Raw genomic sequence first — 43400 nt, 5'->3', positions numbered from 1 at the left:
GGCCTCTTCTGTGAGCTCATCGACTCTGTTTTTAACGTTTGGTTTCCGCCTATTTTTGTCGATGAGTGCTTCAACACCACCATCCTCAACAGCGGCTTTGTATCTGTAGAATGTGTCTCTGGATAAGCCCATTATCTTGCAGGCTCGGGAGACGTTTGAGAGCTCTTCTGCGAGATTGAGAAGTCCGATCTTGTGTTTTACGATGCGTTGGTTACCATGGATCATGAGGGTTACCTCCTTATGTTTTGATGTTTGGTTGGCACCTATATCAAAACTGGTAACCCTCACTTTTTCAAGTGAAGTGTCAGATCAAATCGGAACTATCTCAGTTAAAACAAGCTTAGTTGCTCAATCTTTTTCTCTTGTACTTCGTGGCATTTTAAGTACTTGCGATATCTCATCGGCATCAAGACCGACTGTGTCTACGCAATACCCTTTTGCCCAAAATTAATTACTCCAATAGGGCTTTCGTCTCAACTTTCAGTGCCGGTTCAATAACCGGATCGCTGTTCGTCCTTTGACTTTGCCTACATATTCGGAGATCGACAGCTTCGGCGGGATCAGCACCAACAAGTGTACATGGTCTATTTGCACGTTCAGCTCTAAGATTTCACACTCTTGTTGATCTGATCTCGACTGACCTATGTGTCCGATTTAGAGTCTGATTTAGTTACCTGCTGGACATTGAATTGAACTTATAAAACCATCGGTTTAATAAAACTAGTGTACCAGAGATGAATTCGATTCATACAATCAACCGGATATATTTGTTGGTATAACTGTTGGTATACGCAAAGTCGTAATTCAATAATATTGCACAGAATCAGTGCGATGCAACAATCGTTCGAATCCCTGCTCCCCAAACCGCTTAACATTATTCTTTAAATAGCAATTTCTAGACGGAACCAAGGTGTTGTTATCCACTCTCGCTGTCCCTAGAAAAAACGAAAGGCACACCGAAAAATTGAATTTCGCAGATTTCTCGTCAGCCAAACACATCATCCGTTCAACTAGCTGAAATCATATTTTTTACTTACTGAACTTTTTTGCTGCCTTTACGGCAGTACACGGTAAGTGGTAACAGCTGGATTGAGAGAAATCCGATCTCCATTCCACGTCTTGAATATTCCACGCTCTATTTAAGGTGCAGGCCCACTCCCCTTTACAAGGGAATGCGGGCCTCTTTGGCTCTGTTTTGCATACAATGCTACGGTTACGGCTTATAGTTGAGGGCTGCACCTTGACTAGCCGATTTTGCGTTTCTGGCGTAGACAGAAAGGTAGCCATTTTGGAGACTGCGCCTTGGCGGACTCCAGTTTTTGGCTCTCTTGGCAAATTCTTCCTCACTGATCTTCAGGTTGATTTTCTCGTTCGGAATATCTATCTCGATTATATCACCTTCCTCGACCAGGGCAAGCGGTCCTCCGACCGATGCTTCCGGACAGATATGAGCTACCGCACACCCCTTGTTAGTACCGGAAAAACGTCCGTCGGTGATTAGGGCAATCTCTTCCTGCATGCCCTTTGCCGCGACTATCCACAGAAAACGATAAAGCAGCCGCATCCCCGGGTCACCCTGGGGACCGACATTTCTTACTACCACCACGGATCCCGAGACAATTTCATTGTTAATCAAGGCCTTGCTGGCATCGTCCTCATTTTGGAAAATACGCGCAGGTCCCCGGTGCATAATCATGGATTCAGGAACGGCAGATTTCTTGATAAGTGCACCTTCAGGGGCCAGGTTGCCCCGCAAAAAGAGCAGACCTCCTTCTTTGGCCATCGGCCTATCAAGAGGATAGATCATCTCGTTTGGCTCAGGTTCGACGGTTCTGAGGTTATCGCCGACCGTCTGACCAGTCACCGTCATCGCATCGCAGTGGAGAAGCGGAGCCATTTCTTTCATGACCGCCGGAATACCGCCTGCTTCGTCAAGATCCGCCATCAGGAATTTGCCGCTCCCGGACGGTGCTACGTCAACGATAAATGGTGTTTTTTTACTCAGCTCGTTAAAGGTTTCAAGCGGTATATCGATCCCAAGTTCGGCGGCAATTGCCTGAAGATGGAGCACTCCGTTGGTGGAACCGCCTGTAGCCATCAACAGCCGAATGGCATTTTCAAAAGCTTTGCGACTCATTATGGTGGAAGGCCTGATCCGTTTCTGATGAAGCTGTACCACCCGGCGGCCGGCCTCAAAAGCAATCCGCAAAAGCCTTGAGTCCGCTCCGGGAGTTGCGGTGTTGCCCGGAAGCGACATCCCCAGGGCTTCGGTCATTGCTGCCATGGTGTTTGCCGTTCCCATCACGGGACAGGCGCCGATTCCCATGCAACCCTTGTCTTTTATCCGGCTGTACTCGGCTTTGCTGATCCCGCCTTCTTTGTATTGCCGATAATATTTCGGGGCAACCTCCAGCGGATCGATCTCTTTTCGCTTATGACGATTGAGCTGCATGTAACCGCCTGTTACCACAGTTGCCGGCAGGTCGAGCCGTGCCGCAGCCATCAGGTGGCCCGGAATGACATCATCGCAAACAGGGACAAACACAAGCCCGTCGAACAGATTGGTTTTGGAAACGGTTTCTATATACCCGGCAACCAGGTCCCGGTGAGGCAGATGATAATTCTCGTCTCCGCACATTGAAGTGCATATGGAACTGATGACAAATACCCTCGGAGCACCACCCCCGGCCCAGACGCCGGCCTTGACCGCATCAACCACCTTGTCAATATTCACAGCAGCAGGATTTATTTCCCCCCAGCTGCTGACAATTCCGATCTGGATCCGGTCGACTCCCTCGTCGGCATATCCCGCCCCACTCATCATGGTTTGGCGTTCCACCAGGGCGTAATCAGGAAGATCGCAGTCGTTTTTTTTCACTGTCGCCATTTTTTCTCCATATTCTCAATCAAATGAATCTTGCGATTTCATAAGCATCCCATACCGCTCCCATTACATTTCGAGGCGCCCGGCAATCACCGATCCGATAGACACGACTGAACTCGTTTTCGATATCATCGGCCAGTTTCGAGTTGGCAACCATGCCGGCGGCCATAACCACCGTGTCGGTTTCCAGTTCGGTTGTTAGACCGCTCCCATCTTCTATTTCGACCTTTCCATCGAGAATTTTTTGTACTTTGCTGTCGGTGAACGCCATGATGCCATGTTTCTTGAGTAAATCTATCGTCATCATCCGAACTTGAATGGGAATCTTTATCCCGCCACTCATCAGGCTGGGACACATCTCGACAATTACACACTCTTTTCCCTGAGCTGCAAGCCAGATAGCAATTTCACACCCCACCAGGCCGCCACCGATGATGACCGATTTCTGTCCGGCCAGAGACGGATCTTTGAGCAGGTCGACACCAGTTACCACCGACTGGTGATCTGTACCAGGCATGTTTATCATAGCGGCTTTTGCACCGGTTGCCACGACGACTACATCGGGAGATTGGGCGCGGATCTCCTCAAGACCTATTCTGGTGTTGAGGTTCACGGATATGTCAGGTGTATCGAGCTGGCGTTCATACCAGCTCAGCAGACGCCGCAGGTCGCTTTTGAACTCGGGGACAGCAGCCTGCTGTACGAGACCTCCGAGAGAACTGTTCTGGTCATACAGAGTTACCCGGTGTCCTCGCAAAGACGCAACTCTTGCCGCTTCCATCCCGCCGACTCCGCCACCAACGATCATAACATTGAGCGGTGTCACGGCGGGTTCCAGCCTGTGTGTTCGTTCCCGGCCGGATGCAGGGTTGAGGGCGCAGGAAATTGCTCGGTGTTTTGAGTAGGCTTCGAAACATCCGTCGTAACAGCCGATGCAGGGGCGAATGTCATGGACTCTGCCTTGCCGCACTTTTTCAGGCCAGTGCGGTTCGGCAAGAAGACCTCTGCCTATGGCGACGAAATCCATCTTATCCTCTTTGATGACCTGTGCCGCAACTTCTGGTTTATCGAGTCGTCCGACGCCGATCACCGGAATTTTTACCGCTTTTTTAGCCAGAGCCGGCATATCAGCCATACACCCGTGTTTCTGGTAGATGGGAGGATGCGGCCAGTAATGGCTTTCATAACAGCCTGCATCCACATGAAGGGCATCGAAGCCGGCCTGCTCAAACATTTTGGCCATCTCGATTCCTTCTTCAATATCGCGGCCTGCTTCTTTGAAGGTTTCCCCGGGAAGGGCTGCGCTGTTGAAATTCTTTAGAAAGTGTTTGAGGCCGAAACGATAGACCATGGCCATCTGGTTGCCAACCTCACGGCGCATCTCCTGCAAGCACTCAATCGGAAAACGCAATCGATTCTCAAGGCTTCCCCCGTACTGATCTTCCCGTTTGTTCCAGATTGAGGAGGTGAACTGGTCAAAAATATAACCTTCGTGACCGTGCAGTTCTATTCCGTCCACACCGGCATTGGCGAGCTGTCTTGCGGTTCTGCCGATGGCTGTTACAATTTCACCTATTTCTCCCACCGTCATAGGCCGGCAGATGACGGACGGGTCCCAAAAGTTAGGCGTAGCAGATGAGGAAACACACTGCTTTCTCAAGATGGAGGGCGGGGTAACGCGACCGTAACCGGCGGTAAGCTGGACGAATATCCGTGCACCAAATGTATGGGCTGCTTCGCACAGCTCGCTAACCAACCCCATCGAGGTTTCCCGCATGACCGGAGTACACTCTTCCAGGGCTTCGATCTCGTTTTCCACCTTAAAGACGGAACAGATCAGTATTCCGATGCCGTGCCGCAATCTCTCCATGTAGTAATCGATGATGCGCTGACTGATGGAGCCGTCATTGTTTCCCATGTACTCAATGCCCATGGGTGCCATCACCAGCCGGTTCTTAACTTGTATCGGACCAATTTTTTTTGGTTCGAAGAGTACTTTGTAATCGTTCACTTTACGTTCCTTTCACTGTTGGTTGTATGTTTGACATTGAACACGGTTACGGTTGCGCCGGACACTTTAATAAGCCATCTGCTAACCAAATAACTTGTTCGGCAACCAGGTGATTAGCTCTGGTATTGCCATACATAAAATTAAAACTATGACTTTGATTGTCAGAAACGGACCGATAGATTTATACAGGTCCATCATTGTGATATCAGCAGGCGCTATCCCTTTGAGATAGAAAAGGGCAAAACCGTATGGTGGTGTCTGGATGGCTATTTCCATATTTAATATCATGAGAATACCAAACCATACGGGGTCAAATCCTAAAGAAACTGCAATTGGCGTATACAGCGGCGCACAGATTAACACGATGATCCACTCATCCATGATGGTTCCCATAATCATCATGGTAAGTTGCATAAAAATAATAACCCCCCAAGGACCAAGGTTTAGATCGGCCATTATACCTGTAAGGAGTTTTCCAGCCCCCATCAGCATGTGAAAATCACTGAAGATTGAAGCGCCAATTAAAATCCAGACACATACTCCCGTGAGTACCATGCCTTGAATGCTTGCATCCTTGAGGACTGCGAATGTAAATCTTTTTTGCAGCATCGCGATAACGGATGCCCCAACCGCGCCGACAGCGGCCGCTTCCGTGGGAGTTGCAACGCCAAACAGTATTGACCCTAGTACCAGAAATATAAGAGCAAATGCTAAAAATGAGTTTTTAATGGCCATCCTTTTTTGTTGCCAGTCAGCAACCTCCGCTTTTTTCAACGCGGGGCCGTGATCAGGATTAATATGGCAACGGATAGCGATATATATGATAAATAGCGATATCATTATAATACCGGGAATGATACCGCCGGCAAACATCTTGCCAATCGATGTATTCGTTACCGAGCTAAACAATATCATCGGTACGCTTGGTGGAATGAGAATCCCCATGCCGCCGCCTGCCATTATGGCACCCAGGGCGAGATATTTATTATAACCTCTCTCCAGCATGGGTTTTAAGGCGACCGATCCGGCAGTCATTATTCCTGCGCCAATGATTCCAACCATAGCAGCCATCAGGCTGCATACAATAATCACTCCAATGGCCAGTCCCCCCTTGACGCGACCAGCCAGAACATGCATCGCGTGAAACATTTTTTCCCCAATGCCGGAATGCGACAGGATCTGCCCCATAAAAATAAAAAGAGGCACTGCCAATAAAACGAATCCGGAAACCGCCTTGAAGGAGGTATGGGCAATTATGTTGTAGGATTGCGGCCCCCAGGTGAAGGTGCCAAAGAGCATTGCTACTGTGCCGAGACCAAAGGCAACAGGCATACCAGTGGCGAACACCGCCAAAATTGCAACAAACAGAAATATGGTTAGGAATTCAATACTCACAGCTTTAACTCCTTGTTTGTTATTGCACGATAGATGTTGCCCAGCCAATTGGCGAGTTCCTGCAGCAGAAGCAGGGAGGCACCTATGGGGATCATAAGTTTAAAGTGACCGATAGGCGGCCCCCATTCTGTCGCTGTCGTCTCGCTATTTTCAATTGCATAGATTGCATTTTCAGACGAATACAGAATTACTAAAATGATGAAAAAAAAGAACAGGAGACCTGTTACTGAATCTATAATGGATTTTTGGCGTAGAGTTAATTTACTGTAGATAATATCGACATTTACGTGCCCCTTTATTTGGTGTACGTATGCCCCTGACAGCAACCCAACATAGCCAAACATGAAAATTGACAAATCGTAAGTCCAAATTGTTGGACTCTTAAATACATACCGTGCAGTTACCTCCAAAAACAAAATTATTACCATAACAGGCATTAGAACACTGACGGAAAGTCCTACAAGTTTATTTAGTTTGTTGATTAAACGTATATAGAGTTTTACGAATTTCATAATTTATCCACTTCGTAGAGAAAATGCCTTTCGTTATAAGGCGTTGCATTGCTCAACCGTTTTATCAATAATGGACTGGTAGAACCGGATTTGTTAGCTGTCAGCCAGTTTCGTATTTGCCGAAACTGGCTGATATCTAACGTGTATTCAGCACGTTACAGATCAAGCTTTTTTATGAAATCGTTCTGAATAGTGATCAGCCGCTTGCTTCCTTCATCTTTATCGGCATATTCCGGCCAGACATTTCTGCCAGCTTCGAGCCATTTGGCTTTGTCTACGTCGGATGGGACCGGACTCATTTTTACTCCTGCATCCATCATTTCCTTCAATGCCTTTTTTTCCCATACCAGCGATTTCATCGCCCACTCGTCACTGCCCCATCTCGCAGCCATTGTAATAATTTCCTGCAGGTCCGCTGGCAACTTGTTCCATGCTTTCATGTTGGCTATGATTGGCATAGACTGGGCACCTGCCAGAGGAAGAGGATATAAATATTTTGCCTGCTCATAAAATTTACCGTCCCTGTGGTCAATGATGTTGCAGCCATCCACTCCATCTATTACTCCTGTGGCAAGGCTTGTATACACTTCACCAAAAGCCATAGTAATTGGGCTGGCTCCTAAATTTTTCAGCATCTTTCCGTAAGGGCCAGGAGCCCGAAGCTTCCATTTCTTGATGTCCTCCAGGCTGTTGACTGGCTTTTTGGTGAGTAAATATGTTGCCGGTGACGTCCACTCGGCTATATATTTGATATTATGTTTAGCATAAATTTCGTCCAGCGCTTCAATCCATCCGCCCTCGTTAAACAAAGATCTTATTTGCAAATAGTCAGCCATAGCTCCAGGTAATCCCAATTCAACGACGCCAGCTGGATTTTCACCAGCATGCAATGCCTGATAAGGCGCACCTAATTCAACAAGACCTGTCCTGGTTGCACTGAACACTTCTGTAGCTGCAACTCCCTCTCCGTCGTAGATGACCTCTATCTCGAGCCTTCCCCCGGACATTTTTTTTACATTTTCAGCGAAATTTGAGTAAACCTCCCCATAGCCTATTCCTCTCGGATACAGCGTAGCCATTCTGAACTTAAACGTTTCACCTTGAGCAAAAACCATATTCGAACTCAATAATACGAAAGAAAGAAAGATAATTGTCCACAAAAACGACGAAAATTTTGATTTCATACCTGTTCTCCTAATATTTTTGTTATAGGTTTTCGACCCGACTATTGCGGCAGGCGTCAGGCTGAACTTTCCCCTGCAAAAGCAGGCAGAGAAACGTATTGCACGTTCCAACACAATCACTTGGTATCATTCTGAAAATAATTTTCGATCACCATGTCAACTTCCGAGCGCCGAGTAACTTGAACGTTTAAGTTGTTTGAGCTTAAAAATATCAGGTTTTTGCCGGTTGTCAACGATATTTTCAACAGAGCTGTTTTCGTTTTTTTCAAATGATGCGCAATAACAAGCATATAAATATCAACCCAGATAAGATGTTTTTTTACTGTTGATGAAAGAATAGTTTATCGTTTAATATATTATCCTACAAAAAAGAGAGTTGTATGAAGTCAGTAACACTGAGAAAACAGAACATTGTGTGTTAAGGGAGAAATGGTACAGAGCAACTTCAATCTCCTGTAAATTACAATGGTTGATAGAAAGCACATTTAATTATATACAGTTGAGTGGCAATTGGATCGGCAGGTGTGTACCGTTTAAGCATTTCACGGGAAGTGGCGACCCTAGGAACCATAGAAACGTGAACAAAGTCGCAAGGCGATCTTTGGCGTTTTTTACAAGCAAGAAGGGAACTTGTTTCGTTTGTTTTGGTGTTGGAAAAGAGGTGGCTGGAAATATGAGCAGAGTGACTATAAAGGATATCGCAAGGCGCCTTCACGTCTCGACTACGACAATTTCGAACGCTCTGAACAACAAGCCAGGCGTCTCAAAGGAGGCCAGGGATCGCATAATCAAAATGGCTCGGGAGCTGGGATACCGTCCCAACTATCTGGCGAAAGGACTGGTAAGTAACCGCAGTTACACAATCGGTCTGATCGTATCGAGCATTGCTGACCCTTTTTATCCCGAACTTGCTCTGGGGGTTCAGGATAAAGCCGACGAGTTAGGTTACACGATGATGCTTTTCAACACCAACCACTCCATTTCTGCCGAGACCCGGTGCATTGAAACGCTGAAGTCGAGGGGGGCAGATGGAATAATCTTGTCGACCGTGCTGCAGGATGATCCCAATATTGAGTTGATGAATGAGATGAAAATTCCGTTTGTTCTGGTAAACAGGATAATTCTCGACCCGAAAAGAGCCCGTAAAATAGATTCTGTTTCCCTGGATAACTATGGTGGAGCCTACAAGGCGGCCGAACATCTCTGCCGAATTGGTTACGAGAAAATCGCAATCATTGGCGGAAACATGAAATCGTCCACCGCGATCCTGCGGACGGAAGGTGCTCTGGATGCTTTGGCCGCCTATGGGATCACCCCTGCAAAAGAGTGGGTTGTAACGTGCGACTATTCGGAAGAAAAAGCCTACGCTGCGGCAAAAAAGATGCTTGCAAAAGAGGACAGACCGGCGGCAATCCTCGCCCAGGGTGACAACATGGCCATGGGGGCGAGGGAAGCAGCCCTTGAAGCCGGATTAAACATTCCGGAGCAACTCGCCATCATCGGTTACGATAATATCAGCACCTGTGCCATAAAAGGAATAGAGTTGACCACCGTGAGCCAGGCTCCCCATGATATGGGATCCACCGGCGCCGAACTTCTGATAGCAAAAATCGACCAGCAAAGTTCGGCAATTACCAGCCAGATAGTTATGGAACCACGGCTAATCGTACGTAATTCCTGCGGATTTAATCTTCACGGTTACTCAAGATAACAAGTTTTTTTACGGGGCAAGAAACAACTGCCGGCATACGTGGCTGCCGAATTGGCGCAAGGAAAATACCTCGATTAACCACCGTCGTTACCTGTTTTATGTCAGATATGATCACACCACACGACGTACCCGCAGGACTCATACTGCATCACTACTTGCCTGGTTTCAATGAGGACCAACTCAATGAATACACAGACAAACCAGGTAACACAGCAGGTGGTAAGACCAAGTTTACAAACAAACCAAAATGCATCGCTGTTTCGCACGTTTTAATTTTTTTAAACTAACAAGGAGTGATAATGGTTTTTACCGCAAGCACACCTGAAATCACAGCTATCCGCGCCTGTGAAATTTTATCAGAATACTGGGGGATCAAGGGCCGCGTTCAATTTCTTACTTCGGAACGGGATCAAAACATCCTAGTCGCCACTGATGGGGGGAGCCGATATATTCTCAAGGTTTCTCATCCGGATGAAGACCGGATGGTAAGTAACCTTCAGACCACTGCGCTACTACACATTATGTCTGGTGACCCCCACCTGCCGGTGCCCCAAATAATTCCAACCCTGAAGGGGGAAGCGGAATTTTTTATATCGCTGCCAGACGGACAGGAAAGCATGGTGCGTCTTATGTCGTTTCTTGAGGGCTCACATGTCCAGATTGCAGATGTCAGTCCAGAGATGGCTGAACACATTGGCTACACTGCCGGCCGTCTGGACATTGCCCTCTCAGATTGTGAACACCCCGCAGGAAATCATGATTTTCTCTGGGACACCAGAAAACTTGTTGAACTGTCATCCTTTCTGGACTGTATCGAAGATGAGGAAAAAAGAAGTCTAACCGGTCATTTTGTAGATGTATTGTGTACAGATATTTTGCCACGACTTGCCAGCCTTCCGCAGCAACTGATACATAATGACCTGAACCTGGGCAATATGTTGTTCACAGATAACAGTGTATCCGGAATTATTGATTTTGGTGATATGCTTCGTGCACAGCGCGTGATTGATCCTGCCAACGCATGCGCCTATCTCGCCGTAAACGCCGATGATCCGTTTCGTCTGTCAAGAACTATGGCGTACAAATATATTGAGGCTAACCCACTTACTTCAGAAGAAAAAGAAATTCTGCCTTACTTAATAATCGGTCGCTGCCTGGTTACGATTCTCGTAACGAACTGGCGTGCCTCCATACATCCGCACCAGGCCGGGCGCATCCTGCGTCACGAGCCCAATGCCTATGCGTTAGTGAAAAACCTGGAGTCCTTTCAACACAATTTATCAGATTTTTTTTGGGAGAACCACAATGTCTAACGCCGCAATATCCTTTCATGGCGCACACACCCCTACTTCTGAAGACCCTCGACGAGCAAAGATGATCGCCCGGCGGGTGAAGCTTCTGGGACCATCCTATCGACTGTTTTACGACGAACCTTTTCATCCGGTCCGGGGGGAAGGGGTCTGGCTGTATGATGCCAGCGGCGATGCCTATTTAGATGTTTACAATAACGTCCCCTCTGTTGGCCACTGCCATCCAAAAATTGTTGAAGCATTATCCAAACAGGCCGCCACCCTGAACACCCACACACGTTACCTGCATGAAACGGTGCTTGACTATGCAGAAGAATTGCTTGGAACGCTGCCCGATGAGATTGAAAGACTCACCTTAACCTGTACAGGTTCTGAAGCCAATGACCTCGCCCTGAGAATTGCCAATTTTGAAACCGGCGGTCAAGGGATTGTGGTCACAAATCTTGCCTATCACGGTGGAACTTCAGCTGTTGCCGATATGTCGCCCTCCCTTGGCTCCGGGGTGGGAGATCACGTGCGGACAGTAGTTGCCCCGGATGGTTATCGCCGCGGCACGGAAGGCTTGGGAGAAGCTTTTGCAGCAGATGTAACAAACGCATTCGCCGATCTTGAAGCCAACGGTTATAAACCGTCTGTTTTCATAATTGATACCATCTTTTCCAGTGATGGAGTTCTTTCAGGTCCTAAAGGATTTTTAAAACCCGCTGTTGAGGCCGCCAAAAAGGCAGGGGCGCTGGTTGTCGCCGATGAAGTACAACCTGGCTTTGGCCGAACCGGGGATGCCTTCTGGGGATTCCAGCGACATGGATTCGTACCGGATATTGTTACAATGGGCAAACCGATGGGCGCCGGGCACCCCATGGCGGGGTTGGCCGCACGGGCGGAAGTTCTGGACGGTTTTGGAAAAAAATACCGGTATTTCAACACATTTGGTGGGAATCCAGTTTCCTGCGCGGTGGGGATGGCTGTCTTAAACGTGATTCGGGACGAACACCTTATGGAAAACGCTCTACTGGTCGGGAAATTCTTGCGCCAGGGTCTGCGTGATCTGGCAAGTCATCATCCGCTTATCGGTGACGTTCGGGGGGCTGGTCTGTTTTCCGGGGTAGAACTTGTGCGAGATCGGCAGACAAAAACATATGCCACAGAAGAAACAGAGCAAGTGGTGAACGACCTGATGCGCAAAAAAATTCTTATTTCCCGTGCAGGGATCGGGGGAAACATCCTGAAGATACGTCCGCCGATGCCTTTTTCCAAGGAAAATGCTTCTTTTTTTATACAAACTCTTGATGAAGTCTTGCGTGAAATCCCTAGCCAGAAATAAGCGGTGCAGGACCGTTCCCTACAATTAACGGCCTGAATTTCTTCTCTCGCTGGAGCGCCGGAGGCAGAGTTTCCGGCAATTGATTGCACTTTGGCAATCAATTGCCGGCGCCTTTGATTGCCAAAGTTACCTACCCCCGAAAAGTCATCCTTATCAATCATGGCCAGGTAGGTGGTGGCATGGTCTGCCGGCCGGAATAGTTCAGAAGACTTTATTTCGCCCGCAAACAAGCTTTTTTCAACGTATTTTCTTGGGCTTTTCTATCTTGTAATCCATACTCCCCGAACGGAATCCTTCCAGATCAACCGTAACATAGAGGTAGCCGAGATTTTTCAGGAAAGATACGATATCTTCCCTGCAAGCAACGATACGCTCCATGTCGCTGCTGTCCACCTCAAGCCTTGCGACATCGCCATGAACCCGGAGCCGCACATTGAAAAACCCCAGGGACCGGATATAGATTTCGCCTTTTTCTACATTCCTCATTTTTTCGTAGGACAGCGGCGTCCCGTAGGGAAACCTGGTCGCAAGACAGGGAGACGAGGGTGAGGTGGAGGCGGATAAATCGTATTCCGCTGCCATTTTCCTGACATCGGTTTTGCTCATGGCGGCTTCGGCCAGGGGGCTGCGGATATTGAGTTCCCGCAGAGCCTGCAATCCCGGACGATAATCCTGCAGATCGTCGCTGTTGGTTCCATCCATGATTGTTTCGACCCGCAACTCACCGGCCATTGCCACCAGTCTGGTGAACAGATATTTTTTGCACAGGTAGCAGCGGTTCAACGGATTGGTCATCACCCCGGCATGTTGCAGTTCGTCTATCTCCACAACGGTATGGACCGCTCCCATTTCCTTTGCCGCTTTTGCCGTCGTCGCTATCTCGTTTACCGGGTGGAGCATTGTATGGACCGTAACCGCATAAACTCTATGATTTTTCCCAAGGGCCTGTTCACATGCGACTTTCAGCACCAGCGAACTGTCCACACCGCCGGAGAATGCGACCATCACATCCCGGTCGATATACCTGTCCATCAGCGCCAGGAAGTTCTTTTTATTCCGGTTAAATGCATCCATGCTTGTTAGCTCCTCCTTCTGCCTCCGGCCACCTTCTCACCTATGTTGTCCCTGTTGCGCTGTGCTGACAGCAAACACTTTCGTGGTTAACATTCAGAAAGTGGCACCGGCCGCCGTACTGTTCTTTATGCGAGCTTGACCACTTTTCCCGCCAAATCCGACCAGAAGGTGTTCCCATGAAGACCATATCATTTCAGACATTGCTTTTCTTTACGCTGCTGGTTTTGCTGACAGGGGTTCCAATCAGCGGAACCGGCCCCCTGGCTGAAGCAGCCTGGACTTCCTCCAAAGTACAGAAGAAAAGCGCACCAGACCACGACAAAAGACTCGCCGCCGATATTTTTTTCAAAAAAGGCAACCTGTTCCTGGATAATCATCAGTTCGCCGAAGCCGTCGAGCAGTTTGAAAAGGCGGTACAAATAGATGACGCCTATGCCGAGGCACACAGCAACCTGGGCTACAGTTACCGCAAACTTGGCAGATACGACAAAGCTGTCAGCCATTATAAAAAAGCGATAGAACTCGAACCGGACCTTGCACAAGCCCATGAATATCTCGGCGAGGCTTACGCCGAGATGGGAGAATTCACCAGGGCCGAGACCCACCTGAAGATCTTGAGGGACCTTGGTTCGGATGAGACAGAAGAACTCGAACAATTTATCAGGGTGCAAAAAACCAAGTAACCGCCCAAAAGAGCCGCCAGGGTTGCAAGGCGGCTCTTTTGGCTAGCAGTTACACGTGTCTTGCCACCTCAAGTAGTATTTCCACAGCCTTGCGGGCATAGTCGCGGGTCAGCACCAGCGGGGGCATAAAGCGGAAAACATTGCCGAAGCGACCGCAGGGTACCATCAGCATGCCGCGATTGAGCATGCCCATGACAATCTGGCCGACACCGTCGCCGCCGAGGGGGGCGCGTGTTTCGCGGTCTTCCACCATCTCAATGCCGATCATTAATCCGCGACCGCGGACATCGCCGATCACTCGGATATCGCTACTGCCTTCACGGATCATCTCCCTGATATCCCGACCGAGCTCCGCCGCCCGGTTAATCAGGGCCCGGTCGTTTTCGGTCAGGATTTCGATGTTGGTCAGACACGCGGCACTTGCCACTGCATTGCCGGCCCAGGTATTTGGCTGAGAATGATCGACAATCTGCTCGGCCAGATCCTTTCTGATGGTCAGGCCGGCCATGGGCACGTCGCCGCCCATCCCTTTCCCCCAGGTGATCATATCGGGCTTCACTTCGGTATGTTCGATACACCACATTTTGCCGGTGCGCCCGGCTCCGGCCTGGACTTCGTCTGAGATATAGAGCGCCCCATGCTTTTCGCACGCCTTTTTAACAATCTCCAGATAGCCCGGAGGAGGTGGCAGGTAGCCGCCCTCACCCTGCTGCGCTTCTATGATCAGGGCGCCTACATCATCGGCGCCTGTATACGGGGTGTTCAGGACATAATCGACATATTTTGCACACTGCAGATTGCAGCTCGGATATTCAAGACCGAAACAGCAGCGATAGCAATATGGATAGGGAAGATGAATCACTCCCGGGATAAAAGGTCCATACCCTTTGCGATACTGATCACCTGTTGTCAGTGAGTTTCCTCCCATCCAGACACCGTGATATGCACCGTGAAACGCCACGACCTGTGTCCGCCCGGTTATTTTCCGGCAGAACTTGAGGGCGGTCTCAACGGCGCCGCTGCCGTCCTGGGTAAAATAGGTGACACAGTTGTCGCGCAGGCCCGGAGGAGCTATCGTCGATATCTTTTTAGCCAGTTCGGTACGCTTGACGTTGGAGATATCGCTTGCGTGCATCAGCGTTTCCATCTGGTTTTTCATCGTTTCCACCACGCGGGGATGGCAACGCCCAACGGAGTTTACGGCAACGCCAGCGGTGATATCTATCATCACATTACCGTCGGGATCCCTGACTGTAGCGCCTTTTCCTTCGGAAAACACAAAAGGAAACCGTCCACCGCCCCGGGCCATCGATTCAAACTCGAAGGACTCCCCAAGGCTCTCCTGTGCTTTCGGGCCGGGTATAGTTTCGCTGACAATTTTCGGTGCATCGGGATAGGATAGTTTCGCTAGTTCCTGTTCACTTATCATACCTTCATCCTCCTTGATTTCGTTGAAAGTCGGTGCGGTACTTGCCTGGTCTTACCATAAAGTCCGACTTTCGTTTTATAGTTCGGTCGGTCGAATCAATTTGCGCCCACCACGAAAAGGTTTTTTGGGCAATTATCGATGGACAGAATCGAGCTCTTCATCGGTAACATCGAATTTGCTGCCTTTCTGCTCCAAATGCTCGGTCCTGAAAAACTCCGGCAGCCTGTCATCCTTTTCGGTGAATCCAACGGCTAGGTTAAATTTTCGTTCTTCATCCAGAACCATTTTGCCAAGCCGCATAAGGTACTGCTCCTCAAGGGATTCATCGAGGACGGCGCCTGCACAGTCTATGAGATGTTTCTGCAGATCCGGATTATCCAGCGGCGGCAGGGCAGCAAACAGACAGAGCCCCAGGGTATCGATGGCAGCAAAATATCGCTGCAGAAACTGGGACACCGGCGCCTGTCCTTTGGGTGCTGAAGGATCGTATGCGGGATTAGCGGGACTGGGCATCGCATTGCCGCAGGTATGATCCGCCCCCATGGGAGAGGTTGCATAGGTGGTTCCGGTTCCTTTGAGAACCCTTGGATCATAACCGGCCAGACACTGGCCCTTCACATGGGGAATCCGGTTTACTCCAAGTTTTTCACCGGTGTACCTGCAACCGTGGCCGATCATTCTGGCGTTTTTGGTGTTGCAAACGATATCCTCTACCATCCTAAGAGCAGCGGGACCGTCCCCCCAGGACAGCAGGTTAGCCTCCATGGCAACCCCGATCGCCCCGCCAACATCCATTGTGTCTAAACCGTAATCGTTGCACACCCCGTTCATCCGGGCAATGATGTCGACATCATCAATCATGCAGTTGGCACCCATAAGCGCCAGGGTTTCATACTCAAGACCTGAGACGATGACCTTTCCTTGAGGATCGGTATAGATATTCGAGCAGCTCATGACACAGCCGGTCATGCAGCGATGACTGGTTTCACCGCCCGTTCTTGCATCAAGCAGGTCGGCAATGCATTCACCGGAGATCTTCTCCGCCCCGGCAAACTTGCCAAGAGAATAGTTCTTGGTAGTCAATGCTCCCATTTCATTGATCATCCCTATCAGCAAGGGGGTACCGAAACGATTCAGTCCCTGAGCCAGTGGATGGGCGGTGATTCCCTGGGTAAAGGCTTTTACGGATTGGCTGAACAGAGCCGGGTTTTTCAGCCTGGGCGCCATGCATCCGGTGTCGTCGACAACGATCGCCTTGACCTTCTTTGCCCCCATAACCGCCCCGAGCCCCCCTCTCCCGGCCATCCTGGGAAAATGATCCGGCGAAGTCACCGCTATGGCCGCAGCTCCAAGGCATAGTTCGCCGCCCTGCCCTATGGCGATAACGCAACATTTGTCGCCATACAGTTCGCGGCAGTAATCGATTGTTGCATTTATCCCCTTCATTTCAAGGGATTCGGCTGAATCGAATGTCACCCCGTTGTTATCTATTTTAACAACAGACCACGCTGCACCGCTCCCCTCGAGGACGATAGCCTGCAGTCCCAGCCGCGCCAGTTTGTGGGCGGCCGCCCCCCCGGCGTTTGCCTCCTTTATCGTTTGCGTCAGCGGGCTTTTCGACCCTATGGAAAGCCGGCCACTGTTGGGCACGGTTGAGCCGGCCAGAATTCCGGGAGAGAAAACCAGCTTATTGGCGGGTCCCAGCGGATCGCAGTCCGGGGAAACCTCCTGGGCAATGATCCGGGACGTAAGACCACGACCACCAAGATTTCGATATTTATCATCGGTTTTGTTGAGGCTATACTCCTTAGTGTCCAGTCTGATCCTCAGTAATTTGACCATCTTCTGTCCTCCAGAAAAGCGGAATTTTCACCATGACCCGACCGCGGCCATGGACTATTTTTTATGTTTTGGTGAGTTGCAACAACGGTGCCGTTTTTCAAAAAGTAAAGGCCGGGGCGAAAATGACGCCGGAATGCGTTACCCTAACCTATTGAAATATTTTGAGTATCTCGAACCGACAGGAAGATAGTACAAAGAGGATGGCCGCACACTCACGGCAGGACAACAGCAAGAGGTTGCTCGGCAGCAATGCGAGCGGCCTGGATGGGAAAAATCATTGAGTCATTTTTGCACGTTTTTCGGCATTTTCATTCGTAATGAGTTGTTTTTTTTAAACAAATCCGCAGCAGTAGCAGAATTGACCCAATATGTAGCTATTGCAACCCACACGCTTTCATTTTTCGAAACAGCGTCTTACGCGACACCCCGAGCAGTTTGGCCGCTTTCGACTTGTTCCACCGGGTCTGGTCAAGCGCCTGCCGGATAACCTTTTTTTCCACCTGCAGCATGGTGTCCCGTAGATTCTGGTCTTTGACTTTCAATAACGGCTCCACCGGTTCAGGCTGTGGCTCAGTTTTTTCCTGCAAACCTGGCAATTCCATGAAGTGCAAGTTTTTCATTGTGATAAAACGGCGCAGTACATTCTGCAGTTCCCGCACATTTCCGGGCCAGTGATATTTTTTTAGCGTCTCCAGCTCATCGCGGGAAAGGGAAACAATGGTCTCCGAGCTTCCGTATTTCTTGAGAAAATGATTGATCAGCATATAGATGTCATCGCCTCTTTCCCGAAGAGGCGGCAGATGAATGGGTACAACGTGAATCCTGAAGAAAAAATCCTGTCGGATATTGCCGGCACCGACCATTTTCTGGAGATCCTTGTTGGATGCGGCAATAATACGTAAATTGGGGCGGACCAACCTCCTGCTGCCAATAGGGGAAAACCCGCCTCCATCAATTGCGCGAAGCAGCTTTACCTGAAGATTCGGACTGATATCGCCTATCTCGTCAAGAAACAGCGTGCCTCCGTCAGCCACTTCGAGATATCCCTGCTTGTCTGCGTTGGCGCCGGTATATGCGCCCTTGGCGGTACCGAAGAACTCGCTTTCTATCAGACTTTCCGGAATGGCTGCACAGTTGACGGCAACAAAATTTTTCTCCTTTCGCTCGCTCGCCTCGTGAATGGCATGGGCTACAAGTTCCTTGCCGGTGCCTGATTCACCGAAGACAAAAACGTTGTCATCGGTGGTTGCCGCTTTGACGATGAGTTCGAAAACGTCCTGCATTGCCTGACAGTTTCCGATGATATTTTTGAATTTATAACGATCCCTGATAGTCGACCTCAGCAGCAGATTCTCACTGCGGAGTTTTTTCTCCAAATTCTTGAACATGGTGAAGTCCGCCATAAAGCCTTCCACCACACTCCCGTCATGCTCCGTGTTCACAAGAATTTCGGCCTTGTCGAATACCCACTTGGTCTCTGTCGATCCGCTCAGTATCCGGTATTCACATTGAAAAGGAATGCCATTTTCCACTGCTATTCCCGCCTGCTTCTGCATTTTTGGTAAATCATCAGGATGAATCAGGTGCATCAGTTCATCTAGTTTTTTGCCGATAAAATAGGAAGCGTCCCTACCAAAAATCTGCAGACAACCGTTGCTGACAAAATCTACCTTCCATGCATTTTCCGATCTTGAAATGCGATATGCCATCCCAGGCAGATTGTTCATCAGGGTGTGCAAGCGACGTTCACTTTGCACAATACGTTTTTCAGCCTTTTTAATCTCAGTTACATCGCGGATGGCCTCGATGGCGCCGATGATCTTATCGTCACGATCAAGGATTGGTCCGGCGGTAATCCAGATATACCCTCCATCTTTCCCCTGAAGAGAATCGACTTTGCGTTCGGCCATAACCTTGTTGTTTTCGATTCTAATATTATGCTCCTGCAGCAGGCGCTGCCTCTTTTGGGCCGATACCGCTTCGGGATCGTACCAGCCGTCCAGGATCATCCTGACCAGGATCGGATCGGAGGGATCATAGAATTTACCCAGCCATAACTGGTAATTCTGGCCAATAACAGCTGTCTTTTCGATACCGGTCATGGTGACCATCGCCCTGTTCCAGGCGATGATCCTGCCGCCCCTGTCGACTACAAAAATAGGATAGGGTAAAAATTCTATAATATCCTCCTGCTGTTTTTGCGAAACCTCAAGCTCCAGGGTACGCTGCTGTACCAGATCTTCCAGCATTACCCGGTATTTATCGAGCTGATCCTCGATCTTTCTTTTTTCAGTGATATCCCTGGCCGTTCCCTCAACGGCGATTACCCTGCCGTTTTCGTCAAATATAGGGGTCTCGATAGTTATAAACCTCAGCAATGCTCCGCTTTTATGGTAAATTTCCATCTCGTATGGCGGCTGCCGAACGCCCTGGCAGGAAAGCCTGGTGGCCCTTTCCGCCGCCTTGTTCATCGGATGGGGCGACCATAGATCCGAGGCGGCCAGGCCAATATATTCCTCTGGTCCAAATCCGAGGATATTGATGTAGGAAGGACTTATATAGGTAAATCTCCCGTTTACGTCGTGACGATAAAAGAGGAACTCTTCTTTCAGGTTGTCCAGCATCCTGCTGTATCGGTCCTCGCTTTCCTGCAGAGCGCTGGTCAATCGCTGTATCTCAACTGTTTTCGCTTTCCCTTCATCTTGCCAAATTCCAAGTTCAGACGATAGTTGCGTTTTAGTCATCATATCCTCCTGCAGCAAACCTTGGACAATTTCACCTCGCGGATAATACCTCAACACGTCAGGCACCATATCTCTTCATTAGAAGCAGCAAATTCCAGACCAGCACCGACCACAAATTCCCATCTTCGATTCTCATCGGTGCAGACGTTATATAATACACGTGGTTTTGCCTCGGTTCATTGTTCAACATTTCTGGTCTGCAAGCAAGCGCTTAATGCGCGATAGAGGTACAATCAGGGTAACAAATGACCCGTTTCGGAACCAGGCACCACCCTGGACCAAAGAAACGACTGCGGGGCAAAACCGCCCTCCATATCGAAAAAACAACCATAACTCGCTGTTTACAAAGCTCTTTTTCCAAAAGCGCGATTATGCGTCAAATCGGGCGAAAATAACCGTTTTCAACAGATTCCGGATCATACCGCTGCGGTCGGAGGTTGCCATTGCCCCCCTATTCCTCCCCCATCCCCCACACCCTGCAACCTTCACGTTTTATTGCCGGGCTTGGCACTTATCTTGCTGAACCCGTTCCTGTAGCTCACCGGTGACAGAAGTGTTTTGGCCTATCCCTACTGCAGACATTATGCATACAGGGATGTTCTTATCAAAATTTTCGACAATCAAGGAGAAATTTCATGGTAAAGCCTTCAGTGTTCTTACTTTTGCTTCTAGCACTTTTATTTTCCGCCACTGCTGGCACCGCCGATGTCATCGACCCATACGACAATGGGGCGGCGCCTCCCGGGACTTTTGCCTTGGTCTCATATTTCGGTCACTCCCATTTTCCTGAAGTAACCGATGACAACGGCACGGAATACGATTTTGGCCTTGATGCCAGCAGCGCCGTAATTCGTCCGGTCTATTTCATCGGTAAAATTGACGATAGATACTCCTATGGCATCAATGGGATCATTCCGATTGTCCACCTGAGCCTGGACGGTGACAATGCAATAGGAGCCCCATCGAGCAGCGAAGTCGGACTTGGCGATATCGGCCTAAGCCCCTTTATCTACCTCTATGAAAGCCAAGAATCCCAGATATTTATCTCATTCTGGGAATTTATCTTTCTACCCACGGGCAAATATAACGAAAACGACGCCGTTAATATCGGCAGGGACGGCTGGTGGTTTCAGCACCAGCTTGCGTTGGCCTGGTACCCGAGCCAGTTCGGCATCGATTTCAACGTCAACTACTTCCAGTTCACCGAAAGCGACAAACTCGATTTTGACGACTCCGACGCCCTGGAGCTTGAAACTGTCGTGCATTACATCCTGAATGAAAAATTCATTTTCGGCATCAACGGTGCCTACTGGATAGGGCTGAGTGATGCCGAAGTCGGCGGCGAATCCATCCCCAACAGCAAACCCATGAATATCAAGCTTGGTGCTAACCTGACGTATCTTGTGAATGACACTCTCAGCATCGGATTGCGCTGGATGCATGACATCGATTCTGAAAATTACCCGGAAGGCGATTCCGCCTATATCAAACTGTCCATGGTATTTTAGAAAATATCCCTTTCCAGGCCGGTGTCGGCGTAAACCCATAACACCGGATTCATTCCCTGCCTTTTGTGCAAAGAGGCGCCGGCAGCCTTTTCCACAATTCTTTTTCCCGTTTAGAAAAAGGAGGGAAAAAGCTGCCGGTGCAATACAACCCATAACAAATCAATCTTTTCGGAGGGGAAAATGGGTAAACATGACCGCTTAATCGTCCGTGAGCCAAAAGTCGTCTGCGTTGACTACCATCCTGTGGATAACGTCAAGGGGGTGACTTTTCCCGATGAGATCTGGCTCGACAACACTATCGTCAAAAACTCTCCGGTGGTGGTCGATATCGGCTGGCGCTTTGAAGTGCCGGAACCAGATCCGGTGGAGTGGGAACATTCCCACGAGTTTGACGAAGTACTCTGCTTTATCGGTACTGATCCTGAAAATCCAAGAGATCTTGGAGGAGAGATTGAATTTCATATCGACGGCGAAGTACATGTCTTCGACACCACCACCGTCATTTTCCTTCCCAAGGGGCTTCCCCACTGCCCTTTTGTTCACAAGCGGGTGGACCGCCCATTCCTGCTGGTGGTATTCGCCCTTGACGGGCGCTATCCAGAAGCTACAAAAGAATTATAAAAACAATGGCCTGCATAATAAACACAGGCCATTGTTGGTACACACGCTTTAGGAGGATACGGGTCAAAACACCATATTGGGCAGCCATGTCGCCATCTTCGGAAAGATCATCACCGCCACCATCACCAGGAACTGCAGCAGCATAAAAGGCGGCACCGAACGCCAGATATCCCTGGTGGTCACTTCCGGAGGGGCGACGCCTTTCATCATGATCAGCGCCCATCCGAACGGCGGAGACAGATAAGCCATCTGCATGTTCAGGATAAACAGGATGGAAAACCAGATGGGATCGAATCCAAGCAGTTTGGCAATCGGCAGCATTATCGGAGCGCAGATGGTCACCACGGCATAGTCATCCATGAACATACCGAAAATCATCAGTATCAGCTGCATGCAGATAAGCACTATCCATCTGCTCACCTCGAGCGACTCAATCACCTCCATTATCATATCCTGGGCGCCGGCGCTGGAATAAAACACCCCGAACAGCGTGGCCGGAATCAATATCCAGAGGGCCATTCCCGTTATTTTGAGGGTTTCCGAACAGGAATCCCTGACAACGGACCAGGTGAGTTTTTTGTGCAGGGCACAGATTACCATAGCACCCGCAGCCCCGATACCGGCCGCCTCGGTAGGTGTGGCAACACCAAGGAAAATTGAACCAAGCACCAACACCACCAGCATTGAGGGCAAGAATATCTCCTGCAATGCCTTGAACCTCATCGCCCAGGTCACTTGTCCGGTTGATTTTGGCAGCGATTCGGGTCTTATAATTCCTGAGATGACAATATAAGAGACATACAGACAGGCGAGAACAAATCCAGGAACAATACCGCCGAAAAACAGCTTGCCAACGGAAATCCTGCCGATAAAGGCAAAAATAATCATTATAATAGCTGGCGGAATTATCTCCCCCAACACACCTCCAGCCATCACCGATCCCAGGGCGATATTCTTGCTATAATTATGTTTGAGCATGGCCGGTACGGCGACCAAGCCCATGGTAAGAATTCCCGGACCGAAGCCGCCGCACATGGCAAGGGCAACGCATACTCCGATGGATACGATAGCCAACCCTCCCCGAACCCCGGAGAGCCAGTAGTTCAATCCATTGAACATCCGTTCCGAGATTCCCGACTTCACCAGAAAATTACCCATTATAAGAAACAGGGGGATGGTCATCAGGGTGGTACTGGTAATCTGCTGGTAGGTGGTAGTGGCAACGGTAAAAAGAGCATCCGTACCTTCGAGAAAATAAGTGAAGGCGATGGTTACCGCTCCCAGGGAAAAAGTCACCGGAACGCCAAGAGCCAGCATCACCAGGAGACTGGTGAACAGGGTAATGGTAATCAGTTCAATACTCATATTATGCAATCCGTTTAAATGGAGATCGGTTGATAAGCGCTACGTCGAGTCATTTCTTCTTCAATAACATGACGACACATCCCAGGAGGAATAACAGCGTTCCTACCGGCATAAAAAGTTTGAGCGGATAGAGGGGAAGTTTAAAAATGCCCATGGCCACTTCCCTTGACTCCCAGGACTCAAGCCCCATGGACGTCGACTTCCATAGAAGCGCGCCGAGAAAACAGCAGGCAGCGGCGAAGGTGAGCCAGGATATGAGTACTTTTATTTTGGGGGAGAAGTGTTGATACAGGATTTCAATACGGATATGCGCGTGGTGGACAAGAGCATACCCGCCCGCCACCATGACGAATACACCGAAGAGCTGTTTATTGATCAGCCAGGCCCAGGAAGTCGGCGAATTGAAACCGTACCTGGCAATCACCTCGTAGGAAACTATGCCCATGATGACCAGTATCAACAGGCTGCAGATATCGCCCAGCCGCTTTAAGATCCAACTGATTCCTTCAAGTATTTTTTTCATGACACCCCATGGAAAAGAAGCGGAAAAACAGTACGGCCACTTCCCCGCCCGGACAAGTTCATTCCTGGTTTACCTGACGTTACGCCATTTTTTAATCATGGAGATCGCTTTGCTGCTGGCTTCATCCTGCTGCGCCATCTCATCCCACATATTATGGGCAACATCAGCATATTTATCCTGACACTCCTGATCGAGTACGGAAACCTTTACCTTTCCTTCCTCTACCAGTTTTTCAACCGCTGCAATCTCCTTCTCATATGCGTCGACCGTGGCGACCCAGTAGTCTTCAGCCGCTTTGTGCATTGCCGCCTTGACATCGTCGGGCAGTCTATCCCATTTTTTCATGCTGACCAGGATATGACCTATGGCATGGTCGCACTCCATTCCCTGCACCCAGTAGGGAGCAACTTCATGCCACTTCATTCCGGTCACCGCGCTGACATCCCATTCAGCAGCATCCACGGTACCAAGTTTCAATGCCATATAGGTTTCCGAAGGTGAAATCTGCACCGCCTGCATTCCGACCCCGCTATGGTATGCCATGTTGCCTCCGTCAGCTTTTATTTTCATACCGTTGAGATCCTCGCAGGTGGTCATCTTTTTGGTGGACAAAACGAACGGCACCGGACCATAGGTGTGGATATCGAGCAAGTACATGTCCTGCTTGGCGTACTCTTCCCGAAGAATATCCATAAAACCGTTGTTCATGTAGAAATCTCGAATAACCCTAGCCTTTTCCTTGAATGTAGATGCCTCGGAAATCCTGAACGCGAGGGGCAGGTTGAATTCCACATACCCGACCGGAACCATCCCGCCCCACATCCCGCCCATACCCTGGAGCATATCGACAACGCCCTGTTTGGTTGCGACGAACAGCTGATCGCCGGGCACAATCTCCGGTTCGGCGAAGATCTTGATTTTCAGCCGGCCATCGCTGTACTTAGCCGCAGCATCGGAAAAGATTTTCAGAGTTTCCATGGACAGGTCTCCCCGGGGATAGAGGGACTGGATTTTCATACGATACACTTTCTCGGCAGCTCTTGCATTTTCACCACTGACCATTGAAGTCGCAACGAGCAGTGCAAACAACACAACCATAAGGGCTCTGACCGGTCTAAGACTGTTTCTCATCCTGTTCCCTCCAAAATGTTTTCTGTTTTACATAATAAACCTTGCCGTTCTTTCTCTGAAAAACTGAACCTTATGCTGCATATGGCGTCAGTTTGCTGACACCGGTCATGCACACACTGTTCATCGTCGTGAAGGTGCTGTCACCGATAATTACATTGCAAGATCGAGACCACCGTGTATATTACTTGGCGTCTGTATGGAATCGGGTCAGCTGCACACCTGCCGTATCCGGTAAAGGACATGCGTTTTAGCGCGTTATCCCTTTGGTAACACAACCTCTGGCAAAAAAATACAATCCGTCGATAAAACCTTGAACGCGACAGGCACCACCAGCTGCAGAAAGCGGGTCAAAAACGCACGAATTGCATTTATGCCTGGAGATAACATTATGCTTTTATAAACATTTTACAAACTGGGTCATGATTGACCCGTAACGTTGCACATATTCCACGCAAAGACCATCACACCCGGTAAGAACGGGTCCTGCAGAACTCGTCTATAAAATTACTTAAGTTTTTCCGGCAGAAAAAAGCGGCAGAGGGGGTGCGACAGTGGACATTATATTCCAAAAACCCAAGCCAGGCGATATCGGCTGGCTGATATCGGTTCACGGAAAAAGCTACGCGAAACAGTTCAACTTTGATGCGGAATTTGAAATCGATATTGCCAGAAAAGTGATCGCATTTCTTGAAGCCAAAAACGATTTCAATCTGCTGTTGATTGCCAATGCGGATCACTGCCGGGCCGGTTCAATCGCGGTATCCGAAAAAGCGGGCGACACCGCTTTTATCAACTTCGTTCTGGTGCTGGAGGAGTTTCGCCAGTTTGGCATCGCCACCGGATTGCTTAAAACGGTAATCGATCACTGTAGATCAGCAAATTTCAGGAAAATTTACCTGGAAACATACAGTTGCCTGAGCGATGCGCGCAGATTATATAAAAAATTCGGATTCACTCCGTATAAAACAAAGAAAGGGGTCGCAAAGTACGGTCAATTCTTTGACCAGGAGTTCTGGGAGATGAGAATAGACGATGACTGAAGAGGCGGTCGACCACCTGCAGGCTGGTGTCACCCCATCAGAAGTGACCGCTGCCATTCATGCTGCTGACCATACCTTTGGCATGATATGACCGGTCCTGCCCAGACGCGGCCGGATAATATATCGCGGTCCGGGCGTCTGGACAGGAAGACGACAACATCAAACAGACTCAAAAACTCTCAGCTCTGTTCGATTAGAGTTGCTGTGGTCTGCCGAGAATTTCCAGCACCTTTTCAAGTTTTTCCTTGCCACCGATGCTCTTGTAATGTTTCGGCCATACCGCCTGTGTGGCTTTTTCGATCCACAGTTTTTCATTGTCTGCCGGCATGACGATCTCCATCCCCTTGTTCTCGGTAAGGTCCTTGATTATCGCCGCCTCGGAATCCGCAAGAAATTTCTGGCTGTGGCTGGTCGCTTCCCTGCCGGCCGCAAGAACGATCTCCTGCATTTCTGGCGTCAGGCTCTGATAGAGCTGTTCCGAGATAATCAGCGGCTCAATGGAAAACAGATAGCGGATCGGGGTGATATACTTCTGGACAGTATAGAACTGCATGGCATTTATAGTCAGATAGGGGTTGTCCTGGCCATCAACAACCTTCTGCTGCAGGGCGGTGAATGTTTCACTCCAGGCCATCGGAGAAGGATTAATACCCCACGATTTGTAAGTGTCTATCATGATTTCATTTTTAGGAACACGAACAATCAATCCCTGCAGGTCATCCAGGGTGGAGACCGGTTTCTTGGAGTTTGTCAGGACACGGAACCCCGTATAGGTCCAGGCGACGATTCGCACTCCCGCATCGCGGATGGTGTTTTCTGTCAACTCCCGCCCTACTTCCCCCTGGGTAAGCATTGCGGCTTCTTCAAGGCTCTGGATGACATAAGGCAGGGAAAGAACGCCGACAGTCGGCGAAAAAGGGGTCACATTATTGATCGCCAGGCAGGACATATCGAGCGTCCCCATCGCCGCGTCGTTAACCGTGTCCTGTTCACTGCCAAGCTGGCCGTTGAGAAAAAGGGTGACTTTATATTTGCCGTTTGTCTTTGCCTCCAGGGCCTCCTTGAATTTTTTGCCGACTTCATGCTGGGGGCTTCCGTTCGAATCCCCGAGAGCCATTTTCCAGGTAGCCGACCACGCTGCGGCGGAAAAATTAAGACAGAGGCCAAAGATTAACAAAACAGCTAATGACAATCGTCCTGCATAGTTCTTCATTTGTTGCTCCTTTAATGAAATTGCCCGGCAAAGCGGCATTTCGATTTTGTGCACATTTTCACTGCGCACTTTTTCGATAGAGACGTACCCATAGAGTATTACACGCTGAAAGTGAGTCCTCCGGGATCATGCGAAATGTTTTTCTGTAAGCTGTCCACCTCCTTTTCTCATCTGTTTTCATCCCCTCGCGTCACAATTTTCCACTGCTTCTGCACCACTGCGAAAACACCACCGGCTGATACCCTGTTTTTACGCAGTTAATACTTTTGGACCCCACCTGGATCTCCACTTACGAAAGGAGTCCGGGGAAGATTTTTGCCAACCCTGGAGCAATTAATATACCATTTGCCGAATCTTCCCTTACACACCTGCTGTACAGAACCAGAACATATCGATTTTAATCATTTAATTTCATACAGTTACAAACTTTCAACCTGACAATATTTGTTATCGTCGCGTACTTTTTTTGAGGTAGACCAGCAACCTCACAAACTTTTCCGACCGGATATTTTATGCAGATATGCATACAGCAACCACCGATCCATGCATATTTGGTTCGCCCAAAAGATCCCCCTAACGGCTCAAAATCCGGCACTTTCCGGTCAGGATCATTTGTGTTTCATCTCTGCAGAACATATCTTTATATATGAAACACCATGGAGGCCCGGCAGATTTTATTCAGGGCAAAGGACCTCGGTGAACACGCAGATGAAGAAAGCATGCAAAATCGCAGGGTGGTTGTTTACGGCCTTAACATTGGTTGTGGCCGTTGGCATCATTTTGCCAAGACTGGTCGGCGAAGAGCAATGCCAGGGGTTGATAGCAGCCGCCGTCGGTGCGGCAACCGGCCAGGAAGTTTCTATCGAGGGCTCCTGCAAGCTCAATGTGACCACAGCCGTCACTGTTACTGCGGAAAAGATCAGTATCTCCGGCGGTGATAGGGATACTGCCGGTCAGACGGCGACCGCCGACAGGGTCTTGGTGCAGGTGGCGCTTTCTCCCCTTCTCCGGGGGGTAGTGGACTTTATCTTTGAACTGGACGGTGCCAATATAGTGGTTGCGACAAACAACAAGAAGCAGCCCAGCAAAACCACCAACTTTTTTTTCCTTCATTTTACCCCGTACATTCGTAAGATTGCGATCAATGACCTGAGCTTCACCCACGCCGACCACACCACCAAAGGTATCGACGGATCGATCGACACCCTGCGGCTGCATGTGGAAAACGGCACCCTCCCCTTATCGCTTCAAGGCACATACAGGGGCGCCCCGATAGCGTTAGCCGGCACTGTCGGACATCTCCGCGACTGGGTGAAAAACCGGGCAACAGCGGTTGCGCTGAAGGGCAGCATAAACGGGGCTCATATTCGCATCGTAGGTACTGCTGGCCCCCTGTCGCCATGGCCGGCCGGCCTGCTCAACCTTCACATGCAAGCTGACAATCTGGGCTGTTTCACCCCCTTTTTCACCAGGCCGCTGCCCAGCCTGCACAATCTCTCCGCCAGTCTGGTCACCCGTATCGACAACGGGACGATCACCATAGAAGATGGCCAACTCCTTATCAACGACCAGAATCTTTCGGCAAAACTCTCAGGAAGCGTTGCCGGGCTGATCCCACTTACCGGAATGGACTTTGCTGTTGAGCTTGCGTCTGAACATGCGGACAAGCTGTTTTTTTTTCACAAACTGTTCTCGCTGCGGTCCCTTCCCCCACAAATTTTTGGTTCAGCAAGAGTTACGGGTGACATCGACGATTTTGTTCTCACCGATCTCACTTTTGAGGCCCGCGACCACAACCTTGATGCCAGGCTCAGCGGCCAGCTAGCCCACCTGCCGGATTCCGGTGACGGCTCGGTGCAAGTGGTCGCAAACCTCGGATCGACCGCAGTCATCGGCGATTACGCGGGTAGAAAAATCCCGTCTTTCGGTCCGCTTGACACCTCCGCCGCGGTGGCCATAACCGGCAACCGGCTGCGCGTTTCAGCACTGCAGGCAAAATTGTCAGACCCCTCCCTTTCCGCCGAGTTTACCGGAACCATAGATTCGCTCTTCCTGGAAGGAGACAAACCCGAACTCTCAGGAATTGCTGGCGTTATTTCCGCCACATCGCCACACCTTGCAAAACTGGCTGACAATCTCGGGATAACAGTGCCCATGGCGCTGCCAGCATCGGCGTCGATCAAGAGCAGTATCTCCGGCGACCTGCATAAGTTAAACCTTGATTCCATGGAAGCGACTGTCAAAGATAATACAGCCACAGTTCATCTCTCGGGCTCAATCGGTAATGTGTACGATCTTTCGGGGCTGGACATCGGACTCAGAGTTGCCGCCCTGCGCAGCTCTGATCTGACAAAATTTACAGCTGTCGAACTGCCGGAACTTGGCTGGCTGCGACTCGAAGGGGAGATGGCTTCACACGACAATCCCGCCGAACCACCCCACTCAATCAGGCTACGGCTTGACGGAGAAACGGTGCAGTCCCAAATAACAGCCACTGCCGAAGATATTGCCTCCCTTGCAAGAGTCGCCAAGGATCCCCGGGAGTACGGCAACGCAGGGGTCAATATCTTTTTTACCGCCGCGGTACCGTCGCTTGCAAAGTTCGCAAAGCCATTTGGCGTGGACCTGCCCGAGCTGGGCGAGGCAAGGCTTGACGGACACCTGAGGTCATCGGCAACTTCTTTGCAGCTTATCTCACTCAACACCGTGGTCACGCGCCCCGGCATGAGGGGAGAGGCAACGGCTGCGATCGCCGACCTGCTCGCCCTGAGAGAGATGACCGCCACCATATCCGCAGAGATCGATTCTTTGTCATCACTGTCACCTTTTATCAAGACCGAGCTGCCGAAAAGCGGCCCCTGGTCCGCAAACGTTGTTGTCCATGGGGAAAAGTCGATTAAGGACATGCTCACATTTTCCGCCAACGTAACGGGCAGGGAAATGAACGCAACGTTAGAGGGCCATATAATCGGGGTGAGCTCAAACCAGCAATTTCAATCCCGGGTCGCAATCGAGGCCAGCTCTCTGCAGCCACTGAACATTGTTGCCGGCAGAGAAATCCCGATCCCTGAAAAACTCAGGGTAACCGCCAGGAGTTCGGGGGGGCACGGACATTACCGTGTCGATGAGTTCCAGGCCACAGCCGGCCAGGCTCAAGCACGGGGCGATTTCACCTACAGCTCCACTGCAACCGGTGGCGGGCGAAGCAGAATTACCGGTCGCCTCCAGCTCTCGAACCTGGATACCACCCCTCTCTTTTCCGATTCGGGGCAACAAGACCTGCATAATGGACAGAATAGCCGGGAGAGTAAACTCCGGACAGTTGGTGACAACAACAAAATCTTCTCTTCCAGACCGTTTGCAACAGGACTTTTGCAGCAATTCGATATTGATCTGGACCTTGAACTCCTGCACATGACCGTCTATGAAGATTTTGCTGTCGACACCACGGCGACAATCACCGTCGATCGGGGGCTGCTCACAACCGCTCCTTTTACCCTGACGACAGCGGCAGGCGGAACCGGCGGCGGCTGGATCTCTTTTAATGCGACATCCCCCAGGCCGTCCCTGGACGTTCAGGTCGATTTCAAGGATCTGGTACTCCCGAAGATCGGCGGAAAACTCGATCTTAAAGCCGACCTGCACGGCTCGGGGAAATCGGTTGCCGAAGTGATGGGGAGCCTTGACGGCCACTTCGTGGCCGGGATAGCTGACGCCACCATCAGCAAGTCCTTTTTCACCAGGCTGGGCCAGGGATTGCTGACCCAGATAAATCCGGCAGCCTCTGAAAACACGACCCTTGAGTGTGCCATAGTCAGATTCGACGCAGAAAACGGCATGGTGGATTTCAAAAAGAAGATCGCCGCCCAGACGACTGAAGCGACATGGATCGGCGGCGGCGAAATCAACCTGACAACGGAACAGATCGATATCGGCGCAAGCTCAAAGGCGAGAAATCCGCTCGACGCCCTCACCAAGGTCACCGACCTGGCAAGCCTGATCCATATCGGCGGCACCCTGGGGAATCCGCAGGCGGGTATCAATATTGGTGATGTCGCCAGAAAATATGCTGAATACACAGCCTTTATCGCCACCGGCGGACTTTCTTTTCTGGCGGGGAAAGTGGTCGGAACCATTGGCGCCAGAAAGGACATCTGTGAACGTATCCTTGAAGATCTTGCAAAAGAATAAGTGCTGCCTGCCGCTGCCCGGACCTATCCCTGATACTTCACGCCGGGCAACACACAGAGCATTTCAAACAGGATATTGGCCCCGACCAGGGAGATGTTACCGCTGGCATCATACGGCGGAGAGACCTCGACCAGATCTCCGCCTACAATATCAAGCCCCCGGCAACCGCGCACAATCTCCAGGGCCTGGATAGTAGTCAGCCCGCCGCACCTCCTCCATCATCGGCGTCAGGGATTTGTGCCAGCACTGCTCGGCCTGCACCACCCGGAACCCCTGATTTCACCCCCCAGTCAAAATCGTCTGCGGCATATCCGCTACCGCGTACTCCGATCTGGACCTCCCGGCTGGAATCAATGAGCTCCTCCTCGACCGCTCTTCTGAACACGGTTCCGTGGGCGATTTTCTCACTAAACATCTCGTCATTGATATCGGTATGGGCGTCGACATGCACCAGACCGACTGGACCGAGCTTTGTGGCCATTGCCCGCAAGATCGGCAGAGTAACCGTATGGTCTCCGCCCGGGGTCAGAGGAATGCAATCGTGACCGAGGATGTCATCGAAGAACCGTTCGATGATATCGATATTTTTCGTTAAGTTGAAGGTAGTTACAGCTACATCGCCGATACCCGCCACCTGGATCGAATCAAAAGGCGCCGCTCCGGTCCCCATATTGTACGGCCTTATCATACTGGATTCAGCTCTGATCTGCCGTGGCGCATCCCTGGAGCCTACACGGTTGGAAGATCCTATGTCCAGGGGGAGGGGACCAACAAAACAGGCATCAAGGCCCGAAACATTTTTTTGCACCGGCAGCCTCATCATCGTTGCCGGACCGCCGGCTCTCGCCATAGCGTTGCCGCCAAGGGGCTGGTTGAACTCTTTTATCATAATGTCATCCACCTGTCAGGTTCTTCCGGTCACCGCCACACCCGCATCTTTACCCGAATCCATGGTCCGCTCAAGGTGGACGGCGGCACGGATACCATGCGTCCATGCGTCGGTTATGTGCAAGAATACCTTTCGCGTCTTCTCCTGCTGCAACGTAACATGGTGCAGCAGGAGACGGAGAGTGTTTTTCGCCACCAGAACTGCCTGGCGGCTCCATGAGCCTGACAAGGACAAGGCGTCTTGCAACTCGTTGACAATCTATATTTTTTTCATGCCCCCTTCAGCCCGTACCTTCACCAGTTCGCCAACTATACTCAGGGCGATCTCGTTTGGCGTGTCGGCACCTATGGACAAGCCTATAGGGCTGTATACCCTGGCAAGACTGGCCTCGGAAACCCCTTGGTCCCGCAGTGCATCGTAAATCATATCGCGTTTTTTTCTGCTGCCGATCATGCCAATATACCCGGCATCGGTGCCAAGGGCCTGGGCAAGCACCTCCTTGTCATGAAGATGACCCCTGGTGACGATTACCACGTAATCGTCTGCGGTCAGCCTGTCAAAGCAGGAATCAAAGGAGTCCACCACCCTGACCTGGTGGGCTTCGGGAAATCTGTTGTGGCTGGCAAATTCCGACCGGTCATCGACCACCACCACTTCAAAACCGGTAAAAGCGGCAATTTTGGCAGCGGCAAAAGAGACATGTCCGGCCCCGATGAGATGCACAACACCTGGGGAGACTAATGGCTCAACGAAGAGTTCAACCCCGTCTGCCACCACCAGATAGGGCGCCCGGCCCGTTTTTTCCATGAGGAACTCATAAAATCCCGAACCAAACGGTTGCAGATTGTCACGGTCGGCAATAATCAGCTGCGGACAGGCACTTGCCTTGCCTGGCAGCAGTGTAAGCAGGAGCGGCCGCATACCGGTTCTGCAGAGGGTGAGCAGTTGCTCAAACATATCCAGCTGCTCTTCACCTATCCGATGAAGGAGCACCGAAACGGCACCGCCGCAAATCATGCCCTCGCCGGCAATTGTCTCTGCATCCAGCGAGAAGTCGATCTCCTTATGGGTTGAGGAAGAACCGAACAACCTGATCGACTCCTCGATACACCTACCCTCCAGGATACCGCCGCCGACCGTCCCCCTGATAGTCCCGTCTGCGAGTACCACCATGCGGGCACCTGAAGTTCTCGGTGCCGACCCGCTGCTCCGGGTGATGCCAACAACTATTAACTCTTCACCATTTTTCAGGACACCGACAATGGTGTCCAGCAAGTTCCGCATTGCGCCCCCTGATTTTCAATTTACCCCCAGCCCAACCCACTTCTCGTCAGATGGACGAACAGCCGCTACCAGCTTGTCACCCGGCCTCCTGCTTTTTCTATCAATACCCGGGCAATAACCCTCAGCGGATCAACGAATGTCCCACCCAGCGGATGCAACCGCTGCGCCACCGACAGCTCGGTACAGCCAAGGATCACCACCTCGAGGTTGTGCTCTGCCCTGAACCTGGCAACCGCCTGGTCATATCCCGTGTAATCATAGGCCAGGTTGTTAGCCTTAATGCCGTCGTAAATCAGCCTGGTAACTTCTTCCTGGCCGCGCTGGTCGGGAACGATCTGAATCAGCCCGAACTTAGCCAACCCCCTGCCGTAGACGTCTGCCCTATAGGTACCCTGGGTGGCAAGAACGCCTATCTTTTTCTGGGTGGGAAAAGTGGTTGCAATCCATTTTGCCGTCTCCTCAATCATGTGAATGACCTCCGCCCTAGTTGCGGCCACGATATCCGGATAAAAAGCATGGGCGGTGTTGCACGGCATCACCATACAGGCGACACCTGCGTTTTCAAGCCTGGCAGCCGCCGCCAGAATTTCCGGCCTTGGATCTTGCGTAGACAGGCCGAGCAGAAAAGCGGTGCGGTCGGCTATTCTGGTGTTCGAGTCTATTATCACCGGAGGGTGATCCTGGTCGCATCGTGCCAGAGTGTTTTCAACAATCGCCTGTGCAAGGTTAACGGTGGCCATCGGCCCCATTCCGCCAAGCACTCCGATTGTCTTCATCGGTTCCTGTTGCATTTTTCATCTTCCTCAAGACTGCGGTACAACATACAGGAAACAGGGGCACACTTCAGAGTTCACAAATAGTACATACCGGACGTTGGTCTGTCAAATAAAAAGTACACATATAGTAAACACCCCATTTACGCAACATTTTACAAAAACGGCATAACAACTCAGCACGACCCCACTTCCACTACCACAAAGCCAACAGATAAACCAGCTTAAATCACGGATTTTACACATATTTCATACAAATACATAAATCAGCAGAAAACTTACCCGAAGACAACATCAAGAACAAAACCCACACGACAGACATTTATATATAGTGAACACAGCCAACAGTTAATGTTCTCCACCAGAGAACTTACCCTTCATAAAATCTCCCGTTTAAAACTGCCCGCACCAAACCTCCTCTCTCCACAAGGAACAAATAACAGCGTATTTTCAATACATTACAGCAATCACCGGCAATAAACAGCCGACACCACCCTCCCTGCTTCACTCGCCAACCCACCATTGTTCACCACCAACATACACACATCTAAAAAACACAATCATACCCACAAAAAATATGTTCACAATTAACAAACTTTTTAAACGCAACACGACTCTCCAAACCCCTCCTCACACCACCCTCCAGCACCTTCGAAGGAGCCATCGGCAGCCTCACCCCCCAAACAGACAAACACGCAACATATTGTTTACACAGAACATTTTTTCCAAAAAAAGAAAAAATGTTTTTACGTCAGTTTTTTGTTCACTCACAGCGTACTTTCAGGTATAGTAGTTTCATACTCAGGGTCACACAGTTGTTCATCTAAAATGAACATAAAATATTCTTAATAGGTTCAACGACAGGAAACAGAGAGCAACCACTCAGGATTCTAAATCACGACGAGAGCTTTGGCCGACACCACCCCAGAGCGACAAAGATCACGACCATCTCAAAAGGAGAAGCAAAGTGAGTGAAGTAAAATACTTTAATCCTCGGTCTTACAGCGAACTAACCACCCTGTTCAGCCAACTGCCGAAAGGATTTCAGACTGTAGCCGGAACAACTGATTTTATCCCGGCCGCCAGGCGCGGCGTGAAATACCCGGTCGCTCTGCTCGACATCTCAAAAGTTACGGAATTAAGAGAAATTAAAGAAGAGAACAATCGCATTTCAATTGGCGCTGCGGTCACCATGGCCGAGCTCGTCTCCAATGAGCTCATAATCAACCAGTGCCCCGTTCTTGCCAGCGGCGCAAAAAGTGTCGGCTCTCCGCTCACCAGGAGCCGCGCAACCATCGGCGGCAATATAGCAAACGCCTCGCCAAGTGCGGACACTGCGCCGGTACTGCTGACCCTGAATGCCGACGTGCACCTTCTCGCCACAGACGGCACCACCCGGCAGATTCCCCTGGCAGGTTTTTTTCTCGATTACAAGAAGACCGCCAGGAAGGAAAACGAGATCATCACCGGATTCAGCTTCCCCCCCCCTGGCCCGGCCGCCTGGACGAGATTTGCCAAGGTGGGTCAGCGAAACGGGGCGGCGATCTCAGTGGCGAACATGTCCATGATTCTCAAGAAAGACGGCGACAGGTGTGATGATATCGCCGTAGCTTTCGGTGCTGTAGGCCCTGTTCCTTTACGGGCCGCCTCCGTTGAAACGGCTGCACGGGGAACCATTTTCAGTGACCAATTCATAACTGCATGTGCAACGGCAGTACAACAGGATATTTCGCCTATCAGCGACATACGCGGCTCAGCGGACTATCGCCGCCATGTTGCGGCCAATATCCTGGCCAGGGCACTCACTGACGCTTTCGCACAAGGAGGAGTGAAATGAGCATAAACATTACAATAACACTCAACGGGAAGAAGAAGACGTTAGCAGTGGCTCCGACCCAGTCGCTCCTCAGCGCCCTTCGCAACAACGCCAAGGCAAAAGAAGTAAAAGACGGATGCAGCGACGGTGACTGCGGCGCCTGTACCGTTCTCATGGACGGCAAGGCGGTCAACAGCTGCCTGGTTCTTGCACCAGCCGCCGACGGATCTGAGATAGTAACCGTTAAAGGGTTAGGCACAGCCGAGGCCCCATCAGCCGTGCAGGAGTCGTTTGTCAACAGCGGCGCAATCCAATGCGGCTACTGCACCGCAGGCATGGTTATATCCGCAACCGCATTTCTTAATGAGAATCCCGACCCGACCAGGACCGAAATCAGGGAAGGCCTCTCCGGCAATCTTTGCCGCTGTACCGGGTACCAGAAGATTATCGACGCTGTTGCAAATGCCGCAAAGAAAAATCATAGCCAGGGAGAGTGAGCATGTCCTACAAAGATAAAAAATTTCGCATCGTTGGCAAACCCATGCCGCGCCATGACGCCTGGGAGAAAGTCCTCGGCAACACCAGCTATGCAGGTGACCATGAAATCCCTGGAATGCTGCACGTAAAGGCGCTCAGAAGCGCTCACGCCGCGGCCAGGCTCATTGCCATCGACACCAGTGCAGCGGAAGCGCTCGAGGGTGTTGAGGCGGTTCTTACCGCAAAAGATGTACCGCACAACGAAACCGTCACCAAGTTTGGCCAGACCCATACCGTTGGCGGGTTTGAAGGACTTTATCGGGTACTCGCCGACAAGAAGGTCCGTTTTTACGGTGAAGCGGTGGCCATTGTGGCCGCCGAAACCCCTGAGATATGCGACGAAGCACTCAAGCTTATCAAAGTTGAGTACGAAAAGCTCGAAGGCGTTTATGATCCCGCCGAAGCGCTGAAACCGGGGGCCTATCTTGTTGGTGAAGACGAGTCCAACCTGGTCTGTCAATACAAGATCCGCAAGGGTGACGTAACCGACGGTTTTTCCAGGGCGGACGTGATCGTCGAAAACACCTTCACCGTCCCCCAGGTCGACCACGCCTATATGGAAACCGAGTGCGGCACCGCCTGGATGGGAGAGGACGGCATCATCACCATCCGCGCATCTACCCAGGTTATTGAGCATTTCAGGGGTATTGCCGAGGTACTTGGGCTGCCGCAGAACAAGGTTCGCGTAATCGCCCCGATGGTGGGCGGCGGTTTCGGCGGCAAGGAAGATATCACCGTTGAAACCTATCTGGCACTGGTTGTCTACAAAACGGGAAGGCCCTGCTCCATGGTCTGGACCAGGGAGGAATCCCTTATCTGCCACGGCAAACGCCATGCGTACAAAATGCACTACAAGACGGGTGTCACAAAAGACGGCAAGCTTGTCGCCCAGCAGGTCGACATCCTATCGGATGCCGGCGCCTATGTCTACCTCAGCCCGTGGATTCTCCTCTACTCCACGGTCAAGGCAGTCGGCCCCTATGATGTCGAAACGGTGAAGGTCGACAGCAGAACGGTCCTTACCAACAACACCTTTGCCAGCGCCAACCGCGGTTTTGGCGGAGCACAGGTATGTTTTGGCTACGAACGGCAAATGGATGAGGCAGCCAGAGCGATTGGCATGGACCCTCTGGAATTTCGCCGCAGGAACTACCTGCACCAGGGTGACGCCATGGCTACCGGGCGAATCCTCGAAAATGCGGTAGAGACCGAGGCTACCGGCATCAAGGTTATGGAGATGCTGGGTGAAAAAACCGTATCCGACAAGCCGAACATAGTCATTGGTCAGGGCATGGCATCCTCCATGATGAGCTACGGTCGCATGACATTTCTTCATGATACCTCCCGATCCTACGTGTCCATCGAACTCGACGGCAGCGTCGTGGTCCGGTGCGGGGTACAGGATATCGGCTGCGGCCAGACCTCTTCCCTGGCTTCCATAGCAGCGGAGGTGCTCGGGGTCGATATGGAAGATGTTACCGTATTTTTCGGCGACACCTCCCTCACCCCCCTTGCCGGCACCACCACCGCCACCCGGATGCTCTACATGTCAGGAAACGCCACGCTCAAAGCGGCCAAGGCGATACGGGATAACCTGCTTGACAAAGCATCGAAACACCTGGCAGTTCCGGTTGCAGAGCTTGACCTTGTCAACCACCAACTGGTCGTTGAATCAGCTCCTGAGAGAAATATGGAACTTGAGCAGCTGGTCAAACTCTGCGCCTCCGACGGAGTCGAGCTTTTCAACCTCGCCCAGTTCAACGCCCCGGCGCGTGAGTTCATGGACTTCACCTCCGGCCAGGGTCAGGTATTTGCCGACTTTACGTTCGGCTCCCACGCAATTGAGGTGGCTGTTGACACCGATACCGGCAGAGCCGAAATCTTAAAATACGTCGCCTGCTACGATGCCGGCCAGGCAGTTAACAAACTCAGCGCCGAAGGGCAGATCGAGGGCGGAGCAGTCTACGGACTCGGTTATGGAGCGATGGAGGGAATTCAGTACGACAGGGGCAAGACCCTCAACCCGGATTTTGCAACCTACCTGATCCCGACCTCAATGGACGTGCCGGAGATTGAGACCGACATGATCGAGTCGGGCGGAGGCCTCGGCCCTTTTGGCGCCAAAGGACTCGGCGAGCCCTCGAGTGTACCTTCAGCCCCGGCCTTTGTCAACGCGGTCTGCGACGCAATCGGCAAATCGATTAACGATCTGCCGGCAACTCCGGAAGCGATCCTGAAGGCCCTGGAAAGTTAAAGAAGACCCCCGGCCGGACGCAGATGGTCAGGCCGGGAGGAGAAAAACAACAAACAATCAGGAAAACCCGAAAACAGCAATGACACATCAAGCGGACAAGGCCATAACCGGCGGACTGGTCGTCGCTGACGGCAGAATTTCTCCTGCAACGGTGCTTATAACCGGTGACCGGATATCAGCGGTGACGGATCCTTCTGCCCCGTTCCGGACAGGACAGATCATAGACGCGAAAGGCAAATACGTACTGCCCGGAATAATCGACGCCCACCTCCATTCGGTTTATCTCGACAGGATCGACACCCTGTCAAGAGCTGCCGCGTCCGAAGGAATCACCACCCTCATCCCCTACGTCGGCTCGGTGAAGGCCTGGGGCGTAGACAAGAAGCTTGACCAAGCGATGAAGGACTTCATCCAGGAGGGAAACGAGACGAGCCTTATCGATTTCAGCCTCCACTGCACACTTCTGGCAGGCGATGTCGAGGACTGCGACCAATCCATTCCCGCAATGATCGAAATGGGAATCGTCTCGTTCAAAGTCTTCATGGCCTACCGAAAAAGGGGCATGATGGTTGAAGACGAGCAGCTGCTGAAAATCATGAGCGTCATCGCGGACCACGGTGGACTCCTTGCCGCCCATGCCGAAAACGGTGCGCTGATCGACTATATGGAACGATATTTCAGCAGCAGGAACCAGCAACACCCGAAGTACTACGGCGCCTCCCATCCCGAACTCAGTGAAGCGGAAGCTGTTTTCAGGTTTTTAAGCCTTGCCCGGACTGCAGGATGCGACACCTACCTGCCGCACCTGAGTACCGCCAAGGCCCTTGACGTCGTGCGGCTGTTTAGAAAGTGGAACGGCCAGAAATTCTACACCGAGACCTGCCCCCACTACCTCCTGCTGAACGAACGGGTATTCACCGAGATGGGCAGCATTGCCAAGATGTCCCCTCCGCTTAGGCAGAGAGAGGATCAGGAATCGTTGTGGCAGGCTGTGGCGGAAGGGTTGATCGATGTGGTCGCCTCCGACCACGCGGCATCCCATTCGACCCAAAAAATGCCGCAATGGGACAAGGTCTTCAGTGCGCCAAACGGGGTACCGGGAATGGAGTGTCTGGTACCGCTGATGCTCAAAAAAGGCGTTATGGAAGGCAGGACGACCCTGATCAGAACGGTGGAACAACTCTGTGAGAAACCGGCAAAGATCTTTGGGCTCTACCCTCGAAAGGGCGTAATCGCCAAAGGCGCCGATGCCGACATCGCAATTTTCGACCTTGCCGGAAGCAGAGAGCTCGCCGCTACCCACCCCGAGCTCAAGATCGACTACAGCCTCTATGAAAAAATGACCGTCACAGCGCCGCCGGACCTGGTACTGCTCCGAGGCCGGACGGTGGCCACAAAAGGAGTTCCGGTAATTGACGGGGAAGCCGGACCGCAAGGAATGTTTATAGCTGGGAAAACCGCAAAGACGCCATAAGTACCGCTGACGCCTTCAACTAAAAATCAACTCGTTAAAACAAGGAGATCAGGGAATCGACCATGAGTTACACATACGACCTGGTTTTACAAAACGGAACCATAAACGACCCGGCGAACCACCTCTATGGACGCTTCGACCTCGCCGTCAAGGACGGTAAAGTCGCTGAAATCGCACCAACCATCAGCGCAGAACTGGCAAGAGACAGGGTCGACGTAACCGGCCTCAACGTCCTTCCCGGAGTCGTCGATCTTCACATGCACGCCTCGGCGTGGCTGGGGGGACGGTTCGCCCACAAGATGATGGCGCTTGCCGGGGTCACCACAGCCCTGGACATGTCCGGCCCGATCGACAGCGTACTTGATATAGCGAGGGATTACGGATGCGGCCTGAATATCGCCTGCATCAACTATGTACGGCCGGGCGACACCGTTGCCGACACCGATCCGTCAAAAGCACAGCTCGAAGATCTGTTGGCAGCCAACCTGAAGGCGGGGGCGATCGGCTTCAAGATCCTGGGCGGCCATTACCCCCTTACCCCGGAAGCGACCGCAGCAGCCATAGACGTGGCGATTGACAACGGCGCATACCTCGCGTTTCACGCCGGGACCCTGGAGACCAGATCTGATATTGGCGGATTCATGGAGGCAATCGACATAACCGCCAACAGAAACATTCACCTGGCCCACATCAACAGCTATTGCAGGGGCCGTGTCCGTGACTGCCAGAACGAAGCGGAACAAGCCATCAGCAAGCTCAAGGAAAATCCCAACATCGTCAGCGAAAGCTACCTGTCGCCGGTAAACGGCACCAGCGGAGAATGCAAAAACGGCATGGTGCAGAGCCAGGTTACCGTAATGTGTCTTGAGGCGAGGCGGTACGAGACCAGCGAGCAGGGGCTGGAACAAGCCATCAGGGACGGCTGGGCCCAGGTAAACCGCGAGGTGGGAGGCGTGGTTATCCTCAGCACAGGACAAAGTGCCGTCGATTACTGGCGTGCCAGGAACACCGATACCACCATCAGTTTCGCCGTTAACCCGGAGATGCCAAGGCTGAGGCTGGCGACCGCCAGACGGGAGGACTCTTCCTTCGTGGTCGACTGTATCAGCACCGACGGAGGCGGTATTCCAAGAAATGTTACCGTGGAAAAAGGCCTTGCCCTGGTTAGGCTTGAGGCGATGACCATCGACGATTTCGCGCTCAAGGCGTCATATCATCCCGCCAGGATCCTGGGGCTTGGCGACAAGGGTCACCTCGGCATCGGCGCAGACGCTGACATCACCGTGGTGGACCTGAAATCGTTGCGTCCCGTCATGACCTTTTGCTGCGGCAAAACGGTGATGTACCGCGGCAGGGTCTTTGAAAGAGGATCAACCATGATCACCAGTCCTGCGGGACAAAAAAACGTGGAATCAAAAGGACTGAGATCCCTGGTGGTAGACAGCCAGGCGACTCCGTTCTGCACCCTGCGTTAATACAGGCAGCCTGAAACCACCCCGCATGTTTTGCGATTTTCACCAAACATGCGGCCAAGCGGAGAGGATGAAACAGTGTGTAACGAAAACCAATACCGGACAATAAGTGTTTACCAATCCGTGGGCACCGTACTGGCCCACGATATTACCCAGGTTATCCCCGGACAGTCCAAAACACCGATCTTCAAACGGGGTCATGTGGTAAAAAAAGAGGATATCCCTGTTCTTGAAAGCTGCGGCAAGTACAACCTCTACGACCTGGACCTGGATGAAGACACCATCCATGAAGACGATGGTGCGGTGAGAATCTGTGAAGCGGCGTGCGGGGAAGGGTTGAGCTGGTCGCCCCCCGCTGAAGGGAAATCGGACATTTTCGCGGAGATGTCCGGCATACTCAAGATCGATATCGACACCCTGATGAAGATAAACAGTCTCGGCGATATCTGCTTGGCGACAAGAAAATCGACAATCCCCGTAGCAAAAGGTCAAAAAGTTGCCGCCACGCGAATAATTCCTTTGACCATCAAGACGTTACGGCTAAATTACGTCCAGGAAATTTTGCAGGATTCAGGACCGGTGATCTCGATTCTGCCGTACAGGAACATGAAGGTTGCGGCAATTGTCACCGGAAGCGAAATAGTCGCCGGCAAAATCGAAGACCGATTTGACGAACATGTAGGGGCCAAGCTTCGTGAATACAGCGCCGAACTGATTTCAAAGGAGTACGCAGCCGACCACGCCGACATCATTGCCGAAAAGATAACCGCGGCCAAGGCCGGGGGGGCGGAACTTGTCGTGATCACCGGCGGATTGTCCATCGACCCCGACGACGTCACAAGGCAGGGTGTCCGCAAGGCGGGGGCCACCATCGAGCTTTACGGCACCCCGGTACTCCCGGGAGCGATGTTCCTGATGGCCGATCTTGAAGGCGTAACCGTCCTTGGTCTTCCGGCCTGTGTTTTTCACAGCCACGTGACCCTCTTTGATCTGGTATTTCCCCGAATACTTGCGGGTGAGAAGATCTCAGCCCAAGAGATCTATTCCCTGGGGCACGGCGGGCTCTGTCTTAACTGCCCGACCTGTGTTTTCCCGAACTGCAGTTTCGGAAGGTAAAGTGTCATGTTGAACAATTTATCCATAATCATAAAAGGGGCCGGAGAAATGGCCTCGGGTATTGCCTGGCGACTATATCGGGCGGGATTC

General features: G+C 51.2%; 32 protein-coding genes and 2 pseudogenes (1 of these 34 only partly in view). 15 read left to right on the top strand and 19 right to left on the bottom strand.

Annotation, left to right across the window (positions count from 1 at the left end):
* The 7 genes and pseudogenes from BLQ17_RS13680 to dctP (BLQ17_RS13650) form a co-directional block, all read right to left on the bottom strand.
* The coding region (locus tag BLQ17_RS13680; protein ID WP_143005510.1) for a helix-turn-helix domain-containing protein at window positions 1-225 on the bottom strand (225 nt) is incomplete at its 3' end.
* A 104-nt stretch (window positions 226-329) separates the two neighbouring features.
* Window positions 330-630, bottom strand: a pseudogene (gene tnpA / locus BLQ17_RS23845) (IS200/IS605 family transposase); the annotation flags it as partial.
* Between the two features lie 583 nt (window positions 631-1213).
* Window positions 1214-2887, bottom strand: coding sequence for a dihydroxy-acid dehydratase (gene ilvD / locus BLQ17_RS13670; protein WP_092223782.1), 1674 nt, complete (start codon window positions 2885-2887; stop codon window positions 1214-1216).
* Window positions 2888-2906: 19 nt separating this feature from the next.
* Window positions 2907-4895: an oxidoreductase gene (locus BLQ17_RS13665; protein ID WP_092223778.1), complete on the bottom strand. Its 1989-nt coding sequence runs from the start codon at window positions 4893-4895 to the stop codon at window positions 2907-2909.
* 81 nt (window positions 4896-4976) lie between these two features.
* Window positions 4977-6290 carry a TRAP transporter large permease gene (locus tag BLQ17_RS13660; protein ID WP_092223777.1) on the bottom strand — a complete coding sequence of 438 codons (1314 nt, stop codon included), beginning with the start codon at window positions 6288-6290 and terminating at the stop codon, window positions 4977-4979.
* Window positions 6287-6802, bottom strand: coding sequence for a TRAP transporter small permease subunit (locus BLQ17_RS13655; RefSeq protein ID WP_092223776.1), 516 nt, complete (start codon window positions 6800-6802; stop codon window positions 6287-6289). The genes BLQ17_RS13660 and BLQ17_RS13655 overlap by 4 nt, the downstream gene beginning before the upstream one ends.
* Window positions 6803-6957: 155 nt before the next feature.
* On the bottom strand, window positions 6958-7986 hold the full coding sequence (gene dctP / locus BLQ17_RS13650) for a TRAP transporter substrate-binding protein DctP (RefSeq protein ID WP_092223771.1): 1029 nt from the start codon (window positions 7984-7986) through the stop codon (window positions 6958-6960).
* Window positions 7987-8659: 673 nt separating this feature from the next.
* Here dctP (BLQ17_RS13650) and BLQ17_RS13645 point away from each other — a divergent pair.
* The 3 genes from BLQ17_RS13645 (at window position 8660) to BLQ17_RS13630 (ending at window position 12331) form a co-directional block, all read left to right on the top strand.
* The gene (locus BLQ17_RS13645; protein ID WP_092223769.1) at window positions 8660-9697 is read left to right on the top strand and encodes a LacI family DNA-binding transcriptional regulator; all 1038 of its coding nucleotides are present in this window, start codon (window positions 8660-8662) and stop codon (window positions 9695-9697) included.
* A gap of 299 nt (window positions 9698-9996) precedes the next feature.
* Entirely contained in the window at window positions 9997-11010 is a 1014-nt protein-coding gene (locus BLQ17_RS13635) for a phosphotransferase (protein WP_092223765.1), read from the top strand.
* The gene (locus BLQ17_RS13630) at window positions 11003-12331 is read left to right on the top strand and encodes an aspartate aminotransferase family protein (RefSeq protein WP_092223763.1); all 1329 of its coding nucleotides are present in this window, start codon (window positions 11003-11005) and stop codon (window positions 12329-12331) included. Before BLQ17_RS13635 ends, BLQ17_RS13630 begins: the two co-directional genes overlap by 8 nt.
* Window positions 12332-12568: 237 nt before the next feature.
* On the opposite strand, the gene larE is transcribed toward BLQ17_RS13630, so the two are convergent.
* The gene (gene larE, locus BLQ17_RS13625; protein WP_092223761.1) at window positions 12569-13405 is read right to left on the bottom strand and encodes an ATP-dependent sacrificial sulfur transferase LarE; all 837 of its coding nucleotides are present in this window, start codon (window positions 13403-13405) and stop codon (window positions 12569-12571) included.
* A 176-nt stretch (window positions 13406-13581) separates the two neighbouring features.
* Here larE and BLQ17_RS13620 point away from each other — a divergent pair, with 176 nt between their 5' ends.
* Window positions 13582-14088, top strand: a complete 507-nt coding sequence (locus BLQ17_RS13620; RefSeq protein WP_092223759.1) for a tetratricopeptide repeat protein — start codon at window positions 13582-13584, stop codon at window positions 14086-14088.
* A gap of 49 nt (window positions 14089-14137) precedes the next feature.
* Here BLQ17_RS13620 and BLQ17_RS13615 read toward each other — a convergent pair whose 3' ends face one another.
* The 3 genes from BLQ17_RS13615 to BLQ17_RS13605 form a co-directional block, all read right to left on the bottom strand.
* Complete coding sequence (locus BLQ17_RS13615) at window positions 14138-15514, bottom strand: aminotransferase class III-fold pyridoxal phosphate-dependent enzyme (protein ID WP_092223789.1); 1377 nt, start codon at window positions 15512-15514, stop codon at window positions 14138-14140.
* 135 nt (window positions 15515-15649) lie between these two features.
* Complete coding sequence (locus BLQ17_RS13610; RefSeq protein WP_092223757.1) at window positions 15650-17359, bottom strand: aldehyde ferredoxin oxidoreductase C-terminal domain-containing protein; 1710 nt, start codon at window positions 17357-17359, stop codon at window positions 15650-15652.
* Window positions 17360-17733: 374 nt separating this feature from the next.
* Window positions 17734-20106, bottom strand: coding sequence for a sigma 54-interacting transcriptional regulator (locus tag BLQ17_RS13605; RefSeq protein WP_176761232.1), 2373 nt, complete (start codon window positions 20104-20106; stop codon window positions 17734-17736).
* Between the two features lie 632 nt (window positions 20107-20738).
* On the opposite strand from BLQ17_RS13605, the gene BLQ17_RS13600 reads away from it, so the two are divergent.
* Window positions 20739-21611 (top strand): transporter, encoded by an 873-nt coding sequence (locus BLQ17_RS13600; protein WP_092223753.1) that lies wholly within the window; start codon window positions 20739-20741, stop codon window positions 21609-21611.
* A 180-nt stretch (window positions 21612-21791) separates the two neighbouring features.
* Entirely contained in the window at window positions 21792-22232 is a 441-nt protein-coding gene (locus BLQ17_RS13595; protein ID WP_092223748.1) for a cupin domain-containing protein, read from the top strand.
* 63 nt (window positions 22233-22295) lie between these two features.
* On the opposite strand, the gene BLQ17_RS13590 is transcribed toward BLQ17_RS13595, so the two are convergent.
* From BLQ17_RS13590 to dctP (BLQ17_RS13580), 3 genes are all read right to left on the bottom strand, one after another.
* Window positions 22296-23597 carry a TRAP transporter large permease gene (locus tag BLQ17_RS13590; RefSeq protein WP_092223745.1) on the bottom strand — a complete coding sequence of 434 codons (1302 nt, stop codon included), beginning with the start codon at window positions 23595-23597 and terminating at the stop codon, window positions 22296-22298.
* Window positions 23598-23646: 49 nt separating this feature from the next.
* Complete coding sequence (locus BLQ17_RS13585) at window positions 23647-24120, bottom strand: TRAP transporter small permease subunit (protein ID WP_092223744.1); 474 nt, start codon at window positions 24118-24120, stop codon at window positions 23647-23649.
* A gap of 69 nt (window positions 24121-24189) precedes the next feature.
* Complete coding sequence (gene dctP / locus BLQ17_RS13580) at window positions 24190-25251, bottom strand: TRAP transporter substrate-binding protein DctP (protein WP_092223743.1); 1062 nt, start codon at window positions 25249-25251, stop codon at window positions 24190-24192.
* 551 nt (window positions 25252-25802) lie between these two features.
* On the opposite strand from dctP (BLQ17_RS13580), the gene BLQ17_RS13575 reads away from it, so the two are divergent.
* Entirely contained in the window at window positions 25803-26291 is a 489-nt protein-coding gene (locus BLQ17_RS13575) for a GNAT family N-acetyltransferase (protein ID WP_092223741.1), read from the top strand.
* A gap of 193 nt (window positions 26292-26484) precedes the next feature.
* Here BLQ17_RS13575 and BLQ17_RS13570 read toward each other — a convergent pair whose 3' ends face one another.
* Complete coding sequence (locus tag BLQ17_RS13570; RefSeq protein WP_092223739.1) at window positions 26485-27504, bottom strand: TRAP transporter substrate-binding protein; 1020 nt, start codon at window positions 27502-27504, stop codon at window positions 26485-26487.
* A gap of 708 nt (window positions 27505-28212) precedes the next feature.
* Between BLQ17_RS13570 and BLQ17_RS13565 the strand changes: the two genes are divergently transcribed.
* On the top strand, window positions 28213-31695 hold the full coding sequence (locus tag BLQ17_RS13565) for an AsmA family protein (protein WP_176761231.1): 3483 nt from the start codon (window positions 28213-28215) through the stop codon (window positions 31693-31695).
* A gap of 23 nt (window positions 31696-31718) precedes the next feature.
* On the opposite strand, the pseudogene BLQ17_RS13560 reads toward BLQ17_RS13565, so the two are convergent.
* The 4 genes and pseudogenes from BLQ17_RS13560 to cuyB all read right to left on the bottom strand — a co-directional run bounded on the left by BLQ17_RS13560 (window position 31719) and on the right by cuyB (window position 34659).
* Window positions 31719-32584: pseudogene (locus BLQ17_RS13560) on the bottom strand (agmatinase).
* Between the two features lie 15 nt (window positions 32585-32599).
* Window positions 32600-32779 (bottom strand): hypothetical protein, encoded by a 180-nt coding sequence (locus BLQ17_RS13555; RefSeq protein WP_092223735.1) that lies wholly within the window; start codon window positions 32777-32779, stop codon window positions 32600-32602.
* 63 nt (window positions 32780-32842) lie between these two features.
* A complete protein-coding gene (locus BLQ17_RS13550) occupies window positions 32843-33868 on the bottom strand; it encodes an XdhC family aldehyde oxidoreductase maturation factor (protein WP_092223733.1) in 1026 nt (341 codons plus the stop codon).
* 65 nt (window positions 33869-33933) lie between these two features.
* The gene (gene cuyB / locus BLQ17_RS13545) at window positions 33934-34659 is read right to left on the bottom strand and encodes a cysteate racemase (RefSeq protein ID WP_092223731.1); all 726 of its coding nucleotides are present in this window, start codon (window positions 34657-34659) and stop codon (window positions 33934-33936) included.
* 949 nt (window positions 34660-35608) lie between these two features.
* On the opposite strand from cuyB, the gene BLQ17_RS13540 reads away from it, so the two are divergent.
* The 7 genes from BLQ17_RS13540 to yqeB form a co-directional block, all read left to right on the top strand.
* On the top strand, window positions 35609-36478 hold the full coding sequence (locus tag BLQ17_RS13540; RefSeq protein WP_092223729.1) for an FAD binding domain-containing protein: 870 nt from the start codon (window positions 35609-35611) through the stop codon (window positions 36476-36478).
* The gene (locus BLQ17_RS13535) at window positions 36475-36954 is read left to right on the top strand and encodes a (2Fe-2S)-binding protein (protein ID WP_092223728.1); all 480 of its coding nucleotides are present in this window, start codon (window positions 36475-36477) and stop codon (window positions 36952-36954) included. The genes BLQ17_RS13540 and BLQ17_RS13535 overlap by 4 nt, the downstream gene beginning before the upstream one ends.
* 2 nt (window positions 36955-36956) lie before the next feature.
* Window positions 36957-39248: a xanthine dehydrogenase family protein molybdopterin-binding subunit gene (locus BLQ17_RS13530; RefSeq protein WP_092223726.1), complete on the top strand. Its 2292-nt coding sequence runs from the start codon at window positions 36957-36959 to the stop codon at window positions 39246-39248.
* Window positions 39249-39327: 79 nt separating this feature from the next.
* Window positions 39328-40722 carry an amidohydrolase family protein gene (locus BLQ17_RS13525; protein WP_092223724.1) on the top strand — a complete coding sequence of 465 codons (1395 nt, stop codon included), beginning with the start codon at window positions 39328-39330 and terminating at the stop codon, window positions 40720-40722.
* A 62-nt stretch (window positions 40723-40784) separates the two neighbouring features.
* Window positions 40785-42197: an amidohydrolase family protein gene (locus BLQ17_RS13520; RefSeq protein WP_092223722.1), complete on the top strand. Its 1413-nt coding sequence runs from the start codon at window positions 40785-40787 to the stop codon at window positions 42195-42197.
* Between the two features lie 75 nt (window positions 42198-42272).
* Window positions 42273-43310, top strand: a complete 1038-nt coding sequence (locus tag BLQ17_RS13515; RefSeq protein ID WP_176761230.1) for a molybdopterin-binding protein — start codon at window positions 42273-42275, stop codon at window positions 43308-43310.
* A gap of 6 nt (window positions 43311-43316) precedes the next feature.
* On the top strand, window positions 43317-43400 hold the 5' portion of the coding sequence (gene yqeB, locus BLQ17_RS13510; RefSeq protein ID WP_092223718.1) for a selenium-dependent molybdenum cofactor biosynthesis protein YqeB. The gene runs 714 nt beyond the window's last position; only the first 84 of its 798 coding nucleotides appear in the window; the start codon lies at window positions 43317-43319; the stop codon falls past the right edge of the window.

This window comes from Desulforhopalus singaporensis, assembly GCF_900104445.1.
Classification (GTDB): Bacteria; Desulfobacterota; Desulfobulbia; order Desulfobulbales; family Desulfocapsaceae; genus Desulforhopalus_A; species Desulforhopalus_A singaporensis.
This window is presented reverse-complemented; position numbering and strand designations above follow the sequence as displayed.

Coding starts and splice junctions, on each gene's coding strand:
- BLQ17_RS13520 (WP_092223722.1), top strand. CDS start 40,785: ATGAGTTACACATACGACCTGGTTTTACAAAACGGAACCATAAACGAC.
- larE (WP_092223761.1), bottom strand. CDS start 13,405: ATGGATGCATTTAACCGGAATAAAAAGAACTTCCTGGCGCTGATGGAC.
- BLQ17_RS13595 (WP_092223748.1), top strand. CDS start 21,792: ATGGGTAAACATGACCGCTTAATCGTCCGTGAGCCAAAAGTCGTCTGC.
- BLQ17_RS13535 (WP_092223728.1), top strand. CDS start 36,475: ATGAGCATAAACATTACAATAACACTCAACGGGAAGAAGAAGACGTTA.
- BLQ17_RS13605 (WP_176761232.1), bottom strand. CDS start 20,106: ATGATGACTAAAACGCAACTATCGTCTGAACTTGGAATTTGGCAAGAT.
- BLQ17_RS13585 (WP_092223744.1), bottom strand. CDS start 24,120: ATGAAAAAAATACTTGAAGGAATCAGTTGGATCTTAAAGCGGCTGGGC.
- ilvD (WP_092223782.1), bottom strand. CDS start 2,887: ATGGCGACAGTGAAAAAAAACGACTGCGATCTTCCTGATTACGCCCTG.
- cuyB (WP_092223731.1), bottom strand. CDS start 34,659: ATGCAACAGGAACCGATGAAGACAATCGGAGTGCTTGGCGGAATGGGG.
- BLQ17_RS13655 (WP_092223776.1), bottom strand. CDS start 6,802: ATGAAATTCGTAAAACTCTATATACGTTTAATCAACAAACTAAATAAA.
- BLQ17_RS13530 (WP_092223726.1), top strand. CDS start 36,957: ATGTCCTACAAAGATAAAAAATTTCGCATCGTTGGCAAACCCATGCCG.
- BLQ17_RS13565 (WP_176761231.1), top strand. CDS start 28,213: ATGAAGAAAGCATGCAAAATCGCAGGGTGGTTGTTTACGGCCTTAACA.
- BLQ17_RS13645 (WP_092223769.1), top strand. CDS start 8,660: ATGAGCAGAGTGACTATAAAGGATATCGCAAGGCGCCTTCACGTCTCG.
- BLQ17_RS13550 (WP_092223733.1), bottom strand. CDS start 33,868: ATGCGGAACTTGCTGGACACCATTGTCGGTGTCCTGAAAAATGGTGAA.
- BLQ17_RS13600 (WP_092223753.1), top strand. CDS start 20,739: ATGGTAAAGCCTTCAGTGTTCTTACTTTTGCTTCTAGCACTTTTATTT.
- BLQ17_RS13610 (WP_092223757.1), bottom strand. CDS start 17,359: ATGGTCAAATTACTGAGGATCAGACTGGACACTAAGGAGTATAGCCTC.
- BLQ17_RS13525 (WP_092223724.1), top strand. CDS start 39,328: ATGACACATCAAGCGGACAAGGCCATAACCGGCGGACTGGTCGTCGCT.
- BLQ17_RS13635 (WP_092223765.1), top strand. CDS start 9,997: ATGGTTTTTACCGCAAGCACACCTGAAATCACAGCTATCCGCGCCTGT.
- BLQ17_RS13630 (WP_092223763.1), top strand. CDS start 11,003: ATGTCTAACGCCGCAATATCCTTTCATGGCGCACACACCCCTACTTCT.
- BLQ17_RS13590 (WP_092223745.1), bottom strand. CDS start 23,597: ATGAGTATTGAACTGATTACCATTACCCTGTTCACCAGTCTCCTGGTG.
- dctP (WP_092223743.1), bottom strand. CDS start 25,251: ATGAGAAACAGTCTTAGACCGGTCAGAGCCCTTATGGTTGTGTTGTTT.
- BLQ17_RS13620 (WP_092223759.1), top strand. CDS start 13,582: ATGAAGACCATATCATTTCAGACATTGCTTTTCTTTACGCTGCTGGTT.
- dctP (WP_092223771.1), bottom strand. CDS start 7,986: ATGAAATCAAAATTTTCGTCGTTTTTGTGGACAATTATCTTTCTTTCT.
- BLQ17_RS13570 (WP_092223739.1), bottom strand. CDS start 27,504: ATGAAGAACTATGCAGGACGATTGTCATTAGCTGTTTTGTTAATCTTT.